The sequence below is a fragment of the Ruminococcus sp. AF37-20 genome (assembly GCF_003460465.1).
Taxonomy (GTDB): domain Bacteria; phylum Bacillota; class Clostridia; order Oscillospirales; family Ruminococcaceae; genus Hominimerdicola; species Hominimerdicola aceti.
In genome coordinates, this window is sequence record NZ_QTVE01000012.1 from 13,705 (window position 1) to 71,375 (window position 57,671).

Genomic DNA, 57,671 nt, shown 5'->3' on the forward strand with positions numbered 1-57,671 from the left:
TTCGGCTGTTAACCGAAGGGTCGTTGGTTCGAGTCCAACAGGGGGAGCCATGGAGCTGTAGCTTTTGCTACGGCTCTTTTTTTGTATATATGATTTTGTATTGAAGTTTGTAAATGTAATGTATGGAAGCAGTGCTTTCGTATGCTTACGCTAATGTAAGTGTGCGAAGGCCCTTTTTGTCTAAAAAAATCACAGCACCTGTTAGAGTGCTGTGAAGAGGGAGCTGTTCGATAAATGGGAATTTGACGAATTAAAGCTTACATATCATAATGTACTCTTCTTCGTTTTCGTCAGTTATTTCAAATCCAACATTCTTGTACATATTAACTGCATAGTTTGTTTTTTGAACGGCAAGTGATGCTTGCTTATATTTTTCTGTTTTCAGTAGATCAATCATTGATTTCATCAAAGCAGTTCCTATTCCATGGTTTCTGTATTCTGGAAATAATGATATTGCAAAAGATGGGGTTTCATTATCAACATGACCATAATCATTCATAATACGAACCCATACGGCACCCACAATTTTTTTGTCAGACTCTGCAACAAGACAGTAATCTCCACTATGCTTTCCAAAATCTGATATATATACCTGTAATTCAGGTTTATTAATAATATCTTTTGGAGGTGCTTTGACACCTTCGGGAATAAATATTGCCCCATATAAAAAATCGCTTAATATTTTATATTCAGTTTCTCTTATATTTCTAATTGTATAGTCCATAGATTACCTCTTCAAATTCCGATTAGTCGGACAGTTTACCCTACTGATTATAAAACCATTATACCACAGCTAATCAGCGGTTCGACCTTTGTTTGTATTATTTCTTTGCAAGATCTTTAATAACTTCGCCTGCCACGATAAGTCCAACTACCGACGGCACAAATGCTGTTGAGCCTGGAATATCACGGCGCACTGTGCATTTTCTTGCCGTACCAGGAGGACAAATGCAGTTCTGACGGCATGAAATAGCCATATCTTCTATCGGTCTGATAGGCTGTTCCTCTGAGTAAACAACTTTCAGCGACTTTATGCCTGCCTTTTTAAGCTCTCGTCGCATGACTTTCGCAAGTGGGCAGACCTTTGTCTGATAAATGTCCGCCACACGGAATGCTGTAGGGTCAAGCTTGTTGCCTGCGCCCATTGAGGATATAACAGGTACTCCTGCAACGTCTGCTCGCTTTATTATCTCCAGCTTGCCTGTAACAGTGTCAATGGCGTCGATAATGTAATCATACTGAGTAAAATCAAACTGATCCGCTGTGTCAGGCATATAAAAACACTTGTATGTGTTCACCTTTATGTCAGGGCAGATGTCGTGAACACGCTCCTCCGCCACGTCTACCTTGTATTTTCCTACTGTTTTTCTTGTGGCAATTATCTGACGATTGATGTTGGTCAGACACACTTTGTCATCATCTATAAGGTCAAGCTCGCCTACACCGCTTCGTGCAAGGGCTTCAACTGCATATCCGCCTACACCGCCTATGCCGAAAATCGCAACCCTGCTGTTGCTGAGCTTTTCCATTGCTTCTTTGCCGAATAAAAGCTCGGTTCTTGAAAACTGATTTAGCATATAAACACTCCTGAATACTGTTTTATTCTTCTATGATATCATATCTATGCCCTTTTTTCAAGTGCATTTTTGCCTGCTTTTATTAATTTTCTGATTGATTCTATATGTATTATATAATATCTTTGTTACAGTTTTCGACCGCATTTTCGTTGCGTTTTTATCGAAAATGTGCTATAATATTATATGTGATAATACGCAAAAAAGTAATAAAAAGGATTGGTAAAAACATGGACATTAACAAGACCCTTGCGGAAGAATTTAAGCTCAGACAGGAGCAGATAGACAACACTGTGGCACTCCTTGATGACGATAAAACTATACCGTTTATTGCACGATATAGAAAGGAGCTTACAGGCTCGTTGGACGATCAGGTGCTTAGAGAGATCGCTGACAGGCTCACTTACCTGAGAAATCTCGAAAAACGTAAAGGCGAGATAATCTCTTCTATCACTGAGCAGGAGAAAATGACAGACGAGATAATGTCTGCTATCGCAAATGCAAAGACCCTTGTGGAGGTGGAGGATATCTACAGACCTTTCAAGCCGAAGCGTAAAACAAGGGCTTCGGTGGCAAGAGAAAAGGGGCTTGAACCACTGGCTGAACTTATCTTGACCCAGGATAAGAAATGCGACCCGCAGGTCGAGGGGGCAAAATTTATCAACGAGGACAAGGGCGTAAAGTCTGCGGACGAAGCTTTGCAGGGTGCAATGGACATAATCGCAGAGGATATCTCTGACGACGCTGACCTTAGAAAATACATAAGAACGCTGTTTTCGCAGATAGGCGTGATAAGCTCAAAAGCGTCTGACGAGAATACCGAGTCGGTGTATGAGAACTATTATGACTACGCTGAGGCTGTGGGAAAGATAGCAGGTCACAGAGTTTTGGCTTTGGACAGAGGCGAAAAAGAGGGCGTTCTGAAAGTATCAGTGAATGTCCCGGAGGGCGCAGGGGAGAGAGCCTGCGTGTCAAGATATGTGAAAAACAAGTCAGAGTGCGGACAGCTTGTTACGGCGGCTTGTGAGGACGGCTATAAAAGACTTATTTATCCGTCCATAGAGCGTGAGATTAGGGCGGATCTTTCAGCAAATGCTCAGGAGGGGGCAATAAAGGTGTTCTCTTCAAATCTCAGACAGCTTCTTATGCAGCCACCTGTTAAAGACACTGTTACCCTTGGTCTTGACCCGGGATATGCTCACGGTTGTAAGACCGCTGTAGTGGACGCTACGGGCAAGGTGCTTGACACTGCGATAATCTACATTACTCCGCCAAAGAAGGATACAGAGCGTGCTAAGCGTATTCTGACGGGCTTTATAAAGAAATATGGAGTTACGACTATCTCCATAGGCAATGGCACTGCTTCAAGAGAAACGGAGCAGTTCACAGCCGAGCTTATCAAAGAAATTCCGCAGAAAGTTTCTTACATGGTGGTGTCTGAGGCAGGCGCTTCCGTTTACTCCGCTTCAAAGCTTGCGGCTGAGGAGTTTCCTGAGTATGACGTTTCACTGCGTTCAGCAGTATCAATAGCACGCCGTTTGCAGGACCCTCTTGCAGAGCTTGTAAAGATAGACCCAAAGGCAATAGGTGTTGGACAGTATCAGCATGATATGCCAAAGGCGAGAATGGACGAGGCTTTAAAGGGCGTTGTTGAAGACTGCGTAAACTCAGTAGGCGTTGACCTTAATACGGCTTCATACTCATTGTTGTCATACATATCGGGCATTAACATGACGGTGGCAAAGAACATTGTTTCCTACCGTGAGGAAAACGGAGCTTTCACCGAAAGAAAGCAGCTTATGAAAGTTCCGAAGCTTGGCGCAAAGGCTTTTGAGCAGTGCGCAGGCTTTTTGAGAGTGCGTGGCGGAAAAAATCCGCTGGATAACACCGCTGTTCACCCTGAGTCATACAAGGCAGCACAGGCGCTTATTGACAGGTGCGGGCTGAGCCTTGCGGATATGGGCGACGTAAAGCAGATAGCTGAGAAAGTCAATGCAATGGGCATGAAGAAGCTTGCCGCAGATATCGGCATTGGTGCTCCGACGTTAAAGGACATAGTAGGGGAGCTTGAAAAGCCGGGTCGTGACCCTCGTGACGAGCTGCCGCCACCGCTTATGAGAAGCGGCGACATTATGGAGCTTAAAGACTTGAAACCAGGCATGGAGCTTATGGGCACAGTGAGAAATGTTATAGACTTCGGAGCGTTCGTTGATATCGGCGTTCACGAGGACGGACTTGTACATATTTCTCAGATGTGCGACAGATATATAAAGCACCCTCTTGAGGTCGTAAAGGTCGGGGAGGTAGTTAAGGTTTGGGTAATTAACGTTGACCTGAAGAAAAAGCGTATTTCGCTTACTATGAAAAAGCCTAAGGGGTAAGGGATCCAAAACGAAATAAGTTGGAAAAGTCCTAAATAAGTGGGACGTTGGTCTTACACTTTTGCGGCAGACTGAAGGGCTGTTAGAACAGCCCTTTTTTTGTTTGCAGCCAGGTGTGGTCTTGACGCAGGGAGCTGTGAAACGCCTTATGGCTTGACCTTACGGTATAATTATGGTAATATAAAATCGTACATAGACTATGTTATAAAAGGACGTGAAAAAATGCGGATCGCAGTTTGTGATGATAATGCTGTTTTTCTTCAGTTTTTTAAATCTATGCTGGCAAATGAACTTGAATCAAGGTCGGTCAAAGCTGAAATAGAAACGTTTACCAAAGCTGAGAGTTTTTTTTACTGCCATGGTAAAAAGCCTTTTTCGGCTATATTTCTTGACCTCGATATGCCTGAAATGACCGGTTTTGAAGTCGCGCGTCAGCTAGGTCAGAATGGTAATTGCTTCGTGATCTTTGTGACAAGTCATCAGGAGCTGGTTTATGACAGCTTTAATTTCAGACCGCTGAATTTTATCTGCAAAGATCCTGACGCCGATGTTATGAAGGATAGGCTTCATATGGTAGCAGGACAGCTGACGGACGCATTGAAGCAGGAAAAGACAGTGGTTTTGGAGAATAGGGAGCAGGGAAGGATCTCTGTAAAGCTTCGGGATGTAACTTATATAGAGAGCAATAGCCACAGCATCATATATCATTTTGCAAATAATAAGGATACTATTGCAGTCAGAGATAGCATTGGCGAGATAGAAGAAGCTTATCGTAAATTTGATTTTATACGGGTGCATAAAAAATATATCGTCAATCTGAAATATGTTTTTAACATAAGCCGTTCAAATGAAACAGTGATCTTCAAAAGCGGTTCAGAGCTTCCCATGAGCCGAGGATATAAGAATGCAGTTGACGACGCTTTGACTGAATATCTGAGGAGAAAGTGATGACTATTACATTGTGGACGATATTTGAGATCTTGATAAACTTTTATCAGGGCGGTCTGGAAACATGGTTTATATATAAATTTCTTACGCCAAGATCTCATGAAAGGGCTAAGATATGGGCTGTTATATTTGCCGTTTGTGAAGGCTGTCTAGTCACTGTTTTTAATTATTTCACTGTATTTGAGGGCTTTGGAAGTGCTTTGTACTGGGCAAGTCTGCTTGTTTTTGCGTTTTGCTTTTTTAGTGACAATGCAGTAAAGAAATTTCTTTCCATATCCCTCTCGCAGATTGCGATCTTGTTGATAACGTCATTGGAACTAAATGTTGTATCGTCATTTTTTAAAATATCCCTCAGGAAGCTTGTGGTCGAACAAAGCTTGCTTAGATTTGTGACGCTTATAATGATCCAGATCTCTATATTCATTGTATTTAGATTAATACTGATGGCCTTTAAACATACAGATGATTATACGGCTTCAGATTGGGTTACGATAATTGCAGTGCTTATTATTTCGTTTTCTCTCGTTATGGTAATACATGAACTGTCCCTTTCGGCAGACGATGGCCATAGGCTGTATATAAATCTGTCATATATGCTTGTCTTTGTTCTTAATATACTTATATTCTGGATAATAAATTCTTTGATAAAAAAGAATCGGAAGCTCAAGGAAATGGAGATAGTCAAACTAAGAGAGCAGTATCTTGAGCAGTTTATCGGAAACGCCGAGTCGCAATATGACGCCATGAGAAAACTAAGGCATGATATAAAAGACAAATATGAAACGGTCAATGAACTGTTGAAAGTCCAAAAAATAGATGAAACGAGAAAATTTATCTCAGAAAGCTTTGACCTTATCGAGAAGTCGGAGTCCTATGTTAAAACGAAGAATAATATTGTAAATGCTATCGTTAACGCAAAGCTTACGATGGCTTCTTCCTTGGGGATAAAAATATCGTGTATAACAGTTTCAGATTTTGAGGGAATAAAGGGAACTGACCTTTGCGACCTGTTGAGCAACACGTTGGAGAATGCTATAACGGCATGCAAGGAAATAGCCGACGACGCAAATAAATTTCTGTATCTGAAGATCGACCGAGAAACGGATACATATACGTTTTTGATAAAAAATTCAATAGATCATTCTGTTATGGATAGTAATCCAAGGCTTACGACCACAAAGGCTGATAAAAAACAGCATGGTCTGGGGACCTCAATAATCAGAGAGATAGCAAGAAAATATAATGGCAGATGCGATTTCTATGAGTCGGAGGGAATGTTTTGCTGTCAGGTAACATTGATGGCAGATACAACGGTCCTGAACTGATCGTTCGGGGCCGTTGCTGCATTTCGTGACAAAAACCTGCAACTCATTCCAAAAAGCTTGACATATTGCTGTTATTCTAGTAAAATTCAAATTAGGGTAAGACAAAAGCGAGGCGGTAGTTTATGGATCTTGTTGTATCGGGTATACTTAATTTTTTGACCGAGCAGGAAGCTATCGGCAAAGCAGATGAGGTGCAGGATTTTTATCGGTATGGCATAGAAATAACTATCTCATCAATGTTAAACATTGTGCTTGTATTGCTTATGGGAGCATTGACAGGGCATTTGCTGGAAAGCGTAATATATTTGGCAGTGTTTATTGCTGTCAGGGTTATTACCGGAGGGTATCATGCAGATACATATTTCAGATGCAATCTGTTGATGTGTTCAACATTTATTGCTACAGCTTTTCTTAATGACAAGGTATGCGGATATATAAATATATGGGTGATCGCTGCCTTGGTTGTGTTTGAAGAGATAATAGCTTTTGTATTCTGCCCTGTGGAGAACAAAAATAAGCCTATAGAAAAAGAAAAAAAGCCAAAGTTCAAAGCGATGGGAATGATAGTTTTTCTGTTGCTTGATCTGTTTGGCGGGGCGATTATCAATAGATATCAGACGGTTGGATCTATGATCCTGTTAACAAATCTATTAATTGCAGTTTTAATAATATCAGCGAAGATCAAAGAAAAGAGGTGTGATAAGAATGAGATCATTTAAGAAATTGATTGCCAGCCTTATTGCCAGAGCAACTAAGAGAATGGGTATAGCTGCCTGCGGATGTGCATCAATGTATGGTGGCTATCAAGCTAAAGAGCCAAAAAACATTTACAAGAATTAAGCGTAAAGCTACAAGAATTACGATAAGCATTACAAAGTCTTTATCATTTCCCCTTTAAATCTTGTGATACTTGTAAATGAGGTAACATTAGCAGGAAGATAACTTCCTGCTGGTGTTACCGTTTTTTTTATTTGTAGTGAGTTCAAGCTTTTGACAGTGAGTAAATTTGCTTTTAGGCAAAAAAAATTACGCCCTACAAAAGGATGCGCTGTACTATTCGGTTTTCAAAGAACGGGCGGAGGCTATAGAGAAAGCCCCCTCACTTTCCATGCCGAAAAGTTGAGGGGGCTAAAACCAAGTTTTTTAATTTCCTAAAAGATTTTTGAGCTTTGCTCTGATTTTTGTCGAAGGCATAAAGAAAGAGTGTCGGAGATTGCCGTCCCCGTTCGGCTGGGGATACACGGTCAGAATGTGGGTGTCGCTTGCCGCCTTTCGGAAAGGGACTTGTTGGCAAGCTCGCTTTCAGGAAAATAGGCGGTGGCGGAATGATCCGTCACCGCCTATTGTATTTAGGTTATTTCGATTTCGGAAGCGTCGGCTTATTTAACCTCGGATTTCTTTCTCTTTTTGCCGCTTACGCCCAGCAGAGTCAGAACGCCGCCGCTGACGTACAGAGCAGCCAGCCAACCCATGTGGTTGCTGCTGTCACCGGTCTGAGGACACTTGGTGGAGTCGTCATTTCCTGGCTTATTGGTGTTATTATCACTGCTGCCTGTATTGTCGGTGTTGCCGCCGTCGGGGAGCTTGTCGATGACCGTATTCTCGCTGCGCTTGGCGCCGCAAACGGTGCATTCCTCGTGCTTGATGCCGGTGGCCTCCTTGGTAGCGGCCTTGTCGATCACCCACTGGAAGCTGTGTGCTGCCGTGTCGGCCTTGTCGCCGCACTCGCACTCATGCCAGTGGTTGGTGCCGTCATACTTCCACTCTGTACCGTAGCTGTGGGTATGATTGCTGCCTGTTGCAGGGATCGGTGCGGTTTCAAGAACCTTCTTGCAGACGGTGCATTCCTTATGCTTAGTGCCGTCGGCGGTTTCGGTAGCTGCCGTGTCAACGATCCATTCGCTGGCGCTGTGAGCCTCAATATTGGCCTTATCGCCACACTCGCACTCATGCCAGTGATCGGTGTCGTCATACTTCCACTCGGTGCCGTAGCTGTGGGTATGGCTTGGAGGCGCATCCTTATAGGTGGCCTCGAGCTTCACATCATTGCCGGGCATGGTGAAGGTGGTAGTCGCCTTGGTGGCGTCTGTCAGAGTGACATTGCCCTCCAGCACGACCCACTTGTCAAAGACCTTGCCTGCCTCCGGTACGTCCGCCGTAACGGTCACAACGGTGTTCTGCGCGATCTTGTCCGTGATGAGTGTCCCTGCGGCAACGGAGGCTGTGCCCTTGATGACCGTGACCGTGAACTCGGTCGCAGCGGAGTTCTTTACGAACCTTGTCTCGCCGCAGTCGGCACGCTGGCAGGTGTAGAGAATTCCTTCGCTCTTGCCCTGTTTTGCAGGTTTGCCACCGTCCCAGTCGTGGCTGAGCTTATTAACGACATGACCGTAGCGGATAATCTGTCCGCAGCCGGCTGTACACTGCTGGTCGCCGCTATAGCCTGAGGTGGTGCATCCTGGCTTAACCTCATTGATCAGCTTGTAGTTATCGGCAATTTCGTGGAGGGACGGGGTTGAGACGCCCTTATGCGCGATCCTGTCGCACGCTGTGCAGTACTGGTTGCCGGAATAGCCCCTCTCTGTACAGGTCGCTGTTCTTACATCCCGCAGTTCAAGGGGACCGCTATGCCTGAAGTCGCCGGTCTCGCCTTTTACGGTGCCGCCGCAAGCCGTGCAGCGGTAGTCGCCCTCATAGGCGCGGTGTCGGCAGTCGCCCGATTTGGCGTTATAGCGTTTGCCGCCATGGCTCGCGTCTGTGGTTGCCGAGTTGGCCGTGCCGTAGTAGTACAGCGGCTGCAGTGGACCGGTATGACCGGCGTTTGCAGGTGGGTAGATATCCGAACCGGCACTGATGACATGGCCGCAGTCTGCACAGGCGGTGTCGCCGGTGTAGCCCTTACGGTCGCAGACCTGCTCCTTCGCGTTGAGCAGCGTTGTGCCGCCGCTGTGGTCACAGCCTGCATAGACAGGCTCAAAGAAGAAACTGCCGCCGCCGGGGGCACCCATGGCGCTGAACTCTGGGATCGTGCAGCCCCACTCAAGGGCGGAGCCGTTGGTCACCAGCTTGAACAGGGTCTTCGCCTCATTGGTATTCCAATTTCTAGTAACAGGTATGATGTCATACTCATTGTATTCGCGGCGATACTCCACCTTCCAGCCGATGTCTTTCTGACCGGTTCTCTCCTCGGGATAAAGCCTGATCTTGTCGCCTGGCTTGACGATCATACGGGTTGCCCGGCCGTTTTTCACCGTCACAAGGGCGGTGTCCTTTGTCCAATCGCCGTCAATTTCTTTCGTCTCTTTGTATTCGCAGACGCTGCATTCAGCTTCCATGCCGCCTTTATCGCCCTCGGTATCAGGGTTTTTGACCACATTCCAGCGGCCCCAGCTATGGGGAACCATGATGAACTCCTCGCAGCCGGGAACCTTGCACTTTTCGGGGTGGGCATAGCCGGACTCAAGGATGAGCTGCTCCACCGTCTTGGTCGAGCCGCCGATGTTGAAGGTATACTCATAGATGCTGCCGAAGCCGGTGCAGTCCCAGTTCCAGCCGTAATCATGGACATGGCTCTTCACAGGAACTATATAGTCGCAGACGGAACATCTGAGCACATCGACTCTGCCGCCGCCCACTGCGTCATAGCTTCTGTCAAGCTCAAAGGTATGCGAGAAGATGCGCTCCTTGGAGCCGGTGGTCATATAATGCGGTTCGTAATAGCCTGCTTCAAACAGACACGGGAGCTTGTGACCGTCGCATTTCGGGTCGCCGCCCACGACACCGTCATGGGTAACCCCATGCTTATCGACCCAAGTGACATAGTATCGCGGCGTTCTCTCGCTGTCTTCTGTGAAGCACTTATAAGTACACCCACTCTTAAATCAGGCAATAGACCATATTCGATGAATATAAAATAACGCAACATGAGGCTATGTCTCCGAAACTATTAATGGAGGCATAGCTATTTTTTCTCTTGAAATAATCTCTCCGATGTGGTATAATGATAACTGATACATAAAGCATGACCAATTGTGAGGTGATTGCTATGAATATTGCTATCGTTGATGATGAACCTGTATTCTTAAAACAACTTCATAACAGATTAAGAGAAATGAAACTCCCCGACTGCGAAATACACGAATTTACAAGCGGGAGAGACTTATTGAGTTTCTATGTCAAGGGAATGTATGAAGTCATCATACTCGATGTTGAAATGCCCGATCTGACCGGATTGCAGACCGCTGAAAGAATCAGACAGATAGATGGTTCAGTTATTATTTCTTTCCTGACGAATTATGCCGAATTTGCCGTTAAGGGCTACGATGTGGGAGCGTTTCGCTATATATTGAAAAATCAGCCAGACTATGTATATACCAAACAGCTAAATTCTATCATTGCTGAGTGCCAGCAGCGATTTAGAACTTTCACTTTCAATAATAAAAATCTGTCATTCAAGTTCAGGCTGACAGATATTCTTTACTTTGAGGGACATAGAAGAAAGGTATCACTATTCACAGTTAATGGTGAATTGGAGTACGGCGGCGATTTTTCAACTGTGTGTGGCGAGTTGTTAAAGTACAATTTCGCTATTATAAACCGTGGAATACTTGTAAATCTTGACCATATACAGAATATTACCAAGTACGATATTATTCTAAGCAACGGCAGAAAAATCCCCATAGGCAAAACATATAAAGATGAGATAGTTGCTCGCTATCTTAACTATGCAACAGGGAGATGATCGAGTTGCCCGTATTGATTGAAAATATCATTGAGATTGTCAATGTAGCAATTGAAATGATGTTGGTATTCTTATACTTTTCCTTGTTGAGTAAGGCAAAAGTTAATAAAGCAGTTCTTTATCTGTCGTATCTTCTTTCTACTGTAATACTGTCAGCGACAGTTTTGTTGACAGATAATATTTTAGTGTATCTGATTACAACCATTATTCTTATTAGCTCCATGTCCTTTATTTGTTATGATGATTCAATCCGTCATAAAATATTTTGGAACATATTGTTTTTACTGATTATATCTATATCTGAACCTATTGTGATTGGATTACTTTGCATTGCTAATATGGGAACACCAGATGAATTCTTAGAGTCTGGTTTAGGACGTTATCTCGGAATGGTAGGCACAAATATAATTTATTTATGGCTTATAGGATTGATGCACCGCATAATAAACAAAAAAATTCGTGAACTGCCGATAAAATATTGGATATTGATAATAGTTATTCCAATCATAAGTATTTTTCTTTTACAAACAATGCTTGATGGATTTGTTGGCAGCAACACTTATAGTTATGTTTCTTTGGGCGTTTCTCTTGCAGGAATTATCTTTATAAACCTTGCTATGTTTAATTTCTTTGAAAGTTTTGAAGATAAGATAAAGTTAAAATACCTTGAAACAATAAAGCAACAGGAACAGGAAAACTATAAGCTGCTTACCCTGTCATACAAGCAAGTACGAGAGTTTAAACACGATATTGAAAATCAATTTTTAGTTCTGAATGATATGTTGGAAAACAATGATACTGATTCTGCTAAGGAATATCTTGTCAAGCTAAGCTCATTTGTAAGGCTTGCTAACAGACTCTGCTATACTGGTAATAATGCCGTCGATTCTATTGTGAACATCAAGGGTTCTCTTGCTCAGACATACGGTATAGAGTTTATTTGCAAGGTCAATATCATAACAAATATCAAGGCAGACGAATTGGAGTTGTGCCGTATCATCGGAAACGCTCTTGACAATGCAATAGAAGGTTGCCAGAGAGCTGGTGTATCACATAAGCATATTTGGATAAGCCTAATGGAAGAACGAGAGAAGCTATTTATTGTCATTACAAATACATCAGATAAGGTAGATACATCTGTTTTAACATCAACAAAGAAAGAACAAGGGCTTCACGGCATAGGGATAAACAGTATCAAATCCTCCGTTGATAGATTGGGTGGGTTAGTAAGTTTCGATTATGATGACGGAATTTTTAAGCTGAACATTATGGTTCGTAATTGTTTACAAATTTAACTATTTGCATTTCGGGACAAGAAGACGACATTTGGGGACACTTTGAGACCTTTTTTCTCAAAACCTATTGAAAAAATTTGCAACTTGTGTTATGATTTTTGCAGGAAGTGATTCAGAAATGATTTCAAAACTTGCAAAAAGCATAGCACACTTTTTTGTGGTTCAGAACATAACGGAAGAATCCAAAGAGGTGATCTACGCATATGGAATGGAGCTGCTGATCTCTGATGTGCTGAATACCATTATCGTCCTGCTGATTGCTCTGTTTTCCCATACGCTGCCTGCGGTTGTTGTATTCATAGCCGTATTTATGGGGTTGAGACAGTTTGTAGGTGGGTTTCACGCTAACAGTCATCTTAGTTGTATGTTCACGCTTGTCATGGTGATGATGGTTTTCTCTTACGGCATTTGCAATGTAAGCGGACATATTACGCCAATATTCAGCATCAGTTTCATAATGATAGCATTACCAATCATTCTATGTATTGCTCCCGTTCCGCATCCGAATAAACCGATGTCAGAGGAAAAGAGTGTCAAGCTAAGGAAAAGAAGCTGCATCTTAGCTGTTACCCTATCCGTTGTCACGATTGCACTGCTTGTATTCCAATATCAAAAACTAAGCCTTTATGTATCAAGCGGAATGCTGCTGTCAGCAATCATGGCACTGCTCGGTCACTTTTTGAATCGGGGTGATAACAGTAAACGATGATAAGGAAAGAGAAAAACGGAGTATTTTGGCGATTGTAATTCTTGCTCTTGTAAGGCTGGTGCTGTATATCTCAAATGGCAGCGTTTGCGGTATTACGTTTTATCAACCGAAAGAGCCTGACTTATCTGAACTGTTTGAAAGGAGGGATTTGTAATGAAAAAGCTGATGAGCATAGCAAAGAAGGCTTCTACGGCACTGGCGGCTCTTGCGCTGGTGGTAGCTACCACATCAGTTCCGAGTGCTTGCTTCCATTGGTTCGCACAACCTGTAGAGCCAGAAGAGCTGAGAAACTATGTAAACAAGAAATAATTGGCAACTGTGTGTTGCAGAAATGTGGTATGAAATGGTTAAGAATAAGATTTTGAAACGTATCGTGGCAGGTCTTAGCTGTATTGCGTTATCTACAACTATGCTTACGAGTTTACCTGCTTTTGCCGATGATTATGTTGACGAATATCAATATTACTCAACGTTAGATCCTAATGGTGAAGAGTACCAAGAATGGAAATCAAATCTGGCAAGTTCTGCTGTAAGTGTTCCCCAAAATAGAATGCTTAAAAGTATTCTCAAAAATAATACTTTAATAGCAAATGACTACATTGAGTTCAACACTGCAAGTAATGGTCACTATACTATTGGTACAATAGGAGGAAACCCTAACAGTTCAACTGATGATAATAAAAAGATGCTTTTCGGTCATCCGGGTGGAGGAACATCAAAAACAACAATTGTTGTTGGTGAAAGCATAAATGAGTTTACATCATCAAATGTAACTTATGATGCTGATGGTTCTAAAAGTGTTTCCAAAGCTTCTTATGATGGTGTTGATGTCACACAAGAACTATCTATTATTGAGAATTCGGCGACTGGACGAGATGATGTTGTTAAGATTAAGTATATCGTCAAAAATGATACAGAATACGCCAAACAAGTGGGCATAAGAATTATGATGGACACTATGCTCGGTGGTAATGATGCTGCGCCATTCAGAGTAAACGGATCTGATGTAACAACTGAAACCGTATATTCAGGTTCTAATATTCCGCAAATATGGCAAGCCTTTGATTCCGCAACTAATCCCGGTGTAGTAGCACAAGGTACATTCTACAAATCGGGAGACAGAAAACCTGATAAAGTACAATTTACTAATTGGGGAAATGTAACAAGTACGCTATGGGATTATGTGACTCAGCCAGGACGATCTAATGGAGATAGTGCAGTATCCATCACATGGAACAAAGATACTTTCACCAGTGGTGAAACACGAGAATTTGTTACCTATTATGGATTGAGTGAGTTAGAACAGAATTTAATTCCTCCGTTAGCATTAAGTGTATACGCTGATAATAAGGTTAGTATTTCCAATTTTAATTATGATGATATAAATGCAAATGTATATTTGGATAATATTGGAGATGGCGATGCGACAGATGTATCGATAAAAATCACTGCTGATAACCTTGAACCAAAGTATGGAACCTCACTTACACACAATTATTCGGTAATAAAGCCAAGTAAAAGCTATTCAATTCCTTTGAAATTTATAGTTCCAACAGATTCAAAACATAATTCTGATATAAATGCAAAATTGGATTTTGAATTATCATACAAAGTTGCCAAGACCGGTGATACAGAAGTAAAGCGAATAACCAAAAACATAACAATTCCTAAATTGAAAAGAGCCGTTGTAGTAGTACCGGGAATAATGGGAATAGATCTTGCAAAAACATCAAATGATGAAAGTGTATGGGGATCTTGGATTGAACAGCCAAGTAACTTTGATGATGTTAAAAAAATTCACAATGCGTTCCAGTCGCTCAAATGCGATTACTACGGTAATAGTAATATTGAATTATATCCTGTTAATAATTATGGATATGATGATACTTATAAAGGAATAATTGAATCACTAAATAATGATACTGATATTTCTGATAAGTATGATATCTTATTTTTCCCGTATGATTGGAGAATGGGAGCGCAAATAACGGCTAATAATCTTCATGATCTTATTAGTGATTATAATGAGGTAGTTTTTGTTGCACATAGTATGGGTGGTATTGTTACAGAAAAATACATTTCGGAATATGGTGCTGATAATATTTCTAAACAAATAACTGCCGGAACACCATTTTGGGGTGCGCCAACGATGCTTTGCGTTTTAAGCACTGGTGATTTATCATATATCATAGGAGGACTCGGGGTAGCAGAATCATTATTTACTTCATTTGAACTTCCAAGTGTTTTGGTGAATTTAGGCAGTTGTTATGATTTGTTGCCAAATAAAGATTATACAGATGACTGGCAGTGGATATATTCATATAAACGAACTTATGATCATTGGTATGATTATTTTATAGATAACGGCAATTTTACGTATTTTACATTTGACGAATTTGATGAGCTGATTTCTGATGATTATAATAATTATCTTTGGACAGATGGAAAATATAACCATAGCCGCATAAAAATATCCCAAAACAATACTAATAATCTGAAAAGAATAGCATTAGTAGGAAGTAATAGAAATACCATTTCAACTATTCAACATTGTCCTGGCGATAGAGGATTGCAATTCGTTCCAGAATATGGTATTGGCGATAGTGTAGTTCCAATTGAAAGTGCAACAATGAATTTTAATCACGATCTTTTGGATATAAAAATCTTTGATCAAGATCATATGGGGTTAATACAGAGTCAGGAATGCATAGATGAGATATTAAAAAACATAAAAGATACAAAATCATTTATGAAGCTGCCCATGAGAACAAAAATGGCAAATAACAATCTTACATCTAATGCCATAGAAGAAACCAAGACACTTTCAAATAAGCTTGCTATTTCAGGTTATTTTGATTTATTCTTTTCAAACGAAACCTGTTCATATTATTACACAAATTCAGAGGTTCATGAAGGGAATAATTTTAAATTTGACCCTTTAACATCAGTTGGCAATCCGATTTTACTGGCTCAATTTGCTGATGATAATTATGATTGTAAAATCAATTCACTTGCTGATCAAAACACTGATATTATGTGCAATATTGATGGAAACATCTATTTGTATACCAATATCTCTGTGAATAGTGGATCTGTATTATTCTTAAATTTATCAGATGGTTCATTTTTTATTAACATTGATCTTGATAATGATGGTGAAATAGATACAACTGTTACGCCAACTATCAATCCAGGGGTAATTCAAGATGATGAGAAATCACCTGAAATAACAGTAGAATCTTGCAATGCAGGTATTAGTAACTCAAATACTATAAATCCCAATATAGTTATAACTAACAACTCTGACAAGCCTTTAAAAATGAGTGATATAACTATAAATTATGTATTTAATGCAGACAATAAAGAAAACCTTGAATACCATTGCGACTGGCTTGCTGTAGATAATCAATACTTAGGTAATACTTCGGTTTGTGAATTTGTTAATGACGATTACGGAAATACATATGCAAAAATCAAATTTAATACCGATGTTGAACTTCAACCTAATAAACAGTTTGTAATCCATTTTAGACTAAATGCAGCAGATTGGTCTAATTGGGATACATCGAATGATTATTCAATGGGAACAGAACAGCTATTGCCAAATGATAAAATAATTGTTTTTTATAATGAACAGCTTATAAGCGGTGTCCAGCCTTGAAGTAGAGGTTGAAGCAATGAAAAAAACAATTATAATTATAATTATATCATTATTAGTTACGGCAGGCACTTTTGTTTTATCTAAGTATCACAACAGAGATAAAATGATGACTCAAATGAATAAAGATATACAAGATTATTATTATATAAGCTGTCCAAATGGAAATGAGCTTGACATCAAGCAAAAGAGCAGTAATGAATATCAATACTCTATTCTTAGTTATCCTTTTAGCACAACAGAATACACTAACAAATTTACATTCAGATTAAAAGTGAGTCTTGATCAGAAATTCATATTTGAAAAAATCGGCTTATTGACAGGCACAAGCGGAGTAAACGCAAATACAGACTTTCCTAATTGTCTTATTAAAGAAAATGATTCTTCTCAATATCAACGTTTTTTTCTCCCCACGCCAGAAGAAGATAATGATGTTTCAACAATCCTTGGCGAAGGCAAAATATATGTATCATTCAAGAATGCAATCAATTCATCAGATATATCATCTGTAATAGATGAATATAGTGAATACGGAACAGTGACATGGCTTTGGGTCGATACTTACAATGATTCTGATTCAACACTACCAACGATTCAAAATCCTCAAAATGACGAAAGAGGAGTGTATGGTATCCCGTTGTTCTATGCTGGCGAAAAGCTCATTTCACCATTAGATAAGTTTGTTAATATAATAAATGATAAACACGCTTATTTGGAAGACGAATTTGAAAACATAAGAAACGGTATTAATACAGGTAAAGATACTATTAAGCAATCTGATATTAATATTATAGGTATTGTTTTATTGTCCCAAAAAGATTTGAACCGTAGTGCCATAATAAACGAAATCGCCATAAAGGGAAATGTCTATGTAGTTAACTAAACTATAAATTTATTGTTATCTTGTTTTATTGCCAAATACTATATTTTTCGTTCCACACAAGTCTGAATAGGCATTGTGGGGCACACCACAACAGGCACAAACTCTATTGGAACTGAATAACCGCAAGCCCTCGGAAATGCTCTTGTAAGCGTTTCTGAGGGCTTTTTCTTTTCAGCGGTTAGAATTCCGCTCCGCAGGCTCGGATAGTGATGTGTGGCATTTCCGTTCGCCTGACGGTCAAGCTGAGGTCGGCTCGGTGATGCCGTGACGGAGTTCATACTCACGCACACGGCGGTAGAAAGTATTTGCTGACATATTCATTCTCCGCATAAAGTCCCTGCCCGTGATGTGCTTGGCTCTCCATTCCCCATAGAGCTGACCGAACCTCGTCCAGTCGGTGGGGATAGGCTTTCGCCCGGTGTACTTGCCCTGAGCCTTAGCGATCTCGATGCCCTCACGCTGTCGCTGTTTGAGCTGCTCACGCTCCAACTGTGAGAGTGCAGCGAACACGGTGAGCATAAATTTGCCCGCAGGAGTGTCGGTGTCAATTTTCTCCTTGTGGCTGATGAGCGTTACTCCCTTGTCTGTGAGGGTGTCGATGATGTTCAGCAAGTCCTTTGTGGAGCGTCCCAGACGGCTGATACTCTCGATGTAGAGGGTGTCACCCTCACGCACATAGTCAAGCATTGCCCTGAGCTGAGGGCGGTCGGTGTTCGCTCCTGACAGCTTCTCGGAGAAGATGCGGTCAACCTGATAACTGCACATGATCTCCTGCTGTCTCGCTGTTTCCTGATGCTCCGTAGAAACACGGATATAACCTATTTTGCTCATAGTTGTTGTTTCCTTTCTTTATTCAAGTGTATTTTTATTTCTATGTTTAGCCTGTGTCCTCTGACGGCTTTTCTCACGCTCACGCTTCATCTGCTGTTCGTTGATGTACTGGCGCACCTGTCGGGTGTACTTCTTCGCCGTTTCACGCTTGGTGAGGAATGCGGTATGCTCGACATTAAGCCTGTTCCACTTCGATTTCAGCTTGTTGGACTTCTCCAAAAGGTCAAGCATCGTCGGCGGTTTGCCGTCAACAGCATACTTCTTGATATGCTCCTTGATGTACTTGACCGTCTGCTCGTAGTCCTCGATAGTGGCGGCATTTTTCTTCTTGAAACGGCTCTGCGACCAGCCCGATTTGCCCTGATACTCCTTGTAAACAGGCTCCAGCTCGTCACGGTGCTTCATCTTTGCAATGAGCGTGTCGATAGCTGTAAACTTCTTTTTCAGATCGGCACGCTCAGTTGTGTGGTCATCGGAGTGAGGTGTATTGAAGAAGAATCCAGACAGCTCGCTGAATGACATAACGCCACCAGCTTCAAGGTCTGCGATGATTTCGTTTGCTCTGCCCATACCTCTGATAGCTTTCCACGGATCTTCTTTCTTTTCAGGTGCTTTACTCTCCGTAGGTGTGGGCTGTGGTGTCCGGGCAGACGGTTCAGGCTTCGGATTGATAGCAGTTGCGTTAAGCATATCAAGCTGTGCCTGCCGTCTTGCTCGTCGGGCTGCAAAGAACTTCTCCACCTGTTCCGCAGCAGCTTTTCTCTTTGCGGTTTCACTTGTTTCGGTGATAGTTTCAGGCTCGGCAGATTGTTTCGGCTTTGTCGGTGCGGTGACTGTCTGTGTCGGCTTCGGCTCGGTCTTTGGAACAACAGGCTTCGGCGCTTCGATAAGCATATCGGGAGTGACATTCGCCGCTGACAGCTTTTCCTGTATCTCCGCTATCTGCTCGGCTATGCGTTCGGGGGTGAAGTCTGCGCTCAGGGTGTCGGCTCTTGTAAACTTCTGTTGACCGTCACCTGATAAACGGAATTTCAGCTTGACCTTATTGCTTGGCTTGTAAACATATTCGATACTGCACTCCGAACATTTTTCAAGAAAATCCTTGAAGTCACGGCTGTAAAGCATGACCTCCGCAATCCTGACACGGAGCTTATCTTTCCACGACTTGCCCTCTTTCTGCATATTCCTCTCAAAGTGAGATACCCCATGTCCCTTTTCAGGCTCGGAGATAACAGATATACCGTGTTCAGCACATATCTCGTCCGAAATCTCACGCAACTCTGCCCACGCTCTTTCAGACTTTCTGCCTTGATTATGCTCGGTGGTAAAGCTCAGACCGTTATACAGATTTGTGTTGTTGAAAATGATGTGGCAATGCAGGTGCGACTTGTCATGATGAACAGCAATGACATACTGATAATCGCCTTTCAGATAACGGTCGCACAGCTCCTCTCCGATCTGCATAGCTTGTTCGGGCGTGACTTCACCGGGGGCAAAGCTCTGTATCATGTGGTAGGCAAGGATTTGGGTGCGTCCTGTTCCTGTGTTTCGGACGGCTCGGAAGTCCTCGCTTGCTCCTGCGCTATCGGCTCGGCAAGCATAAGAGTTGACATATAAACCGTCGATGGTCTTATCATCTCTTGTGATGTAAGCGATCGCTGCGCTGACTGTTGCCCTGATCGTATGGATAGAAGTGTATGCCAAATTTCGTTTACCCCTTTCTTTATCTCGGTAATATCCTCGGCATAGATGTGACCTGTGCTGTAAAGTCGGACAAGTATCTGGTTGATGTTTGCTCCGATGCGTTTCATCAGACGGTTACACTCGGCAATTTCGGAACGGTCGGGCGTGAGATCAACCCTCGCCCGAACACAATCACGGATATACTCGGTCTTGTTCTTGTAACCGTACTGCTCACACTTGGAAAGAATGTCCTGCATTTCCGATTCGGTGAAACGAACATTGAGGGTGTAGGACTTCTTCTCCTTCTTGCGTTTCAGGTACTTGCGTTCATCGTCGGTAAGCTGGCTCTCGTCCTTGTCGGCAAGGCACTTGTCAAGGTCGGCTCTGACCTCTTTGTCAAGTGCGTGATTGATTGCTCCCTCGTAGGTCATACCCTCAAACTCCATAGCCTTGTGTTTGGGCGGTCTTCCACGCTTCTTTTTCTCGGTTTTCATAGTGGTGTCTCCTTTGTTTGTATTTCGGCGTTAGCCGATTTTCTTGACCGCTGTGCGGTCGTTTCGGGGCTTGGGGTGTCCCTAACAAGCATTTGGTATTTTCGCTCGCTGTGCGGCGCAAAATACAATGCTTGTTATTTTTGTTGCGCTGTAGCGCTATTTTCCAGCCTGTGGGATTTTCATATCACTCAGGCTTTCGATGCTCCGTCAGCGAATTTGGAGCTATGCGACTTAAACTCTCCGCCGCTTAGGTCGGCGGTCATACTCGCTCACGCTCCTGCGTGATGCACTCAATATCATCACTCTTGAAATTGTAAACTGGCTCAGCGCAGTTATTGCGCAGTCTGGGCGGCAGTCCTATGAAATATGCTCCCATAAGTTAATACCAAATTATTGACCGCTTCGTTAAGTATACCGCAGAAAAATTTTATGATGAAAATGATATGCAGGGGTGCGTGTGATCGTCACAACGTCAAAGCCCTTCACTTTTCTACCGGTGTTTTTGAGAAAATGGCGTTGTTTTTCAGAAAAGTTTACACTTTGTTCATGACGGTTCTCCCTTGTGCCTAAATTCAACAGCATATTTCTATACAGAATGTGAATAGGTCACGGCGGCACTCGGATAAAACCCCCTCTATATATACAAGCACGTTCAATCAGGAAACGGGCATGATTTTTATAAAAATAGTTGCTCCGTGATAATAATTCTCCGTATTGAATAAATCAGAAATGGTGACCTATGCAGTATGCAGTCAATGTGATATGGCTCGGATTTGCAATGCTCGGTCTGCTTTCTGCAAAATTCCCCATAACAATTTCACGAATGAAGAAGTTTTATGGCGCACTCAACTTCTTGCGCAATGCGAATAGACTTTTGCTGTCCGAGAATGCTATAATATTAGCATAGGGTATTATCCCTAAATCCAATACATTGGGAGGTGATGAGAATGAGTAAGAAAGCTAAGACCGAGGTTGATGAGAAGTCCGCTGTTATCATTACGGATGCTGTTCTTGCGTAGAATCAGGCAAAGCTCGACAGCTACGAAAAGTCTATCAAAGCTGTGCAGGAGCGCAGGCGCAAGGTCATCATTGATAGCAAGCTCTACACCTACGATAAGCTCTCACAGCTTTACGGCGGTGCGGAGGGACAGGCACTTCTCGATGCTGTGACTGCGGAGCATACGCTGATCGGCAAGCTGACAGCAAGCGGTATGACCTATGAGCAGATTGGTGAGCTGGCTGACGATAGTTCTGCCGATGCTGACAACAGCTCGGACGAAAGCTATTCCGAAAAGTACGCTAAGCAGATGAGCTTTTCAGAAACAGATCATTCCTATTCGGAGTAACATATATTCCGACAACAAAACGATTGCTGTGTAAGGGACGGCTCTGCCGTTCCGTACAGCACCTGTGCAGGCGTAACGCCCCTGCAACAAAAAGCCATTGCGTGTAGAGATAGATAATCGCAGGCGGAAAGGAGACACTTGCCAAGAAAAGATACAGGATTTACTTTGGCTGAGCTGAATGAGAGATATAAAGATAAGCCGACCAGCAAAGCCGTGTACGAAGTGGACGGTCAGCGTTATGCTGTGACAAGTCATTTCGTGGGTGAAAAAGACCTTGATAAGGTGCTTTATGAACTTGCTTTCAAAAGAGCGTTTCAGAAAACCGAAAAGAACTAAAAAGTTTTGAAAAAAGACTTGCCATATTCGGTTTTCTGCGCTATAATAGTTGTATCATCGAATATGGTTTGCTTTGATTGGAAAGGAGTTATTATGGCAAAGCAAACTACTTACAATGTCGGGATCTATGTGCGTTTGTCGCAGGAGGACGAACGTGCGGGCGAATCCCTTTCGATTGAAAATCAGAAGAAGATGCTGACGGAATATGTCAGCAAGCAGGAGGGGTGGAATCTTATCGAGATATGCGAGGACGATGGCTATTCGGGAACAAGTTTCGATAGACCAGGTATCAAGCAGATTCTTGATGATGCAAAGTCGGGAAAGATAAATCTTATCCTCTGTAAAGACCTTTCACGTTTCGGAAGAAATTATATCGAGGTCGGTCAGTATATAGATTACATTTTTCCTTCATTCAATATCCGCTTCATCGCCCTGAGCGACAATGTAGACACGCTTGACAGAAACAGTTCGGCAATGGATCTTATGCCTGTGATGAATTTATTCAACGAATGGCACGCCGCCAACACGTCAAAGAAGGTACGCAGTGTCATGGCAGCAAATTCTCGGCAGGGCAAGTATCTGGCGGCTTCAGCTTCTTATGGTTACATCAAGGCAGATGATGAAAAGCATACGCCCTTGATTGATGAAGATGCCGCCGTTATCGTAAGACGTATATTTGAGCAGAGGGCAAGAGGGTTAAGTCCGAAGCAGATCGCTATACAGCTTAACAAGGACGGCATCGCAACTCCCTCGGATCATCGTTATCAGCTTAAAGGCAAAGATAATCCCCTTGTGACTTCACATCTGTGGAATGATTGTATGGTGCGTGGCATTCTTAACAATGAGATTTATATCGGAAATCTCGCACAGCAGAGAGTGACAACGGTATCCTACAAAAATCACAAGCAGATACGCAAGGACAGGTCGGAATGGATAGTGATTGAAAATAATCATGAACCTATCATTTCAAGAGAGCTGTGGGACAAGGTTAGAGAGGTTGACGCATCGGTGAGTATCGGCAAGACAACAAAAGAAGGCGTGATTCTTCCGCTGTCAGGATTTATGTACTGCCCAGACTGCGGTTACAAGATGAAAATGAACAGAACCATGCACACCTCTAAGAAGCGTGGAACATATGAGACTGTCAGCTATCGCTGTGGTACTTATGTTAGAAGCGGAATGGACGGCTGCACTCCTCATTCCATTTTGGAAAGAGTAATTTCACAGATTGTTGTTGACGATATTAGAGCAAAGGCACGACTTGCCGTTGAGGACGAGGACGCACTCCGTGAAGCCGTTAGAAAACGCAGACAGGCTACTGCCGATGCGGAGAGCCAGCATAACAGCAAGGAACTCCATGAGGGTGAGAAAAGGCTTGCACAGCTCGAAACGCTTATCAGTAAGACCTATGAAGAAAAGCTCCTCGGTACTGTACCCGAAGAACTCTGCGTGAAAATGCTGAATCAGTATCTTGATGAGCAGAAGATGCTGAGAGAGAAAGTCGCTGTACTGAAAGAAAAGTGCGAAACCGCTGAACAGGCTGAAAAGGATATTGACAGATACATTGAAAATATCAAGAAGTATGTCGATATTCAGGAGCTTACCCGTGAGACTTGTTTGGAGCTTATCGAGTACATCGTGATTGGTGATCGTCCCGAAAGCAAGGACGAGGACAGGCAGATTCACATCTTTTACAAGTTCCTTGACAAAGGGCTTACGGAGAAAAGAAACATTCTGCTTCCGCAGAATGTGGAGTAAATAATATTTGGGTGTACTTTTATGGGGTTCTCCTCCGTGGGCACACGCACACCCGCCTGCTTGTGGCTGTAGGCATGGGTGGCAGTCAGCTTTGCCTCCGCCGTTTTCATGGTGTCCGAAGGGTCGCCCTTTCTGCCGATGACGCAGTAGTAGGAGTAGTCCTCCTGGCAGGCCTGGGTGGAAACCGGCATCTTCAGTGTGGAGGTCGTCACACCCGTGTAAAACCCATCCTCCGGCAGCTTGTAGGGCGCCGCCGTGGGATTCTCATTATCCTTCCGATACCACTGATAGGTCAGCTCGTCGCCCTTCAGGCTTTTTGCCATGACAGAGAAGGTGACCGGGTTATTTTCATAGAACAGCAGGCCGTTTTCCGGCTCTTCGTTATAATCATCGTAGATAGAGGTCTTGCACTTGACGCCCCTCGGCTGGCGGTTGATGACGATGGAGCTGCCGCTTATGTAGCCGCAGACCTTGCACACGCCCTTGGCGTCAAATTCATGGTTGGCGGTATTCAGTTTTTTATCGTCACAATAGCGGCAGGGGTGCCAGTGCTGCGTTCCGTCAGCCTCCCAGGTGGCGGAGGCTATGTGGGTATGCCCAGCGCCGGAATGCTCCGTCTTCAGATGATCCTCAAAATCAGAGTCGCTGAAGCACCAGTCGTCATGATCGCAGCCCATCGCGCGCACGGCATCAAGGCAGCAGTCCTTGCAGCGCTGATCGCAGCCGTCCTCGCAGGGATCGCTGTCGTGGAAGCACAGGCCGCAGTCTTCGCAGAAGTGATCCGCATAGTCCGTGTCCATTGCGCACATTCCCTCGGAGCAGTCGGAGTTGCCCTCGCAGCACTCCTTGCACATCTCGCAGGTTTCGCAGAACTCGTCCTCGTCCTCCTTATCTGTGACCCAGCCGTCACAGCCCTGGCAGATGTGCTCGTCCCACTCGGGGCTTTCCACGCAGGTCTCGCCGTCTGGGCAGCCGCCGCCCTCGGAGTTATCTCGGCAGCACTCAAGGCACAGGCCGCAGTCCTCGCAGGACTCCCGGTTCAGCAGGCATTCCTCACACTGCTCGCAGGATGTGTGGCAATCGATGCAGTGGATGACGCCGGTATCATCGTCGTCCACGCACTCGTCCACCGAACCGAAGCAGGCATTACACAGCGAGCAGTGCATCGGGTCGCTGTCATCGTTTGCACAGTCATCGCAGAAGCCGCAGGAGTCGCAGATGGTTATGGAGCAGCAGGGACCCTTATGGCATTCGCCGCACAGCTGGTCATCCTCGCCAATGTAGCACTTGGCGCAGGTGGAGCAGTGCGTGTCCTCCATGCAGTCGGCGCATTTGTAGCATTGATCGCACCAATTGGGTGTATTGAACAGACACTCACCACAATCGTTGCAGTGGAATTCAGCGAAGCAGTCGGAGTTGCAGTCAACAGTGCAGAACCCACAACCGTCGCACATATTCTCGCCCCAGTGGTAGTGGTCGCAGTAGATACAATCTGTGCCTTGGTCGTAGTCGTCCCAAAAGGCATGGGTATGAAGTTCCTGACTCGGCATCAATGAGAGCATCATCACAAGCGCCAACAGGACGCTGGCGACGCGCCTTCGTTTGTTCGTTTTTGTCATACTATTATTCCTCCCTCATAATTATTTTGAAGATTTTTATGCTTTTTGTGTTGCCTGATTTAAACACTGTCGATGACCGAAGCAAAGTAGTTTTCGGATACCGAACCGAAGAGAAAAGCGTCTATCAGACCCTCGCGCTTTGCCTGCCGTACCTTTTCGGTCAAATCTTCATCTGTATCATCATCCACAAAGAGAATGACACGACAGCTTCCCGTGTTCCGTTTTACCTTGTCACGGATTGCCATTCGTTCTTTGAACATCCATGGCGAATACGCCTTGACCTCCATTAAAAGCACATCCGGTCGATGCGTTTTGCACCACTCGGCGGTTGCGTCCGGCGACTCGGAAATCACAACTTGGCAATCGTCCAATTTTTGCATCAGCATTCGCTCCATGGTGTGCGCATGGATATCGCTTTGAATGTCCAGAACGATTTTTTTCATCATTCATCACCACCTTCTAAAAGCACAATCCTAATCTTACATTATCTATTATACTGATTTTTTGGCGTTTGTCACTGGCACTTGTGCCAGTAACAGAAGAAAGATCTCGATTTTTTCAAAAAAATTTTGCCTTTTGGGCGCGAAAAACCCCTTGACCGTACAGCCAAGGGGTTCAGTTTTGCTTATTCGTCTTTTAAGGTGATCACCATGAGCTTGTTTTCAATGGCGGTTGCAACCAGCGCTTCTCTGCTTTCAAAGCCGCTCTTTTCCACCATATCGTCCAGATTCCAGCGAACGCCGTTTTTGGAGATGCCCAGCTTATCGGCAATTTCCTGATAGGTAAAGCCCTTTATATAAAGGCGTAGTATGTCTAACTGTCGGGGCGAGAAGACATCGGACATCGTACCCTCCATTTCAATGGCCGGAGCGGTATCGGGGAATACCTTTTCCCCTGCCAGAGTGCGCTTTACCACGCTCATCAGCTCCTCTGTTCCGTGGTCCTTATACCACAGGCTGTCGGCAGCACCCATTTTGGCTCTTTGCAAAACTTCGGGATCGACAAGCGAGGTAGCCACAACGATCTTGATTTGCGGAAAAGCCTTTTTGATGCGCTTTGCGGCGGCAAGACCGGAATGCTTATGCTGCGTCTGCACATCCATAAGGACGAGCTTTACGGTGGCGTCGCAGTGCTTTTCCGCTTCAAAGGCGTCACGGAAAACGCCGACAAGATGAAACTCGCCGTCTGCCGCAAGACGGTCGACAAAGTGCTTTTGGATGTATAGATCATCCTCTACAAGTATGGTGTTTATCATAGGCTGATCTCCTTTGCGGGAATCGTAATAAGAAGAGCAAAGCGTGGATTGTGGGAAATATGCATTTCACCGCCGGAGCTTTCAATACTGCGGCGAAGCGTTGACAGGCCGCTGCCCTCCTTTATCGGCTCTGTGGGTATTTTGCCGTTGTTGGTTATGGTAACATCATAGCGTTCGCCGCGCTGGGCAATGCGGATATATACCTCATTCCCGTCTGCGTGCTTGATGCAGTTGGTCACGCACTCCTTGGCGGCAGCAACGGTCAGCTCCTCGGCTGCGGTATCACGGGGCAGGTAGCCGTCGATTTTTACAGCCACGCCAAGCTGCTGTGCGGTTCTTTTTACCTCGTCCATTGTGCTGACAGAGGTGACACGGTTGCTTGCCAGCATACCGATGGCATTTTGCAGCGCCTCAAGCTTTCGCTCGGTATCCTCTCCGCTGTCTATGATGTCACGGATGGTCAGGAGGCTTCGCCCGATGGTATCGTGAATATAGACCTTCAGATCAAGGCTTTCCTTCTCTTTGACATCGTTCTCCATGCGAGCGTACATCTTCTTGAGCTTTCGATTGACTTCTGCCAGTTCTTCATTTATTTCCTCTTGCTTTTGGTAGCCGTTATACAGCTCGGTTACATTGTGCGCCGTTATCTGCTGCCAGCGGTCATCGCTGTCCACGATGATATTTTGTGTGCGAAACTGCCAGACGGTCTTGTCGGGCAGAATGTAGCAATCGTCCTTGACGGTTACGGATCTGTCCGGCACGCTCAGGGCATTTTCCATATCGGTTTTGATTTGCAGCTCGTGGCCGCAAAGGGCAAAGGAGAGCCTGCGCATACGGTTGTTGCACAGGATGATCCTTCCGTTCGGGTCGGCAAAGCAGATGCCCATAGGCAGTTTATCCGTTGCTTCCTTAATGGAGAACGGCGAGAGCTCGTTCTTTTTACGGCGGTATTCCCGCGGCAGAGCAATGGCAAAGTGAACTGCCGCAAGGAAAATGGCAGCGGCAAATATCAGCCACGGTGCGTCCAGCAGAAATGCGTCCCCGATATTATCGGGATCTGCCTGAGAAACGGAGAATAGCAGCGGGATCATCACCGCCATGACTGCCAGACTCAGCAGGCTGCGCACTGGCTTATTGCTGCGAAGAAGCTGATACATAAACAGCCCGATCTCAAGGACGATCTCCACAAGCATGATAAACGGCAGCATGGTCTGCCAAAATTCAGAAAGGGAAGAAAATGCACTCATTTCCTGTCACCTTCTTTCGCTTCAAATACAAGGTGCTGGTATTCCTCGTCATCCTCTTTTTCACAGCGGATACAGTCTCCGCTTACCAAAGCGGAAAGGTCGGCTTTGCAGCACACATTCAGTGACAAGCGCAAGCCGTTTGCCTTTATGAGGCTTACCTGTATGCCTGTTAAATTCAAAATGTCGGCTTCAATAACCGATTCATAAAAATCAAATACAGCAGTCGCCGTTTTGCCGGAGAGCATGGAAAGAGATTCGTCCACATAGAGCGAGCTGCGGACGCCCAACAGCTTCAGCGTTTGGAGGGATTCATTGAATGCACGGTGGAGTTCCGTTTCCGCTATTTTAATATCTCGGTCGGTAAGGAGCGTCAGATGCTTGCGGCGTTTAATATAGCTGCACAGCACGGCGATCTCGGCAAGGAGTGTTTTAGCACTGTCGTGATCGGTGCTTGAGATTCGGCGGTATTCCTTAGTAAGCTCTGCAATGCGGTCGATCTGCGTCTGCGTAGCGGAACGCAGGAGATCATACAGGCGGTTTTGCTCCTCCACCTTGCGGCGCTTGGCTTCACGCTTGTATTCATAACGGAGTATTTCGTTCCTGTCGGCAAGCTCGTCTGCAAGAAGCTCGGAATCCTCCTTGATGTCACGCAAAGCCGACACATCCTCTGTCCATACGGCATAGCCGCCATCAATGGGCATGGTGTGAACGGTCAAGCCGCCCATCGTGACCGGGCTTTGCTCGGCTTTTTTCATCGTTTCCTTTGAGATAGGCGCAGTGTTTACAGCTGCATACCGAACGGTAAAGTCCTTGTCGGTGATCTCTGCCGATGTGCCCACAGAGGAGGCAAACAAGTCCACATAACGGCTGTTTGAATGTATATATCCACAGGCGATGCAAAACTCAAAGGTCAGAATATACATCACACTCTGGAATGCGGCAATATCGCCGAACAAGTGGAGCAGCCAATCCGCACCCGCATAGTAAAGCACGCTGTAAACGATCGTCAGCAGCATAGGAACAATGGGCAGAAAGTGGAGCCTTCCTTTTTGCACACGGCATTTGAAAAACATAATTACGAGTGCGGCAAAGGCACACAGCACCTGCCAGCCTACAATGATGAAGTAGCCTATCGAGTAGCCGTTGTTTTTGTCTGTCCACACGGCGGCGTCTTTCGGAAAGGTAAATACGAATTGGTGCAGGTCATTTGTGAGCACGAGCAGAAGCAATGTGCCGGAGATGATCCACAGAATCGACATTCCATTGGGGAATTTGTATTCGTCCGGCTTTCCCAATGACATGGCGATCAGCAGCGCCAGCATAGGCACAAAAAGCATGGGCAGATAGAACAGATACCACAAGTAACGGACGGCATCCGGCTGCCAGAATATAAAATACTTTGCCGAACGGACTACCATCCATATGATGAGCAGTACTGCGGTGACCGTCATAAACCTGCACACCTGCTTTTGCACGATCCGCTGACGGACGGAGAGCCCCCAGGCGGCGAACAGACCGATATAGATAAAGCTGCGCAGATAGGAAAACAGCATCGGGTAGAAGCTGCCCCTGCCCACAATTCGGAAGCAATATGCCAGTATCACGGCAAGTACAGCGATGCCGCTTGTTATGATAGTATTCTTTTTCTGTTCGGTCATAAACAGACCCCATTTCGCCTTCATTCGTTTTTGTTTACCTTTGGGTAGCAAAAAAGCCCGATATATTCGGGCTTTTCGCAGGAGACTTCTTTTTTGTCTTAACATTATGGCGTTCCCGAGGTGATTCGAACACCCGACCTACCGCTTAGGAGGCGGTCGCTCTATCCAGCTGAGCTACGGAAACACATCACAACTGTTATTATATCACAGTTTTGCAATTTTGTCAAATGTTTATTTGCCAAAAAAGTTGACAAAGGAAAACTTTTATGATATGATAATAATACTTTATTACCAGTGAGGGAGTAGTTGACGCAGGGGATATCCTGCGGGGCAAGTCAACATACTGATCGTCTTGGCGGTCTGGCTTGTCGAGAGGGCGAAAGCCTTTAGTAACAAGACTCACATACGGCTGACAGGATAGCTGTATGCTGAGCTTTTTAAGTCGGGTACAGCTTTGTATCGGGCTTTTTATTTTTGCCTGAAATAATTGTAGGAGCGATAAAAATGGGATTTATTGAGCTTTTTCTGATCGGTGTTGGACTATCTATGGACGCTTTTGCAGTGTCTGTTTGCAAGGGCTTGAATATGAGAAAAATTAATTATAAGCACGCACTTATAATAGGCGGCTTCTTTGGAGGCTTTCAGGCTCTTATGCCGTTTGTAGGCTGGGCATTGGGCAGCCAGTTCGAGCAGTATATAGAATCGGTGGATCACTGGATAGCCTTTGTCCTGCTTGCTTTCATCGGAGGAAAAATGGTCTGTGAATCTATAAAGGGCGGCGATGATGACGAGGAGTCGCCTGACGGGGAAAAGCTAGATATCAAGGAGCTTTTTATACTCGCCATAGCAACAAGTATCGACGCACTTGCAGTCGGAATAACGTTCGCTTTCCTGAAGGTGAGTATCGTGCCGTCTATAACCATTATAGGCTTGACAACGTTCCTTATCTCTGTAGGCGGAGTTGTTATCGGCAACAAGTTCGGCTCAAAATATAAGAGCAAGGCAGAAATAGCAGGGGGCATTATACTCGTTTTGATCGGGCTGAAGATCCTTCTTGAGGGAGTTGGCATACTCAAATAGCATAACAAAAGGGCGGAAGTTTTCAAACTATCCGCCCTCTTGTTATGTCTGTTAGTCCCGTCGACTATGATGTTTACGCTTTTGCGTGTACATCTCACGATCTGACGCTTTCATAAGATCGTCGATCTCTTTCAATGTTTTCGGCTTTCCCGCCTTGTAGCCACAGCTTATCGACACATCATATGGCGACTTGCTTCTGCGATTGTACTCTGCTATGCTGCGGGATATCTTTTCGTAAAAGCTGTCTGCATCGTCTGTTTCAGCGATAACAGCTACAAATTCATCACCGCCGAAGCGTGAGCATATCCCACCTTCTGCAGTGCATTTTGTCATCAGCGACGCCACTGCCTTTATCGCCTTGTCACCCTCGTTGTGACCATAGAGGTCATTTATCTTTTTAAGGTTGTCCATGTCAATGGAGAAAACCCATACGCCTACGCCCTGTTTCTCAGCCTTTGAAATAAGCTTTCTAACGTTCTTGTAAAAGCCCCTGCGATTATATATCCCTGTCATGGGGTCAAGCATATGTATCCTTGCAAGTTCTGCATTTGCCCTTTCAAGCCGCTGGCGGTTTTTAAAGCTCTCCATTATCTGATTGGTGTTGTTTATAAAACGCCTTGTGTTCTGGAAAAGAAAATATATAGGATTATATGAATTTGCCGCATAGCCTATGACCTCGTCCTGAAAATGAAGCGGCGAGAACATTAAGCAGTTATGGCGTCCAAGGACTTGCTCCATATCAGGCAAAAGATCCTTGGTGTCAAATACTTCACCGGTCTTGTATTTGTTGTCAAAAGTCTGCATGAAAACTCTCATCTGCTTTGTAAAGCTGTTATTAAAGCGTTCTCTCTGCCTCGTGTTTGACAGAAAATCAGAGTTTGTGCATACCCAGCTATAATAATCTCCCGAACGTGCCATTACCTTTGCCGTTTCTTCTACGGTGTGACATTCCACTGATTTTGCAAGATAAGAGAACATATGCTGTTCGTGACCATCAGAATTGTTCATTCTGTGGTAAAGCTCAAGGATCTTGTCGCCTACTTCTCTCGGGTCTATTTTCTTACAGCCGCAAGACTGGGATATCCTCATGGTGTAGTTGACCTCTATTTTTTCAGGAAGAGGAATTCCGTTCATCATATGGTCTATGGCGTTTATTATCTTTTCGCCAAGCACATCATTGTCTACAGCCGCCGTTGTAAGACGAGGGCTGTTATACTGTTCAAGCTCGATGCCGTCAAAGCCCGTTACAATAACGTCTTCAGGCACTTTTATGCCGCGTTCTCTCAGTATGCTGCAAGCTGCTATCGCCATAGCGTCGTTTGCACATATTATCGCCTGCGGAAATTCCAAACTGCTTTCTAAAAATTTCTGCAATACTCCTTTTGTTGGCATATCCCAGAAGTCACCATAGCCAAGACGCTCAGGCTCAAATTCTATGCCGTTTTCCGCAAGCACCTTTTTGTATGCTTCTATACGCTCTTCTGAGAAAGCATTGCCCTTTACGCCAGCAATGAAATTAACTCTTCTGCAGCCGTGAAATTCGATCACATGGCGAACTATCTTTTCAAAAACGTCAGAGTAATTGAATGTCACACTGCAGCAATTATCCATTGTACTGTCAACGCATATGACAGGAACACCGTGTTCATGGGCACGCTTGCTTATCTCGTTGGAAATGCTGTCTCTTTTTATTGCCTCGGGCATTATTATAAGTACGTCAAGAATGTCATAATTTATAAGGTCAAAAATGCTTGCTTCACCATGGTTGTAGGAGCTGTTGTTATAAAGGTCGCAAAAGGTGTTGAAAAGAAGCACCTTGTAGCCCTCTTTTACACCTTTTCGGCTTATGGAAGATACTATCTCTCTCACATAGTCAGATTGTACGCATGAAGTGCAGATACCTATTATTTTATATTTCGCTGTATCGCTTGTAAACATAGCTTGCTCCTTCGTCAGGGTCATGACGACCCACCACTATCTATATAAAATAATTGTTTTTTGCTTTGATATGTGACTACTATTAGAAAATATTCACATACCGTTAATTTTACCATATCCGCATTCTAATGTCAATAGAAAACCCACAAAATTCACAAAAATCTTCTTTTTGAAAGCATTTATGCTGTTGCAAAAAATAACAGACCGACTTTCAGCTTTTTTCGCTGGAAGTCGGTCTTTGTTTATCGTAAAACATATCGGGCATGGGGCGACAAGAGGTCGCCCCTACACAAAATAGCGTATTTTATGGGCTTTTTTTATTCAGCTACCCACTGTTTTAAAGCCGCAGAAAGTCGTCTGTCGATATCCTTTCTTGTCTGCTCGCACTCCTTAGGATAGTCCTTTGCAGCCTTGAAAATAAATTTCATTACGAATTTAAGTCCCACAGGAAGTGCTTTTCTGAGCATTGTCTCAGGAAGCACAAAGTGCGTTCCATGCTCGTAAGTCAGGGCTTCGTAATCGCACTCGTGAGGGCGTTCTTTCAAGCGCTTATCCATGCGGCGGACGTATTTTCCTGCCTCCCAGAAGCTGTCGTCATCAGCACCCACCATTATAAGCTTGCCCTTGATGTTCTCAACCTTTATCATTTCTTCCTCTGTATGTTCTCTTGCCTTTTCAGAGTCAATAAAAAGGTGCGTGCTTCGTGTTATATCTCCCGAGCCTTTGGTTTCTTCTTCTATTTTGTGATAGTATTCAGGGTGGGCATAAACGAACGGCATATAGGCAAGCGGCTTGCCCTGCCATGAAAGTGTGGAAGCGTCAGGGATAGGCCATTCCTTGCAGCCGTCTTTTTCGCCCTGCTCAAAGCCCTGCCATACAAAGTCACTTGGCGTAAGACCGAAAGTGAGTGTTATGTCAGGGAAATATGAAGCTGCCACAAGGGAATCCATTCCTGCTGTACTCATTCCCATTATGCCTATCTTCTTGTTTCCATGGCTTTTGAGCCACTTTATAGCGGTCTCTATCCTTTCAAGCGGGAAGTTCACATGGCCGTAGTTCTTCACGTCAGGTGACATACACATAACGTTCACGTCATTTTGGTGAAGCCATTTTGCTCCGCACTTTGCCATAAAGTCATTAGGATCGTCGCCGAACAGACCTATCATTGCGCAGTTTGCACCCTTTGGATTTTCATAATATGTACCATAAAAACCGTCTTTCTCATTGCTAAAAAATTGTTTCTTCATAATACCGACCTTTCTAAGTTGGTTTTCTTTATAAAGTTAGATTGAGCTAACTGCATCTCAAAAAAACAGGGTAGATTACTTCGCCCTAAGCTATATTATATCACATTTTTGCTTATTTGTCAGGTGTATTAACGAAAAAAGTCAGATGTATTGTAAATTTTTGATTTTCTTAGTGTTGCTTATATATTAATAAAATGGCGGAGAACGCATTCTTTTTGCAGTTCTCCGCTACTTTTATGCCTTATTTTTTGCCGCATCTGCTGTGACAGTGTGAACAACAGCCACAGCATTTACTTTTTTCTTTTGCTTTGATATACTTATTGCCGCCGCCACTGCCCATAAAAGCAGAAGTATCACCACTATCCAGTCGGCTGTATTCATAATAACGCTCCTATCTGATATACCGCACAGCCGCAAAGCCATGCCACCATGCACTGCATTATCACAACGCCTACTGTCTGTATCCTTGAATCAAGTTCTCTCTTTATGGTTGCCACCGCCGCAACACATGGGGTGTAAAGCAGGGTGAATACGAGAAAGCTCAGTGCGGAAAGGGTGGAGAATGCTCCCGAAAGAGCAGTGCCAAGATTTGCAGTGCTTGTGTTCATCAGTACCGCCATTGTGCTTACTACCGCCTCTTTTGCAGTGAAGCCTGAAATAAGCGAGGTGGTCACTCTCCAATCTGCAAAGCCCAAAGGCTTGAATATTGGCGATATAGCCTGACCGATAAGAGCGAGCAGGCTGTCGGAGGAGTCTTTTACAACGTTGAGCTTTGCGTCAAAGGTCTCCAAAAACCATATTATGATAGTCGCAAAGAATATTACTGTGAAAGCTCTTTGTATAAAGTCCTTTGCCTTGTCCCAAAGAAGAAGTCCTACGCTTTTTGCCGAAGGAAGACGATAGTTTGGAAGCTCCATTACAAACGGCACAGGCTTGCCACGGAAAGCTGTATTTTTCAGTATCAGTGCAATTATTATCCCAAGTACTATGCCCGTTATGTATAAGCCTATCATCACAAGCGCCTGATATTTCTTGAAAAACGCAGCACAGAAAACTGCGTAAATAGGTATCTTTGCCGAACAGCTCATGTAAGGGGTAAGAAGTATGGTCATTTTTCTGTCACGGTCTGATACAAGCGTCCTCGTTGCCATTATGGCAGGCACTGAACAGCCGAAGCCTATGAGCATAGGCACAAAGCTTCGTCCCGAAAGACCTATCTTTCTAAGAAGCTTGTCCATTACGAATGCCACTCGTGCCATGTAGCCCGTGTCCTCCAGTATGGAAAGGAAAAAGAACAGCGTCACTATTATAGGCAGAAAGCTTAGAACGCTTCCAACGCCTGCAAAAACTCCGTCTATTATAAGGCTGTGTACAACAGGGTTTATGCCGTAGGCTGTAAGCCCTTTGTCTGCTAGGTCGGTGAGCTTGTCTATACCAAGGGAAAGCCAATCGGAAAGGGTCGAGCCGATAACATTGAATGTGAGGAAAAATACAAGAAACATTATCCCGAAAAATACAGGCAGTGCAGTGTATTTTCCCGTTAAAATGCGGTCTATTTTTACGCTCCGCTTGTGTTCTCGGCTCTCGTGGCATTTCACAACGCTTACGGCAACGACTTTCTCGATAAAGTCGTATCGCATATCTGCAAGCGCCGCATTTCTGTCAAGCTTTGATTCGTCCTCCATTTCCACTATGCAGTGTTCGAGAAGCTCCAGCTCGTTTTGATTAAGCTCAAGCTGATCCTCAATGTTTTTATCACCCTCAATAAGCTTTGAAGCACAAAATCTCGGCGGTATGCCTGCACGGTTTGCGTGATCCATGATAAGATGCACAACTGCGTGTATACATCTGTGTACAGCGGAATCATCTGAGCAAAAGTCTGTGACAACAGGCTTTGTCTTGTTTCGGGCAGTTTCTACAGCCTTGTCGATAAGGTCTGAGATACCCTCGCCCTTTGCCGCACTTACCGGTATGACAGGTATGCCAAGTGCGTCGCTCATCATTTTTACGTCTATCGTTCCACCGTTGGCTCTTACCTCGTCCATCATGTTTAAGGCAAGCACCATTGGCACACGCAGTTCAAGAAGCTGTAAAGTGAGATACAGATTTCGCTCTATATTGGTGGCGTCAACAATGTTTATAATGCCGTCAGGCTTTTCATTTATTATGTAGTCACGGGTGACGATCTCTTCCTGCGTGTAAGGGCGCAGTGAGTATATTCCCGGCAGATCCACCACAGTGCAGTTTTTCTGCCCCTTTATGTCACCGACCTTCTGCTCGACTGTTACACCGGGAAAGTTTCCAACGTGCTGATTAGACCCTGTAAGGGCGTTAAAAAGCGTGGTTTTTCCGCAGTTCTGATTTCCTGCAAGGGCAAATCTCATATATGGTCATTCTCCTCTGTTTTTTCTATCTCTATGTTCTTTGCGTCCTCTATCCTGAGCGTCAGCTCATAGCCTCTCAGCACTATATCAAGAGGGTCGCCCATTGGCGCACGCTTTAGCATTTTCACTTTTGTTTTTGGTATAAGTCCCATGTCGAGAAAACGCAGCCTGAGCGCACCCTCGCCACCTACCGCTTTTATCACGGCAGACTCGCCCGTTTTAAGCTTATCAAGAGTCATTGCCTTTTCCTCCATAGCTATATTTTATTCTTATGTTTCATCTAAAAGAACTTCACAAATTAAGTTTACCATGGCTAACTTTACTTGTCAATAGTATATGTCATATATTTTATTCGATTGTTATCTAAAAAATTTATTCAAATAGATAACTTTCAATTGACAACGCCAACAAATCGTGCTATCATAAAGTAAGACAAAGTACACTTTTATATTATGGGGGTGTTTTATGGATACCCGTGTGGCAATACTTGCAATAATCGCACACGATAACGGTTCTGCGCAGGAGATAAACGCAATTCTTCATGAGCATGCCGAATATATAATAGGACGAATGGGTCTGCCGTATCGAGAACGTGGCATGAACATAATAAGTGTGGCAGTTGACGCTCCGCAGGACGTTATAAATTCTCTTGCAGGCAAGATAGGCAGGCTTGAGGGAGTGACCGCCAAGACCCTTTATTCGCCGCAGTAAAAATCTAATAAATATTTGTGACCCTGACGCCGAAAACGAGTTTTCTCCTTTAAGGCGAAAGAATACACATCAAGCAGAAAACTGCACTATCGTGTGGTCTTGTTTTGCTATAGAAAAGCTGTATCCATAGGGGTATGGCTTATTTTTTTGAGAGGAGCTTTTGCAATGGGACTTAATGACGCACCAAGCGGAGAACGTATACATATAGGATTTTTCGGCAGACGAAACGCAGGAAAATCAAGCGTTGTGAATGCAGTAACAAATCAGGATCTTGCAGTGGTATCCGATACGAAAGGCACTACCACCGACCCTGTTACAAAGGCAATGGAGCTTTTGCCCCTTGGCCCTGTTGTGATAATAGATACCCCCGGCTTTGACGACGAGGGCGAGCTTGGAGAGCTTCGTGTGAAGAAAACTAAGCAGATTTTAAACAGAACAGATTGCGCAGTTCTTGTAACAGACTGCACCTTGCCCCTTGGCGACTGCGAAAAACAGCTTATCTCAATATTCAAAGAGAAAAACATACCTTTTATTATAGCCAAAAACAAAGCCGACCTGCTCACTGATATCCCAAAAGAGGAGGGCGCAGTGTACGTTAGCGCAAAAGAGAAAACAGGCATAGAGGAGCTTAAAAACGCCATTGCAAAGCTCACTGAAACAGACACCATGACAATGAAGCTTGTGGGCGACCTTATAAAGCCAGACGATATGGTGGTGCTTGTTACCCCTATCGACAGCGCTGCACCAAAGGGCAGGCTTATCCTGCCGCAACAGCAGGCCATAAGAGATGTTCTTGAAGCAAACGCCTGTGCAGTTGTGGTAAGAGAGACCGAGCTTTCAGGAGTGCTTGACAGGATAGAGAAGCCTGCACTTGTTATAACGGATAGTCAGGCTTTCGCAAGAGTTTCAAAGGATACTCCCGAGGATATCCCTCTCACCTCATTTTCTATTCTTATGGCAAGATATAAGGGCTTTCTTGACGCCGCGGTAAAGGGCGTGAAAGCTATGGACGATCTTAAAGACGGTGACAAGGTGCTTATTTCAGAGGGCTGCACACATCATAGACAGTGCGGTGATATAGGCTCTGTGAAGCTTCCGAACTGGCTGAAAGAATACACAGGCAAGAATCTTGAGATAGTGCTTTCATCAGGTCACGGCTTTCCGGAGAAGCTTTCAGACTTTGCACTTTGCATACACTGTGGCGGCTGTATGCTCGGCTCAAAAGAGCTTACCTACAGAATGAAGTGTGCTTGTGACGCAGGCGTGCCGTTCACAAATTACGGCATTGCCATTGCCTATATGAAAGGTATTCTCAAACGGAGCATAGAAGTGTTTCCGCATCTTGTAAAGGAGCTTGAAGATCACAATGGCGGTCAGAGAACTTATTGATAAATTAAACTGCGAGAAAAAGCTTTCCCACGATGAATGGGTGAAGCTTATAAAAGAATATGGCGAGGGCGACAGAGCCTATGCCGCAGAGCTTGCAAGGGGCATTTCGCAGAAAATGTTCGGCAAGGATATCTACATAAGGGGCATAGTGGAGTTTTCAAACATCTGCAAAAACGATTGCCTTTACTGCGGAATAAGGCGTTCAAACGGCAACGTGAGCAGATACAGGCTCACCGCCGAGGAGATCTTGCAGTGCTGTGACGAGGGCTACGGCTATGGCTTCCGTACATTTGTGCTTCAAAGCGGTGAGGACGCTTTCTATGACAGAGAAATGCTCTGTGGTATCGTCAGCGAGATAAAAAAACGCCACCCTGACTGTGCGGTAACATTATCCCTAGGCGAGAAAAGCCGTGAGGATTATGAAGCCCTCTTCAATGCAGGTGCAGACCGGTATCTTCTCAGGCACGAAACTGCCGACGAGGAGCATTACAAAAAGCTCCACCCAGCCGAAATGTCTTGGAAAAACCGAATGGAGTGTCTTTCAGATCTTAAAGAGATAGGCTATCAGACAGGCTGTGGAATGATGATAGGCTCGCCGTATCAGACGGCTGAGTGCATTGCTGAGGATATGGAGTTTATGTGCGGTTTCAAGCCCGAAATGATAGGCATTGGACCTTTTCTCCCACATAAGGACACTCCTTTCAGAAGCTGTCCACAAGGCTCATATGAGCTTACGCTTTTTATGCTGAGCCTTTGCAGAATAATGCTCCCCGACGTTCTTTTGCCTGCCACCACAGCCCTTGGTACTATAAACCCCAAAGGGAGAGAACAAGGGGTGCTGTCAGGTGCGAACGTCATAATGCCGAATCTGTCCCCTGTGGCAGTGAGAAAAAAATATATGCTCTATGACAACAAGATATGCACAGGTGACGAGTCAGCACAGTGCAGGGCTTGCCTTGAAAGACGAATGGAGTCCATAGGCTATAAAATAAAGATATCAAGAGGAGATCACAGATAATGATAAAGCTTGCTTTTTACGGAAAAGGCGGAATAGGAAAGTCAACGGCGGCATCAAACGTCAGTGTTGCACTTGCACAAAAAGGGCAGAAGGTCATGCAGATAGGCTGTGACCCAAAGGCTGACTCCACCATATTTCTACATGGGGGAGAGAGGATACCCACCGTTCTTGACCTTGTGCGAAAAGGCGAAAGCTTTGACCTTGAAGATATGGTAAGGGTAGGTTATAACGGTGTTGTTTGCGTTGAAGCAGGCGGACCGGTGCCGGGGCTTGGCTGTGCAGGCAGAGGTATAATCGCCGCTTTGGAGGAGCTTGAAAAAAAGGGCGCATATGAAAAATATCAGCCTGACGTTGTTATCTATGACGTTCTCGGAGACGTGGTGTGCGGAGGTTTTTCAATGCCAATGCGAAAGGGCTATGCCGATAAGGTGTTTATCATCACATCAGGCGAGAGTATGTCTGTATATGCCGCCGCAAACATCGCAATGGCGGTGGAAAATTTCAAAAGCCGTGGATATGCTTCACTTGGCGGCTTTATCCTCAATAAACGCAACGTAAAAAACGAGGAGGAAAAAGCGGCAGAGCTTGCGGCTGATTTTCACAGCTCGGTGATAGCAGAGATAGACCGAAGTGAGCTTGTGAGCGAAGCTGAGGATATGCGCAAAACTGTCATGGAAGCTTTTCCTGACAGCACTGCGGCAGAGCAGTATAGAGAATTGGCGGATAAGATAGCCGAGCTTTGCGGTATGGGAGAAGAAAAATGATAAAAGAGAGCGGCATAAATATAACGAAGGCGGCTTTTCCTGCGCCTTTTGAAAGCGGTCTTGAATATAATCCCCCCACAAGGGGCGTGTGGAATATCGTCCATACCGGTATGCTTATCCCTGAGTCACGGCAGATATTTGTCTGCGCACAGGGCTGTTTAAGGGGCGTTATCCTCACTGCGGCAGAGATGAATGCCATGGACAGAATGTCATGGGTGACTGTTTCTGAGCAGGACTTGTATGACGGCACTATGGAGCAGGACGTTATAGACGGAGTGAGGGATATAATAAACAGGCTTGAGGAAAAGCCAAAATGCGTTTTGATTTTTCTAAGCTGTGTTCACCTTTTTGCAGGCTGTGACTTCAAAATGATAATAGACGAACTTTCGGCATTGTTTCCGCAGGTGCATTTTATAGATTGCTACATGACGCCCACCATGAGAAAGTCTATCTCCCCCGACAGCCTTATGAGAAAACAGCTTTACGAGCCACTTGAAAAGTGCGAAAAGAAGCCTGAAACGGCGGCTATAATAGGCTGTGACAGAGCCACGGACGAAGCCTCCGAGCTTGTAAAAATAATAAACTCAGCAGGCTTTGAGCTTCTTGACATAACAAAGTGCAAGACCTATGAGGAGTATCTCTCCATGGCGGAAAGCTCTTTGAATATCACCTATATCCCCACGGCAAAGCCGTCAGGAGAGGAGCTTGAAAAGCGACTTGGCACAAAGCATTTGTATCTGCCCTTGTGCTACGGCTATGATGAGATAGAGGAAAATTACAGCAGGCTTTGTACCCAGCTTGGTGTGAAAGTCCCTGATTTTTCATCCGACAGGGAAGCTGCCGACAAGGCTCTTGCAAATGCCCTTGAGATAGTGGAAAATATGCCTATAGCCGTGGATTATACTGCTCTGCCAAGACCCCTTGGCTTTTGCAGACTTCTTGCAGAGAAAGGCTTCAATGTGAAGCGTTGCTACGCCGACAGCTTTTCAGAGGAGGAAAGGGCAGATTTTGAGTGGCTGAAAGCCCATTGCCACGACCTTGAAATTCTCCCTACTGTGAATGTGAAAATGGAGTTTTCACAGTGCAGTGAAAAGTATCTTGCCATAGGTCAGAAAGCAGCGTTTTTCTGCCGGACTGATAACTTTGTTGATATAGTCGCAGGGGGCGGTGGATACGGCTTCGAGGGCATAAAAAGGCTTGCAGAGCTTATGGCTGAGGGAGCAGTAAACAAAAAGGACAGACGTAGGGTGATACAACACAAGGGCTGGGGGTGTGAAAGCTGTCTATGAATGCAAAAGTGATATCCATATATGCGGCGGATACTTCGGGAGTATGCTCGGCGCTTTATGAGCTTGGTGGAATGACCGTTGTCCATGACGCTTCGGGATGTAACTCCACCTACGCCACCCATGACGAGCCACGCTGGTATGACCGCAAAAGCATGATATATATTTCTGCACTAACAGAAGCGGACGCCGTTATGGGCAATGACGGCAAGTTCATTCGTGATGTGGCAAAAGCGGCAGGTGAGCTTTCACCCAAATTCATAGCCATTTGCGGTTCGCCAATGCCTGCAATGACAGGTTTCGACTATAGTGCGGCTGCTGAGGAGATAGAGCGTGAAACAGGTCTGACCACATTTTTCGTTGATACCAACGGCACTCATTCCTATCTTCAAGGAGTAGAGGGAGCTTTCCTTAATATTGCAAAGCTTTTCTGCCGTGAGGGAAAAGAAAAGAAGGCAAATTCAGTGAATATTATTGGTGCAACACCTCTTGACTTTTCAGTGAATAAAAGCGTAAGCTCCATAAAAAAGTGGCTTTTGGATAACGGCTTTTCAGTTCAAAGCTGTTTTGCTATGGACAGCAGTCTTGATGAGATCTCTACCGCACCACAGGCGGCTGTAAGCCTTGTTATATCCTCAGACGGGATAGCTGCGGCAAAGTATCTTTTTGATACCTATGGAGTGCCATATGTTGTGGGCGTGCCTGTGGGGAAAAGCTTTTCCAAAAAGCTTTCCGCTGACCTGAAAAGAGCAGCGTCAGAGGGCGTTTGTATAAATTCCTGCGGTGAAAAAGCTGTAGAGAATGCTCATATGATAGTTGCAGGGGAAAGCGTTTTTGCTTCTTCCCTAGGGGCTGAACTTGACGCAAAAACTGTGGCGACAGTTGGCATAAGAAACAGCGAGGTGCTGTCAGGGACGGACATTTTCTGTGAGGAAGAAGCAGAGCTTGAAAAGCTTTTTTCACAGCATAAGACCGTCATAGCAGACCCGCTTTTCAGACCTATATGCAAAGGTGCAAGCTTTGTTTCACTGCCACACGTTGCTTTTTCGGGAAGATGTTTTCTTAAAGATATCCCCGATCTGATAGATAAAGATGTAAGCAAAATACTTAACCTATAAAGAGGAGGAACGTGCTTTCGCACGGATACTTTTATGATAAAAATAGCCGTTTACGGAAAAGGCGGAATAGGAAAATCCACTGTTACGGGAAACCTTGCCGCCGCATTTGCAAGTCTTGGAAAAAGAGTTATACAAATTGGCTGTGACCCAAAGGCTGACTCCACCATAAATCTTCTTGGGGGCGAGCCTGTTATGCCTGTGATGAATTATCTCAGAGAGCATGACGATGAGCCTGAGAGCATAGAGGAGATATCAAAAGAGGGCTATGGCGGAGTGCTTTGTATAGAAACAGGCGGCCCTACCCCCGGGCTTGGCTGTGCAGGCAGAGGTATAATCACCACGTTCAGCCTGCTTGAAGACTTAAAGCTTTTTGAAAAATATAAGCCTGATGTTGTGCTTTATGACGTTCTCGGAGACGTTGTGTGCGGAGGTTTCGCCGCACCTATCAGAGAGGGCTACGCTTCAAAGGTGCTTATCGTCACCTCAGGCGAGAAAATGGCATTGTATGCCGCAAATAATATAAACAGTGCGGTGAAAAACTTTGCCGACAGAAGCTATGCAAAAGTCCGTGGTATCGTCATGAATAGGCGAAACGTTGAGGGCGAGGAAGAAAAGGTCAGAGCCTTTGCAGAAAGCGCAGGGCTTGATATCGTTGCGGATATACCAAGAAGCGACGATATCATCAGATGTGAGGATAAGGGTATGACCGTCATAGAGGGCGAGCCTGACTGTCAGGCGGCAAAATGCTTTTTGAAGCTTGCCCAGACCCTTATTCAGGAGGACAACGATGACTAAAGCGTTTTATATAACAGCGGCGGAGCTTGCCCAAATGGGGAAAGACAATATCCCTGACGAGCTTCTTTCGGCAAAGCACCTTATCTACAGCTCTCCTGCAACATTGGCGTTCAATTCACCGGGAGCGCAGGGCTTTGGTGTAAAAAGAGCAGGACTTGCAGTGCCAAATTCGGTTATGCTTCTTGTGGCTCCTGCCTGCTGTGGACGAAACACCACTATGCTCAGTGCGGAAAGCGGCTACGGCGACAGATTTTTCTACCTGCTTCTTGACGATACCGATATCGTCACAGGCAGGCACCTCACAAAGATACCGAAAGCCGTGGAGGAGGTATGTCAAAGCCTTGATTACACTCCCTCGGCGGTGATGATATGTATAACCTGCGTTGACGCTCTCCTCGGCACTGATATGGACAGAGTGTGCAGAAAATCCAGCGACCGAGCAGGCGTGCCTGTTGTGCCGTGCTATATGTATGCCCTTACAAGGGAAAAGCGTCTGCCCCCTATGGCTTCAGTGCGAAAATCGGTGTATTCCCTTTTGAAACCTCGCAAGAGAAAGTCTGACGAGGTGAATATCCTCGGTTATTTCTCACCCTTGCAGGAGGATTGCGAGCTTTACAGCCTGCTGAAAAGTGCAGGCGTAAAGACCATAAGGGAGCTTTCAAGGTGCGATACTTTCGAGGAATATGAAAAAATGTCGCAGGCAAATTTTTCTCTTGTACTCAATGCGGAAGCAAGATATGCCGCCCAGCAAATGGAGCAGGAGCTTAACATACCTTTTATAGAGCTTGCGAGAGTTTTTCAGGCTGACAAGATATCTACGCAGTACCGTCTGCTGGGTCAGGCGATAGGAGCGGAGCTTTGCGATAAAGAGTATTATGAGCAGACCATGGCTCTTATAGATGATTTCAGAGAAAATCATAAAGGGCTGTGCTTTGCAGTGGGCGAGTTTTCAAACTGCGACCCTATAGAAATGGCATTGGCACTTATAAGATACGGCTTCAAGGTGGCGGAGATATTCGGCACTGTGGGGGAGCGAAATTTCGGCTTTGTGAAAAAGATAGCACAGCTTTCCCCTGAAACGAAGATATATTCAAATCTCTCACCCACAATGCTCTTTTATGAGCCTGACGAGAGTGTGAACGTTTATATCGGCAAGGACTGTGCCTATTATCACCCTGACATAGCAGGAGCGGACTTTAATGACGAGATCCAGCCTTTCGGCTATGCAGGTGTAAAAAAGCTGTTTTGCGACCTTGAAAAGGCGCTTGACGGGAAAGGAGCGGAGGATAAATGAAAAATCTTTTGAAGCTTTTGTCACCCTTTGCCCCTGACCAATCAGGTGCGTCGGCAGTGCTCTATGAGCTTGGAGGACTAATGGTAATATGCGACGCAGGCGGCTGTGCAGGCAACGTCTGCGGCTTTGACGAGCCAAGGTGGTTTACCAAAAAGAGCGCAGTTTTCAGCGCGGGGCTTCGTGATATGGACGCAATTTTAGGACGTGACGACAGGCTCATCGAAAAGCTCTCCAAAGCCTGCGGGCAGATATCACCTGCTTTCACCGCCATAATAGGCACGCCTGTGCCTGCTGTCATCGCAACAGATATGAGAGCGTTGAAACGAATGGCAGAGAAGAAAACAGGACTTCCTTGCATAACAGCCGAGTGTACAGGCACGAACTATTATGACAGTGGCTCAGAGCCGGTGTGGATAGAGCTTTTCAAGACCTTTGCCACTGAAAGCAAGCCTGTTCAGAAAGGCAGGCTTGGCATTATAGGTGCAACGCCTTTGGATCTTAGTATCATAGGTCACGAGAGGATAGTTGCGGAATATAAGGCAAAGGGCTGGGAGAATGTTATATGCTACGGCATGGGAAGCACCCTTGATGATGTGAAAAATGCGGCTGCGGCAGAGATGAACATAGTCTGTTCAGCGGCGGCAATAAAGGCGGCGGAGTATCTCAAAGAAAAGTTCGGCACGCCTTATGAGATAGAATATCCACAAAGCTGTCTGCCTGAGGAGATAGTGCAAAAAGCCGATAGCTTTACGGATAAAAAAGTTCTTGTGATACATAACCAAACAGCGGCTGACGCTGTGAGAAAGCTTATCACAGAAAAAAGCGGCAAGTGCATTTGCACATCGGCAACGTTTTTTATGCAGAAAAAGGAGCTTTCACAGCAGAGTGATTTTTTCCTTGCAGACGAAAGCGACCTTTGCGACAATGTTGGTGATAACTATGACGTTGTTATCGCAGACAAGGCCCTCAGACGTGTTATGAAAAATTTCAGCGGCGAGTTTATAGACTTTCCGCATTTCGGACTTTCAGGCAGACTTTTGCAGGGAGAGAGTGAAAAGATATGACAGAAGAAATTATAGAGCGTCTTGAAGAATATCTCGGCTCAGAGGAGTTTGAATATGAAGCTGAAAACTGCATGGAGGAGCTTGACGAAAGCGGTGAGGGCATAAACGCAGTTTTGCCTTTGCTTAGATTTCTGGAAAGACACCCCATGGCTGATATCAGCATGACAAGTGCCGTGGTGAGATATATGGAGCAGTTTTACGGCAGAGGTTATGAGAACATTCTCATGGACTCCGTTCGTCGCAGACCTACAGTGCATACTGTGAGAATGTTAGGCAGGCTCAGAAATGCCGCCATAGATGAGGGTCAGGACGGTGAGGAGTTTGAGGACGTGCTTATAGACGTTCTCAGCAGTGAAGCCGAGGACGAGATAAAGGACACCGTCAGGGAGCTTATCTGATGAAAACTGAGATGATTCGTGTTTATGGTATCGTTCAGGGCGTGGGCTTCCGACCTTTTGTTAGCCGTGAAGCGTCAGACCTTGGACTTTGCGGCACTGTGGCAAACAAAGGCTCTTATGTTGAGATACACGCACAGGGCAGTGAAAAGGCTGTGGAGGACTTGAAAAAAGCCCTTGAAAGCCGTCCCCCTGAGCGTGCAATGATAATGGAGATAATTTCCGCACATTTGGACGAGCCGCCTTTTGACAGCTTTGAGATAATCGACAGCGAAAAGGAAAAAGGGGATATTTTCGTATCCCCTGACATCGCTGTGTGCGAAAAATGTAAGGAAGAGCTTTTCGACAAAACAAACAGAAGATATCTCCACCCTTTTATAAACTGTACTCAGTGCGGCCCAAGGCTCACTATTATGGACTCTATGCCCTATGACAGAGTTCGCACCACAATGGCTGACTTTCCAATGTGCAAAGACTGCGAGGAGGAGTACACCGACCCTGCCACAAGGCGTTATGACGCCCAGCCTGTGTGCTGTAACAAATGCGGCCCTGAGGTCTATATCATAGGCAGTGAAAAGAAAGGCGCTGAGGCTATCACCGCCACAAGAAAAGCCGTCATGGCAGGGAAGATAATCGCTGTCAAAGGCATAGGCGGTTTTCACCTTTGCTGTGACGCAAAAAACGAGAGCGCAGTGAAAAGGCTCAGAGAGCTTAAAAACCGCCCCGCAAAGCCACTTGCCGTTATGCTGAAGGATATTTCTGCCGCAAGGTGTGAGTGCGATTTTGGCGAAGTGCAGGAAAAGCTTCTCACAGGCTGGCAAAAGCCTATCGTGCTTCTTGATAAAAAAACTAGCGGAAGCCTTTGCGAAAGCGTTGCACCCGATAATCCTACAGTGGGAGTAATGCTCCCCTATGCCCCTTTGCACCTGCTTCTTTTTGATTACGATGACGGCGTGGAAATGACCGACAGCCTTGTTATGACCAGCGGAAACGTCCGTGGCGCACCTATTTGTCGAAGCGACGAGGACGCTCTCAGCGAAATAGCAGGCTTCTGCGACCTGATATTATCACACAACAGACGTATCTTGATACGCTCAGACGATACTGTCATGGATACATTTGAGGGCAAGCCTTACATAATAAGGCGTTCAAGAGGATATGCACCACTGCCTGTTATGACATCATGCAGTGATAAAGGTCAGACCCTCGCCATAGGCGGTGAGCTTAAAAATACGTTCTGTATCAGAAAGGGAAGCCTTTATTATCTCTCTTCCTATGTGGGGGATATGGCTGATATCCGCACTGTAAAGGCGCTTGAGGAGTCAGTGAAGCGTATGTGCGAGCTTCTGGAAGCAACACCCCGAAACGTAGTCTGCGATATGCACCCCAAATACAATACAGTTGCATTTGCCGAGGGGTTTGACCTGCCTCTGAAAAAAGTCCAGCACCACTATGCTCATATCCTATCCTGCATGGCAGAAAACGACTATAGCGAAAAGGTCATAGGCGTATCATATGACGGCACAGGCTTTGGCACAGACGGCACCATATGGGGAGGAGAGATACTTCTCTGCGACCGCACAGGCTTTGAGCGTATGGGAAGCATAAAGCCCTTCATGCAGGTGGGTGGCGATCTTTCCTCTAAAGAGGGCTGGCGTATCGCCGCAATGATTGCAGGCTCAGCCTATGGGGAAAGGGGCGGAGAGATCTGTGAAAAGCTTGGTATTTGTACAGCGAAAGAGTACAAGCTTCTGTCCATAATGGCAGAGAAAAAAGTAAACGCAGTAAGCTCCACAAGCGCAGGACGGCTTTTTGACGCCGCTTCTGCGGTGCTTGGCATAAGGCGTTCTTCTACCTTTGAGGGCGAAGCTTCCATGGCGTTGCAGTTTGCGGCAGAAAAATTCAGCCGTGAGCCTTTCGGTATTTACGAGCCTATGGAAAAGCTCACTGCCGAAAAAGAGGGCAGGATAATGCTCTGCACTCAGGCACTTGTCAAAAGGCTTTGTGAGGGGGTGCAAAATGGCGAGGACAAAAACCGCCTTGCCTATGAGTTCCACGCACTTCTTGCGGACATGACCGCACAGGCGTGCAGGACCATAAGCGAGAGAACAGGCGTAAAGGTCTGCGCTTTGAGCGGGGGAGTTTTTCAGAACAAGCTTCTGCTTAAAATGGTGAAGTGCCGTCTTGAAAAAATGGGACTTAGAGTGCTTATCCACAGCCTTGTGCCTGCCAATGACGGTGGTATAGCTTTAGGGCAAGCGTTTTATCTGAATGAGGAATGAGGAGTGAGGAATGAGGAATGAGGAATGAGGAGTGAGGAATTAAGGTATCGCCTGCGGCGATGATTTTCTTATTCTGTAGGGGCGACCTTTGGTCGCCTGAGACTGTTGAAAAATACCAAAATAACAGGCGAACGCTGTTCGCCCCTACATATAAACAGCGTATTTACGCCAATTGTAGGGGACGGCGCCCTCGACGTCCCGCTTTTGTCGAACTTTTTCAATGAGCTGGGGCGACCTTGGGTCGCCTGTGTATCTCATTTCTGATTTTGTTATATAGATTAAATTTTTTTTGGAGGTATTGATATGTGTGTAGGTTTATCTGCAAAGGTAGTAAGTGTAAACGAGGGCACTGCTGTTATTGACGCAAGCGGTGCAAAAAGAGAGGTATCTGCTGACCTTATCGACGATCTCGAGGTAGGGGATTATGTCATGGTACACGCAGGGGTGGCTATCGCAAAGATAACCTCTGACGATAGCGAAGAAACTGACGAGATAATGGAGAGTATCCAATGAACACTATAGAAAATGCAAAGGAGATAATAAGCTCCTACAAACGTGATGACGGCAAAAAGCTTCGCATAATGGAGGTCTGCGGTACTCACACCCATGAGATTTTCAGGCTTGGCATAAGAAAGCTCCTTCCTGAGAGCGTTGAGCTTATTTCAGGTCCTGGCTGTCCTGTGTGCGTTACCCCCATTGGCTTTATCGACGAGGCTTGTATGCTCGCTCTTGAAAAAGGTGCGGTGATATGCACTTTCGGCGACCTTATAAGAGTTCCCGGAACAGAAATGAGCCTTGCAGGAGCAAGGTCAAAGGGCGCTGCGATAAAGACAGTCTATTCTCCCATTGACGCAGTTTCATATGCCGAAAGCCATAGAGATGAGCAGGTGGTATTTCTCGCCGTCGGCTTTGAAACCACCACCCCTTCAGCCTGCCTTGCAGTAGAAAAAGCGAAAAAGCTGGGGCTTGAAAACTTCTCTATTCTTGGTGCAAACAAGACCATGCCAAACGCTTATAAGGCTTTGGAGGGAAGTGCAGACGCATTTTTGTATCCCGGTCACGTCAACGCTATCACAGGCACAGCCGTGTGCGAGGAGCTTGTGAAAAAGGGCGTTTCAGGCGTTGTTACGGGCTTCACGGCTGCTGAACTTCTTACGGCTCTTGCTGTTACCATAGAGCTTTCTCAGCGTGGCGAGCCGTTTTTCAGAAACTGCTATCCTAGAGTAGTAAAGCCCGAGGGCAACCCTGCCGCCATAAAGCTTATGGGAAAGGTCATGACCCCCTGCGACAGCGAGTGGCGTGGACTTGGTATCATACCAATGTCAGGCATGATACTCCGTGACGAGTATGCTGACTTTGACGCACGAAAGAAATTCTCTCTGCCGAAAATAACAGGCAAGCCAAACCCAGCCTGCCGCTGCGGAGATGTTTTGCAGGGCAAGTGCAAGCCCTCAGACTGCAAGGTTTTCGGCAAGGTCTGTACACCGCTGCACCCTATAGGTGCGTGCATGGTGTCAAATGAGGGCGCTTGCTCGGCATATTATCAGTATGGCAATTTGTAAAATAAACTATCCGAAAAGAGGAATAATTATGACAGACAAATTTGTTACCCTTGCCCACGGCGCAGGAGGAAAGCAGACCTCCGAGCTTATCGACCGTGTGTTCAAGGAGCATTTCGCTAACCCTGACCTGACCGCCGACGATGCCGCCGTGCTTTCCATGGAAAAGGGCAAGATAGCATTCACCACAGACGGCTTTATAGTTTCCCCATACGAATTTGCAGGAGGAAATATCGGCAAGCTAAGTATTTGCGGCACTGTGAACGACCTTTCCTGCATGGGCGCAAAGCCTTTGTATCTTTCCTGTGCTTTCGTTATCGAGGAGGGCTTTCCAATGGATAAGCTTGAGGAGATAGCCGCCGCAATGGCAAAGACCGCCAAGGAAGCAGGTGTCGAGATATGTGCAGGTGACACAAAGGTGGCAGGAAAAGGTCAGGTGGACGGCGTTTTCATTACCACTACGGGTATAGGCAGGATAATGGACAACGCTAACACCTCAGGCAAGCTTGCCAAAGCAGGCGACGCCGTTATAGTGTCAGGTGATATCGGCAGACACGGCTGTACCATACTTTTAGCTCGTGACGAGTTCGGCATAGAGGCAGACGTAACAAGCGATTGTGCACCCCTCTGGGCAAACGTAAAAGCAATGTTCGACGTTACAAACGATATCCACGTTATCCGTGACGCAACAAGAGGCGGTGTAGGCACTGTTCTTTACGAGATAGCAGGTCAAAGCGGCGTTGGAATAACCTTAGATGCAGCGAAAATACCTGTTGCGGACGAGGTGAAAGGCGTGTGCGGTATGCTGGGCTTAGAACCATTGTATCTTGCCTGCGAGGGCAGACTTGTTATATTCGCACCAAAGGACAAAGCGGAGGATATCGTTTCTGCCCTTAGAAAGTGCAAAAACTCAGAGAACGCCGCAATCATAGGCGAGGTCACCGAAGATAACGCAGGCAGAGTTGTAATGAAAACAGAGATAGGCTCACAGACCCTTCTTCCACAGCCTGGCGGAGAGCTTTTGCCTAGAATTTGCTGATATCAAATAATGTATGGGAGCAGCGCAATTTCTGCTTGGCAGAAATACGACGTCCCGTTTAGCGTTTGCCTGTTTTCCATGAATTTCTGCACTGTTACATCGTAGGGGCGAACAGTGTTCGCCCGCCTGATTTTCTCGCAAACTTATGTTGAAAGCCGCATTTGGGAATATTGAGCCAAAAATTGCGTGGATATCATGAGTTTGTCAGGCAAACAAAACGGGCGAACACTGTTCGCCCCTACATATATGGAATATAAAAAAGCGGAACTGTTCAGCATGATTTGAACAGTTCCGTTTTTTATCTGTAAGACCCTATCGCCTCAATAGTCTTTGCTATATCCTCGTCACTGTGAGCATAGGAAACGAACATCGCCTCGAATTGCGACGGTGCAGTGTAAATGCCGCTTTGAAGCATATGGCGGTAGTATCTGCCGTAGCTTTCCGTGTTGCAAGCCCTTGCCTCATCATAGCTTTTCACTCTCTCGTCATTGAAAAACACCGTCATAAGCGAACCACAGCGATTCACGTTCAGACCCTTTTCCCTTATGGCATTCTCTATCATAGCCGACTTTCTGTCAAGCTCCTCATAGAAGTTTGGTATGCTTTCTATCTGCCTGATAGTTTCTATTCCTGCCGCTACTGCGCATGGGTTTCCCGACAGCGTGCCTGCCTGATACACAGAGCCTAGCGGTGCAACGCACTGCATTATCTCAAGCTTTCCCCCATAGCAGGCAAGGGGCATTCCTCCCCCCACTATCTTGCCAAGGGTAGTCATGTCAGGGGTAACTCCGAAATATTTTGAAGCTCCCCCATCTGAAAGCCTGAAGCCCGTTATAACTTCGTCAAATATAAGCACAGTGCCGTGCTTTTTCGTTATCTCTCTGAGAAATTCAAGAAAGCCCTTTTCAGGCGGAACAACGCCCATGTTTGCCGCACATGGCTCAACAATAAGTGCGGCTATCTCGCTGCCGTATTCCTCAAAAAGCTTTTCCACAGAAGCATTGTCATTGTATTTTGCAAGAAGCGTGTCCTTTGTGCAGCCCTCTGTCACTCCTGCACCCGATGGGATAGCCTGCGTCATAAGTCCAGAACCTGCCTTTACAAGCAATCCGTCCGAGTGACCATGATAACAGCCCTCGAATTTTATTATCTTGTCCCTGCCTGTGAAACCTCTTGCGGCTCTTATTGCACTCATCACTGCCTCAGTACCTGAGTTTACAAGCCGGAGCATTTCCATAGACGGAAAGTGCTTTTTTATAAGCTCCGCCAAGGTTATCTCGCCCTTGTGGCAAGCACCGAACGTAAGCCCCTTGGCGCAGGCGGCTTTCACAGCGTTTATCACAGGCTCACAGCAGTGACCGAGAATGTTCGGCCCCCATGAGCATACATAGTCGATAAACTCGTTTCCGTCCTCGTCCCATATCCTTGACCCTTCCGCATGGTCGATAAAAAGCGGAACAGTGCCAACCGCCTTGCAGGCTCTAACAGGGCTGTTCACTCCACCGGGCATAAAACCGCAGGCAGTTTTGTAAAGCTGTTCAGACCTTGAAGTGTTCATTACTTGTCCTCCTTTATCCATTTTGCGGCGTCAAGAGCATGGTATGTTATTATAATGTCCGCACCTGCACGCTTTATAGCAGTGAGATTTTCAAGAACGATACGCTTCTCGTCTATCCAGCCAAGCTGTGCCGCCGCTTTTACCATAGAGAACTCACCGCTTACGTTGTATGCCGCAATCGGCAGATCATATCTGTCCCTAGCGGCTCTGAGGATATCAAGATAGCAAAGCGCAGGCTTCACCATTACCATGTCAGCCCCCTCCTCAATATCGTCCTCTATTTCACGGAGAGCCTCACGTCCGTTGCAAGGATCCATCTGATATGACTTTCTGTCGCCAAAGCATGGTGCAGATTCTGCGGCGTCACGGAACGGAGAATAATATCCCGAAGCAAATTTTGCACTGTATGACATTATAGGAATATCAGTAAGAGCATTCTCGTCAAGCGCCGCCCTTATTGCCGCAACTCTGCCGTCCATCATGTCGGAGGGTGCGATAATATCAGCACCTGCATTTGCAAGGCTCACCGCCATTTTGCACAGAAGCGGCAAAGTGCTGTCATTGAGTATCTTGTCGCCCTTGACAACTCCGCAGTGTCCATGGCTGGTGTATTCGCAAAGACAAACGTCTGCAATAATAAGTAGGTCAGGATAATGCTCTTTGATGTATCTTATTGCCTGCTGTGTAACACCCTTGTCATTGTAAGCCTCCGTTGCAAGCTCGTCCTTTTTCTCTGGTATGCCGAAAATAAGCAAGCCCGATATACCGCTGTCTGCTATCTGTGGCAATATCTGCTCCAGATCGTCGATAGAATACTGATAAACTGTTGGCATAGAGTCAACAGGCTTCATGATGTCATTGCCCTCTGCCACAAAAATCGGGTAGATAAAGTCTGCCACATTTAATCTTGTTTCGCAAACCATTCTTCTCATTGCCGGGGTTGCCCTTAATCTTCTGAATCTTCGCATTTTATCTTCCTCTCACTTATCTGAAAGTATCTTTTGTATTATTCCCTCTGCCGTGCTTTCCGTTGGAAGCAGAGGGCCATTTATACCGTATTTTTTAAGCTCTGCCGCCGTCACTTCGCCTATGGAGATACACTTTGTATTCTCTGATAAGCTTCCTCCGCCATGGAAAAAGCTCCTCACTCCGCCTGCACTGGCAAACACAGCGTAGTCATCATCTATCTTCTCACCTGTGCTGTAAACAGGCTCGTAAATATGAACATCATCAAAGTTCAGCCCTTTTTCAGACAGGGGCTTAACAAGCTCCGTCGACCCCTCCGAGGAGCGTACTATAAGAAGCTTGTCCTCACAAGTAAGAGTGTCCGAGAGCATATTTCCAAGAGCCACGCTGTTGAATTTTTCAGGCATTATGTCTGCATAAAGCCCAGCCTTTTCAAGCTTCGCCCCAGTGCCTTTGCCTATGATAGCTATCTTAACTCCCCTTAGCTTTCTTATGTCAATACGGCTTTCTCTAAGCCTTTTCAAAAATATCTCCGCACCATTTGGACTTGTAAGAGCAACATGGCTGTAAAAGCCCTCTGAAAGCCGTGAAAAAGCTTTTTCCGTGACCTCATCGTGCAGCTCCCTAAGCTCAAATCCGCCGCAGCGGTGAGCATAAGCCCCAAGGGCATTGAGCGACTTTATAAGCCGCCTTGAAAGCCCCTTTGTGGCAGTGACAGCCACAGAAACTCCATAAAGCGGCGGCAGGTAGGTAGGCGAAAGATCAAGCCCGGCGGTTTCTCCAACTATTATCACCGCAGGCGCAGGCAGATCCTCTCGCCCCACCTTTTCAGCAATGTCGCCAAGACAGCCTTTTACAGCCCTCTGCTCAGGGGTAGCCCCCTTTGATATCACCGCCGCAGGAGTATTTTCGCCCATGCCGTTTTCAATGAGCCTGCCTGCTATCTCAGGGAGATTTCTAAGCCCCATAAGAAAAATAAGCGTTCCACCGCATTTTGCATAGCTTTCAAAATGCTCAGGGAGCAGGTCGTCCGCAGTGTGACCTGTTATAACATGAAAGCTCCTTGAAAGTCCCCTGTGGCTCACCGGTATACCTGCAAGCTCAGGCACTGCCACCGAGGAAGTCACCCCCGGTATAAGGCTGTATGGTATGCCTGCGGCTTTGAGTGCAGTTATCTCCTCGCCCCCTCTGCCGAACACAAAAGGGTCGCCGCCTTTGAGCCTGAGAACAACACCGCCCTCTGCGGCTTTTTCCACAAGAAGCGTGTTTATCTCCTCCTGCGTGGAGCTGTGTCTGCCTGCACGCTTGCCAACGCATATTTTCTCCGCACCGTCCTTGCAGAAGTCAAGCAAACGGCTGTCTATAAGGCTGTCATATATCATCACGTCACAGCTTTTCAGAGCCTCATAACCTCTCATTGTGATAAGGTCATAATCTCCACAGCCTGCCCCTGTTATTATAACTCTGCCGCTCATAGCTTATCAGTCAGCTCCTTAACAAGTTCAAATCTTTTTTCTATCTCTTTTTCGCCCTGAGCAAAATGCCCCTTGCCGTCTGAAACAGTGAGAGATATCTTTTCCCCGTTTATCTCGCTGTATGCCCCCACAGGCACAGTGCAGTCCGCACCCAGAAGTCTTATCACCTCACGCTCGGTTTCAAACCTCAGCATAGTTTCCTTGTGTGATACCTGCGAAATTACCTCAGCCGCCTTGCTCTCCTTTGCACATTCCACTGCAATTATAGCCTGACAAGGTGCAGGCAAAAGCTCCCAAGGCTCAAACTCTTTTACCCCGTATTCCGAAAGGGAAAGTCCCAAACGCTCCGTTCCTGCCGCACAAAGTATTATGCCGTCATAAAGCCCATCAGAAAGTTTTTTAAGCCGTGTCCCAACATTGCCTCTTATATCAGCAAACTTTGCGTTGGGATAAAGCCTTGCAAAGCCCCCACGTCTACGCTGACTTCCTGTGCCAACAGTGAAAACATCAGAATCGTTAAATACAACGCCTTTTTTGGTCACAAGCATATCACGATAGTTCCCACGAGGGCAAACTCCCGATATCTCCAGCCCCTCGCCCAGCGTAACAGGCAAGTCCTTTGCACTGTGTACAGCAAAGTCTATCTCTCCGCTTTGCAAAGCCTGTTCTATCTCCGTGACGAACACACCCTTGCCGCCTATCTTGTCAAGAGGTCTGTCAAGCTGTCTGTCGCCCTTTGTGGTGAAGGTGACTATCTCGGTATCACACTCAGGAAAAGCCGCCTTTATCATGTCAAGTACCATATAAGTCTGCGCCATTGCAAGTGGACTTTTTCTTGTGCCTGCTCTCAGTTTCATTTTCGCTCCTTTATCATCTCTATAAGCTGTTCCTCTGTTGGAAGCACGTCACTTTCAAGGCATTTTTTCAGAACCTCTGTCATAGCCTTTTTCCTAGCCTGCTCCGTGGATATATTTTCAAGGGCATAGTCACGGACTTTTCCCATGACATTGCATATATCCCCAAGCCTGCCCTCTGTCTGCGATTGGATCGTCTTTCTCAGGTGAGAAGCAAGGGTAGGGCTTTTTCCGCCTGTTGAAATGCCAATGCACACGTCCCCCTCTGTAACAATGGCAGGGAAGAAGAACGTACAGCTCTCAGGGTCATCAACTGCGTTGCATGGAATGTGCCTTTGCCTGCAAAGTTGAGAAATGTGCCTGTTTACACCTCTGTCCCCTGTGGCAGTTATCACAAATGTACTGCCGTCTATGTCGCTGTCCTTAAAAGCACGCTCAAAAAGTGTTATCATGCCCCTGTCTGCAAGTTCTCTTATCTCACCGCAAGCTTTTGATGCCACCACTTTTATTATAGGCGAAAAGTCAAGAAGCTTTTCGACCTTTCTCAAAGCTACCTGTCCGCCACCCACCACAAGGCATGGCATATTATCAATATTCGCAAAAAAAGGAAAGTATGGCATTGTCATTCTCCGTATTCTTTTATTACTTCTATAACCTTGCCGAAAGTCTGTGAATCAAGCTCCGACTTTAGCCTGAAAAACAGCTCTTTCGCCGAAACCTCGCAAAGTCTTCTGTCAAGGTTCTCAAACTGCGGAAGAAAATCATGGAACATAAGCTGCTTTTCAAGCTCGTCAGTTTCCTCGTCAATGATAAGCTTCGACCTCTCCACGCTGTCAAGCTTTTTGAGATTGTTTTCTTTGGCAAGCTCCGTGAAAAAGTCCATGTCTATAAGCCTAGCCTCTGCAAGCTTTTCCACGGCAGGGTCAATATCTCTCGGCACTGCAAGATCAATAAAAAGCCTGTTTTCATTATTACTGAGCATATCCGCCGTAACAGTATAGTGGGGGCTTGAAGTCGCCGAAATTATGCAGTCACATTCGCCAATGCGCTCATATCTCTTTTCGTATGGTATAATCTCAAGCTTTGGATCGTCTGAAATATATTCCAGTGCATTTCTGTGGGAACGTGCCGTTGCAAGCACAGTTACGTTCTTGTATGAAAGAAGATTTTTCAAGACCAGCGAGCCTATCTCACCGCTCGCTCCAAGAAGCATCACCCTGACATTATCCTTATAATGTGCCGCTTCCTTAGCCGCAAGAGTAGCCGTGGAAACGGAAGTCTTTGAAAGCTCCGTCTCCGTCTTTATTTTCTTTGCACAAGCGATAGCCCCTTGAAATATCATGTTCACCTCAGAGGAAAGCCCAATGCGCTCCCTTGAAAGATCATATGCACGGCGAACCTGTCCAAGTATCTCGTCCTCACCTATGACCGCAGACTCTATACCGCAGGCAACGCTGTAAAGCCTTTTTACCGCCGTCTTGTCCGTGAATATCATGACCTTGCGTTTGAACTTTGCGATCTCCACTCCGCTTTGTTCGCAAAGAAGCCTTATGCCCTCCTCAGGTGTTCCGCAAAAGTAAAGCTCCGTCCTGTTGCAGGTGCAAATAAGCACAGGTGAAAGGTCCTTTACGTCAAAAAGCAGCTTTTCACACTGAGTGCTGTCAAATGTGAAAAGGCTGCGAAAGGCTTGTCCGCAAAGCTTGTGATTTATGCT

Annotated in this window: 53 protein-coding genes, 1 tRNA gene and 1 pseudogene (1 of these 55 running past the window's edge); 30 read left to right on the forward strand and 25 right to left on the reverse strand. The window is 45.5% G+C overall.

The window, feature by feature from the left end; translation table 11 throughout:
- Positions 1-250 precede the first annotated feature (250 nt).
- Both DW015_RS08870 and DW015_RS08875 read right to left on the reverse strand, forming a co-directional pair.
- Positions 251-724 (reverse strand): GNAT family N-acetyltransferase, encoded by a 474-nt coding sequence (locus DW015_RS08870; RefSeq protein ID WP_117905383.1) that lies wholly within the window; start codon positions 722-724, stop codon positions 251-253.
- Between the two features lie 97 nt (positions 725-821).
- Complete coding sequence (locus DW015_RS08875) at positions 822-1,577, reverse strand: tRNA threonylcarbamoyladenosine dehydratase (RefSeq protein ID WP_117905384.1); 756 nt, start codon at positions 1,575-1,577, stop codon at positions 822-824.
- A 227-nt stretch (positions 1,578-1,804) separates the two neighbouring features.
- On the opposite strand from DW015_RS08875, the gene DW015_RS08880 reads away from it, so the two are divergent.
- Positions 1,805-3,955: a Tex family protein gene (locus DW015_RS08880; RefSeq protein ID WP_117905385.1), complete on the forward strand. Its 2,151-nt coding sequence runs from the start codon at positions 1,805-1,807 to the stop codon at positions 3,953-3,955.
- Positions 3,956-4,177: 222 nt separating this feature from the next.
- Positions 4,178-4,903, forward strand: coding sequence for a LytTR family DNA-binding domain-containing protein (locus tag DW015_RS08885; protein WP_117896549.1), 726 nt, complete (start codon positions 4,178-4,180; stop codon positions 4,901-4,903).
- Between the two features lie 166 nt (positions 4,904-5,069).
- On the opposite strand, the gene DW015_RS13435 is transcribed toward DW015_RS08885, so the two are convergent.
- A complete protein-coding gene (locus DW015_RS13435; protein WP_181979885.1) occupies positions 5,070-5,327 on the reverse strand; it encodes a hypothetical protein in 258 nt (85 codons plus the stop codon).
- A 103-nt stretch (positions 5,328-5,430) separates the two neighbouring features.
- Between DW015_RS13435 and DW015_RS08890 the strand changes: the two genes are divergently transcribed.
- The 3 genes from DW015_RS08890 (at position 5,431) to DW015_RS13875 (ending at position 7,068) form a co-directional block, all read left to right on the forward strand.
- Positions 5,431-6,228, forward strand: a complete 798-nt coding sequence (locus DW015_RS08890; protein WP_118164179.1) for an ATP-binding protein — start codon at positions 5,431-5,433, stop codon at positions 6,226-6,228.
- 122 nt (positions 6,229-6,350) lie between these two features.
- Positions 6,351-6,947 carry an accessory gene regulator B family protein gene (locus DW015_RS08895; RefSeq protein WP_117896547.1) on the forward strand — a complete coding sequence of 199 codons (597 nt, stop codon included), beginning with the start codon at positions 6,351-6,353 and terminating at the stop codon, positions 6,945-6,947.
- Positions 6,934-7,068 (forward strand): hypothetical protein, encoded by a 135-nt coding sequence (locus tag DW015_RS13875; RefSeq protein ID WP_278306138.1) that lies wholly within the window; start codon positions 6,934-6,936, stop codon positions 7,066-7,068. Before DW015_RS08895 ends, DW015_RS13875 begins: the two co-directional genes overlap by 14 nt.
- A gap of 539 nt (positions 7,069-7,607) precedes the next feature.
- Here DW015_RS13875 and DW015_RS13440 read toward each other — a convergent pair.
- Positions 7,608-9,806, reverse strand: a complete 2,199-nt coding sequence (locus tag DW015_RS13440) for a hypothetical protein (protein WP_207659366.1) — start codon at positions 9,804-9,806, stop codon at positions 7,608-7,610.
- Here DW015_RS13440 and DW015_RS13595 point away from each other — a divergent pair.
- From DW015_RS13595 to DW015_RS08935, 7 genes are all read left to right on the forward strand, one after another.
- Positions 9,789-10,145: a hypothetical protein gene (locus tag DW015_RS13595; RefSeq protein ID WP_207659367.1), complete on the forward strand. Its 357-nt coding sequence runs from the start codon at positions 9,789-9,791 to the stop codon at positions 10,143-10,145. The two genes, DW015_RS13440 and DW015_RS13595, sit on opposite strands and share 18 nt — an antisense overlap.
- Positions 10,146-10,273: 128 nt before the next feature.
- Entirely contained in the window at positions 10,274-10,969 is a 696-nt protein-coding gene (locus DW015_RS08905) for a LytTR family DNA-binding domain-containing protein (protein ID WP_015558963.1), read from the forward strand.
- A gap of 5 nt (positions 10,970-10,974) precedes the next feature.
- A complete protein-coding gene (locus DW015_RS08910; protein WP_157864625.1) occupies positions 10,975-12,264 on the forward strand; it encodes a sensor histidine kinase in 1,290 nt (429 codons plus the stop codon).
- Between the two features lie 67 nt (positions 12,265-12,331).
- Entirely contained in the window at positions 12,332-12,973 is a 642-nt protein-coding gene (locus tag DW015_RS08915) for an accessory gene regulator B family protein (protein ID WP_081855890.1), read from the forward strand.
- Between the two features lie 153 nt (positions 12,974-13,126).
- Positions 13,127-13,282 (forward strand): cyclic lactone autoinducer peptide, encoded by a 156-nt coding sequence (locus DW015_RS08925; protein ID WP_022127260.1) that lies wholly within the window; start codon positions 13,127-13,129, stop codon positions 13,280-13,282.
- Between the two features lie 34 nt (positions 13,283-13,316).
- Positions 13,317-16,634: a cellulose binding domain-containing protein gene (locus DW015_RS08930; RefSeq protein ID WP_181979888.1), complete on the forward strand. Its 3,318-nt coding sequence runs from the start codon at positions 13,317-13,319 to the stop codon at positions 16,632-16,634.
- 16 nt (positions 16,635-16,650) lie between these two features.
- Positions 16,651-17,514 (forward strand): hypothetical protein, encoded by an 864-nt coding sequence (locus DW015_RS08935; protein WP_022127262.1) that lies wholly within the window; start codon positions 16,651-16,653, stop codon positions 17,512-17,514.
- Between the two features lie 38 nt (positions 17,515-17,552).
- Here the strand turns inward: DW015_RS08935 and DW015_RS13305 are convergent, their stop codons facing one another.
- The 4 genes and pseudogenes from DW015_RS13305 to mobC all read right to left on the reverse strand — a co-directional run bounded on the left by DW015_RS13305 (position 17,553) and on the right by mobC (position 20,522).
- Positions 17,553-17,792: a hypothetical protein gene (locus tag DW015_RS13305; RefSeq protein WP_147337900.1), complete on the reverse strand. Its 240-nt coding sequence runs from the start codon at positions 17,790-17,792 to the stop codon at positions 17,553-17,555.
- Positions 17,752-18,345: a recombinase family protein gene (locus DW015_RS08940; protein WP_015558960.1), complete on the reverse strand. Its 594-nt coding sequence runs from the start codon at positions 18,343-18,345 to the stop codon at positions 17,752-17,754. The genes DW015_RS13305 and DW015_RS08940 overlap by 41 nt, the downstream gene beginning before the upstream one ends.
- Positions 18,346-18,363: 18 nt before the next feature.
- Positions 18,364-19,953 (reverse strand): annotated as a pseudogene (locus tag DW015_RS08945) (relaxase/mobilization nuclease domain-containing protein); the annotation flags it as partial.
- Positions 19,851-20,522 (reverse strand): plasmid mobilization relaxosome protein MobC, encoded by a 672-nt coding sequence (gene mobC / locus DW015_RS13910; protein ID WP_015558958.1) that lies wholly within the window; start codon positions 20,520-20,522, stop codon positions 19,851-19,853. The pseudogene DW015_RS08945 and the gene mobC, both read right to left, overlap by 103 nt.
- 1,052 nt (positions 20,523-21,574) lie before the next feature.
- Between mobC and DW015_RS08955 the strand changes: the two genes are divergently transcribed.
- From DW015_RS08955 to DW015_RS08965, 3 genes are all read left to right on the forward strand, one after another.
- On the forward strand, positions 21,575-21,868 hold the full coding sequence (locus tag DW015_RS08955; protein WP_117905389.1) for a hypothetical protein: 294 nt from the start codon (positions 21,575-21,577) through the stop codon (positions 21,866-21,868).
- 165 nt (positions 21,869-22,033) lie between these two features.
- A complete protein-coding gene (locus DW015_RS08960) occupies positions 22,034-22,204 on the forward strand; it encodes a hypothetical protein (RefSeq protein ID WP_022126880.1) in 171 nt (56 codons plus the stop codon).
- Positions 22,205-22,297: 93 nt separating this feature from the next.
- Positions 22,298-23,962, forward strand: coding sequence for a recombinase family protein (locus DW015_RS08965; RefSeq protein WP_015558955.1), 1,665 nt, complete (start codon positions 22,298-22,300; stop codon positions 23,960-23,962).
- On the opposite strand, the gene DW015_RS08970 is transcribed toward DW015_RS08965, so the two are convergent.
- The 6 genes from DW015_RS08970 to DW015_RS08995 all read right to left on the reverse strand — a co-directional run bounded on the left by DW015_RS08970 (position 23,896) and on the right by DW015_RS08995 (position 29,925).
- Positions 23,896-25,581, reverse strand: coding sequence for a hypothetical protein (locus DW015_RS08970; RefSeq protein ID WP_117905390.1), 1,686 nt, complete (start codon positions 25,579-25,581; stop codon positions 23,896-23,898). The genes DW015_RS08965 and DW015_RS08970 overlap by 67 nt on opposite strands.
- Before the next feature lie 59 nt (positions 25,582-25,640).
- Positions 25,641-26,027: a hypothetical protein gene (locus DW015_RS08975; protein ID WP_117905391.1), complete on the reverse strand. Its 387-nt coding sequence runs from the start codon at positions 26,025-26,027 to the stop codon at positions 25,641-25,643.
- Positions 26,028-26,206: 179 nt separating this feature from the next.
- Positions 26,207-26,836 (reverse strand): response regulator transcription factor, encoded by a 630-nt coding sequence (locus DW015_RS08980; RefSeq protein WP_117877879.1) that lies wholly within the window; start codon positions 26,834-26,836, stop codon positions 26,207-26,209.
- On the reverse strand, positions 26,833-28,083 hold the full coding sequence (locus tag DW015_RS08985) for an ATP-binding protein (RefSeq protein WP_117905392.1): 1,251 nt from the start codon (positions 28,081-28,083) through the stop codon (positions 26,833-26,835). The genes DW015_RS08980 and DW015_RS08985 overlap by 4 nt, the downstream gene beginning before the upstream one ends.
- Complete coding sequence (locus DW015_RS08990) at positions 28,080-29,741, reverse strand: hypothetical protein (RefSeq protein WP_117905393.1); 1,662 nt, start codon at positions 29,739-29,741, stop codon at positions 28,080-28,082. The genes DW015_RS08985 and DW015_RS08990 overlap by 4 nt, the downstream gene beginning before the upstream one ends.
- A gap of 107 nt (positions 29,742-29,848) precedes the next feature.
- Positions 29,849-29,925: transfer RNA gene (locus tag DW015_RS08995), tRNA-Arg, on the reverse strand.
- Positions 29,926-30,239: 314 nt separating this feature from the next.
- Between DW015_RS08995 and DW015_RS09000 the strand changes: the two genes are divergently transcribed.
- On the forward strand, positions 30,240-30,821 hold the full coding sequence (locus DW015_RS09000) for a manganese efflux pump MntP family protein (RefSeq protein WP_347501043.1): 582 nt from the start codon (positions 30,240-30,242) through the stop codon (positions 30,819-30,821).
- A gap of 51 nt (positions 30,822-30,872) precedes the next feature.
- Here DW015_RS09000 and DW015_RS09005 read toward each other — a convergent pair whose 3' ends face one another.
- The 5 genes from DW015_RS09005 to DW015_RS09020 form a co-directional block, all read right to left on the reverse strand.
- Positions 30,873-32,759 (reverse strand): GGDEF domain-containing protein, encoded by a 1,887-nt coding sequence (locus DW015_RS09005; protein WP_181979889.1) that lies wholly within the window; start codon positions 32,757-32,759, stop codon positions 30,873-30,875.
- A 317-nt stretch (positions 32,760-33,076) separates the two neighbouring features.
- Positions 33,077-34,006: an acyl-CoA thioester hydrolase/BAAT C-terminal domain-containing protein gene (locus DW015_RS09010; RefSeq protein ID WP_117905396.1), complete on the reverse strand. Its 930-nt coding sequence runs from the start codon at positions 34,004-34,006 to the stop codon at positions 33,077-33,079.
- 234 nt (positions 34,007-34,240) lie between these two features.
- Entirely contained in the window at positions 34,241-34,387 is a 147-nt protein-coding gene (locus DW015_RS13445) for a hypothetical protein (RefSeq protein WP_181979890.1), read from the reverse strand.
- Positions 34,384-36,390, reverse strand: coding sequence for a ferrous iron transport protein B (gene feoB, locus DW015_RS09015; RefSeq protein ID WP_117905397.1), 2,007 nt, complete (start codon positions 36,388-36,390; stop codon positions 34,384-34,386). Before feoB ends, DW015_RS13445 begins: the two co-directional genes overlap by 4 nt.
- Positions 36,387-36,629, reverse strand: a complete 243-nt coding sequence (locus tag DW015_RS09020) for a FeoA family protein (RefSeq protein WP_022287113.1) — start codon at positions 36,627-36,629, stop codon at positions 36,387-36,389. Before DW015_RS09020 ends, feoB begins: the two co-directional genes overlap by 4 nt.
- A gap of 226 nt (positions 36,630-36,855) precedes the next feature.
- Between DW015_RS09020 and DW015_RS09025 the strand changes: the two genes are divergently transcribed.
- From DW015_RS09025 to hypE, 14 genes are all read left to right on the forward strand, one after another.
- Complete coding sequence (locus tag DW015_RS09025; protein WP_022287112.1) at positions 36,856-37,101, forward strand: TM1266 family iron-only hydrogenase system putative regulator; 246 nt, start codon at positions 36,856-36,858, stop codon at positions 37,099-37,101.
- A 165-nt stretch (positions 37,102-37,266) separates the two neighbouring features.
- Entirely contained in the window at positions 37,267-38,490 is a 1,224-nt protein-coding gene (hydF, locus tag DW015_RS09030) for a [FeFe] hydrogenase H-cluster maturation GTPase HydF (protein ID WP_117905398.1), read from the forward strand.
- The gene (gene hydE, locus DW015_RS09035) at positions 38,468-39,508 is read left to right on the forward strand and encodes a [FeFe] hydrogenase H-cluster radical SAM maturase HydE (RefSeq protein ID WP_117905399.1); all 1,041 of its coding nucleotides are present in this window, start codon (positions 38,468-38,470) and stop codon (positions 39,506-39,508) included. The genes hydF and hydE overlap by 23 nt, the downstream gene beginning before the upstream one ends.
- Positions 39,508-40,272, forward strand: a complete 765-nt coding sequence (locus DW015_RS09040) for a nitrogenase iron protein NifH (protein WP_117905400.1) — start codon at positions 39,508-39,510, stop codon at positions 40,270-40,272. Before hydE ends, DW015_RS09040 begins: the two co-directional genes overlap by 1 nt.
- Complete coding sequence (locus tag DW015_RS09045; protein WP_117905401.1) at positions 40,269-41,561, forward strand: nitrogenase component 1; 1,293 nt, start codon at positions 40,269-40,271, stop codon at positions 41,559-41,561. The genes DW015_RS09040 and DW015_RS09045 overlap by 4 nt, the downstream gene beginning before the upstream one ends.
- Positions 41,558-42,676, forward strand: coding sequence for a nitrogenase component 1 (locus DW015_RS09050; protein ID WP_117905402.1), 1,119 nt, complete (start codon positions 41,558-41,560; stop codon positions 42,674-42,676). The genes DW015_RS09045 and DW015_RS09050 overlap by 4 nt, the downstream gene beginning before the upstream one ends.
- A 33-nt stretch (positions 42,677-42,709) precedes the next feature.
- On the forward strand, positions 42,710-43,471 hold the full coding sequence (locus tag DW015_RS09055) for a nitrogenase iron protein NifH (protein ID WP_117905403.1): 762 nt from the start codon (positions 42,710-42,712) through the stop codon (positions 43,469-43,471).
- On the forward strand, positions 43,464-44,765 hold the full coding sequence (locus DW015_RS09060; RefSeq protein ID WP_117905404.1) for a nitrogenase component 1: 1,302 nt from the start codon (positions 43,464-43,466) through the stop codon (positions 44,763-44,765). The genes DW015_RS09055 and DW015_RS09060 overlap by 8 nt, the downstream gene beginning before the upstream one ends.
- Positions 44,762-45,829 carry a nitrogenase component 1 gene (locus DW015_RS09065; RefSeq protein WP_117905405.1) on the forward strand — a complete coding sequence of 356 codons (1,068 nt, stop codon included), beginning with the start codon at positions 44,762-44,764 and terminating at the stop codon, positions 45,827-45,829. Before DW015_RS09060 ends, DW015_RS09065 begins: the two co-directional genes overlap by 4 nt.
- Entirely contained in the window at positions 45,826-46,227 is a 402-nt protein-coding gene (locus tag DW015_RS09070) for a hypothetical protein (protein ID WP_022287103.1), read from the forward strand. The genes DW015_RS09065 and DW015_RS09070 overlap by 4 nt, the downstream gene beginning before the upstream one ends.
- Positions 46,227-48,506 (forward strand): carbamoyltransferase HypF, encoded by a 2,280-nt coding sequence (gene hypF, locus DW015_RS09075; protein ID WP_117905406.1) that lies wholly within the window; start codon positions 46,227-46,229, stop codon positions 48,504-48,506. Before DW015_RS09070 ends, hypF begins: the two co-directional genes overlap by 1 nt.
- 303 nt (positions 48,507-48,809) lie before the next feature.
- On the forward strand, positions 48,810-49,019 hold the full coding sequence (locus tag DW015_RS09080) for a HypC/HybG/HupF family hydrogenase formation chaperone (protein ID WP_022287101.1): 210 nt from the start codon (positions 48,810-48,812) through the stop codon (positions 49,017-49,019).
- Positions 49,016-50,068, forward strand: coding sequence for a hydrogenase formation protein HypD (gene hypD, locus DW015_RS09085; RefSeq protein WP_117905407.1), 1,053 nt, complete (start codon positions 49,016-49,018; stop codon positions 50,066-50,068). Before DW015_RS09080 ends, hypD begins: the two co-directional genes overlap by 4 nt.
- Positions 50,069-50,096: 28 nt before the next feature.
- Positions 50,097-51,104, forward strand: a complete 1,008-nt coding sequence (gene hypE, locus DW015_RS09090; protein WP_117905408.1) for a hydrogenase expression/formation protein HypE — start codon at positions 50,097-50,099, stop codon at positions 51,102-51,104.
- 298 nt (positions 51,105-51,402) lie between these two features.
- On the opposite strand, the gene hemL is transcribed toward hypE, so the two are convergent.
- The 6 genes in view from hemL to hemA are tightly spaced (at most 12 nt apart) and all read right to left on the reverse strand, a layout consistent with a single transcriptional unit that may run on beyond the window.
- Positions 51,403-52,662: a glutamate-1-semialdehyde 2,1-aminomutase gene (hemL, locus tag DW015_RS09095; protein ID WP_117905409.1), complete on the reverse strand. Its 1,260-nt coding sequence runs from the start codon at positions 52,660-52,662 to the stop codon at positions 51,403-51,405.
- Entirely contained in the window at positions 52,662-53,630 is a 969-nt protein-coding gene (gene hemB, locus DW015_RS09100; protein WP_117905410.1) for a porphobilinogen synthase, read from the reverse strand. Before hemB ends, hemL begins: the two co-directional genes overlap by 1 nt.
- A 12-nt stretch (positions 53,631-53,642) precedes the next feature.
- Positions 53,643-55,103: a uroporphyrinogen-III C-methyltransferase gene (gene cobA / locus DW015_RS09105; protein WP_117905411.1), complete on the reverse strand. Its 1,461-nt coding sequence runs from the start codon at positions 55,101-55,103 to the stop codon at positions 53,643-53,645.
- Positions 55,100-55,960 carry a hydroxymethylbilane synthase gene (hemC, locus tag DW015_RS09110; protein ID WP_117905412.1) on the reverse strand — a complete coding sequence of 287 codons (861 nt, stop codon included), beginning with the start codon at positions 55,958-55,960 and terminating at the stop codon, positions 55,100-55,102. The genes cobA and hemC overlap by 4 nt, the downstream gene beginning before the upstream one ends.
- Positions 55,957-56,577, reverse strand: coding sequence for a bifunctional precorrin-2 dehydrogenase/sirohydrochlorin ferrochelatase (locus DW015_RS09115; RefSeq protein ID WP_181979891.1), 621 nt, complete (start codon positions 56,575-56,577; stop codon positions 55,957-55,959). Before DW015_RS09115 ends, hemC begins: the two co-directional genes overlap by 4 nt.
- Positions 56,578-56,579: 2 nt before the next feature.
- A protein-coding gene (gene hemA / locus DW015_RS09120; RefSeq protein ID WP_117905414.1) for a glutamyl-tRNA reductase crosses the window boundary here: on the reverse strand, positions 56,580-57,671 show its 3' portion. Its footprint extends 21 nt past the window's final position; only the last 1,092 of its 1,113 coding nucleotides appear in the window; its start codon lies beyond the right edge, outside the window; its stop codon occupies positions 56,580-56,582.

Excerpts from the sequence above, each read along its gene's own strand:
- DW015_RS08870 (WP_117905383.1), bottom strand. The coding sequence starts at position 724 with ATGGACTATACAATTAGAAATATAAGAGAAACTGAATATAAAATATTA.
- DW015_RS08875 (WP_117905384.1), bottom strand. The coding sequence starts at position 1,577 with ATGCTAAATCAGTTTTCAAGAACCGAGCTTTTATTCGGCAAAGAAGCA.
- DW015_RS08880 (WP_117905385.1), top strand. The coding sequence starts at position 1,805 with ATGGACATTAACAAGACCCTTGCGGAAGAATTTAAGCTCAGACAGGAG.
- DW015_RS08885 (WP_117896549.1), top strand. The coding sequence starts at position 4,178 with ATGCGGATCGCAGTTTGTGATGATAATGCTGTTTTTCTTCAGTTTTTT.
- DW015_RS13435 (WP_181979885.1), bottom strand. The coding sequence starts at position 5,327 with ATGAATATAGAGATCTGGATCATTATAAGCGTCACAAATCTAAGCAAG.
- DW015_RS08890 (WP_118164179.1), top strand. The coding sequence starts at position 5,431 with ATGGTAATACATGAACTGTCCCTTTCGGCAGACGATGGCCATAGGCTG.
- DW015_RS08895 (WP_117896547.1), top strand. The coding sequence starts at position 6,351 with ATGGATCTTGTTGTATCGGGTATACTTAATTTTTTGACCGAGCAGGAA.
- DW015_RS13875 (WP_278306138.1), top strand. The coding sequence starts at position 6,934 with ATGAGATCATTTAAGAAATTGATTGCCAGCCTTATTGCCAGAGCAACT.
- DW015_RS13595 (WP_207659367.1), top strand. The coding sequence starts at position 9,789 with ATGGACATGGCTCTTCACAGGAACTATATAGTCGCAGACGGAACATCT.
- DW015_RS08905 (WP_015558963.1), top strand. The coding sequence starts at position 10,274 with ATGAATATTGCTATCGTTGATGATGAACCTGTATTCTTAAAACAACTT.
- DW015_RS08925 (WP_022127260.1), top strand. The coding sequence starts at position 13,127 with ATGAAAAAGCTGATGAGCATAGCAAAGAAGGCTTCTACGGCACTGGCG.
- DW015_RS08930 (WP_181979888.1), top strand. The coding sequence starts at position 13,317 with ATGGTTAAGAATAAGATTTTGAAACGTATCGTGGCAGGTCTTAGCTGT.
- DW015_RS08935 (WP_022127262.1), top strand. The coding sequence starts at position 16,651 with ATGAAAAAAACAATTATAATTATAATTATATCATTATTAGTTACGGCA.
- DW015_RS13305 (WP_147337900.1), bottom strand. The coding sequence starts at position 17,792 with ATGAACTCCGTCACGGCATCACCGAGCCGACCTCAGCTTGACCGTCAG.
- DW015_RS08940 (WP_015558960.1), bottom strand. The coding sequence starts at position 18,345 with ATGAGCAAAATAGGTTATATCCGTGTTTCTACGGAGCATCAGGAAACA.
- mobC (WP_015558958.1), bottom strand. The coding sequence starts at position 20,522 with ATGAAAACCGAGAAAAAGAAGCGTGGAAGACCGCCCAAACACAAGGCT.
- DW015_RS08965 (WP_015558955.1), top strand. The coding sequence starts at position 22,298 with ATGGCAAAGCAAACTACTTACAATGTCGGGATCTATGTGCGTTTGTCG.
- DW015_RS08970 (WP_117905390.1), bottom strand. The coding sequence starts at position 25,581 with ATGACAAAAACGAACAAACGAAGGCGCGTCGCCAGCGTCCTGTTGGCG.
- DW015_RS08975 (WP_117905391.1), bottom strand. The coding sequence starts at position 26,027 with ATGATGAAAAAAATCGTTCTGGACATTCAAAGCGATATCCATGCGCAC.
- DW015_RS08980 (WP_117877879.1), bottom strand. The coding sequence starts at position 26,836 with ATGATAAACACCATACTTGTAGAGGATGATCTATACATCCAAAAGCAC.
- DW015_RS08985 (WP_117905392.1), bottom strand. The coding sequence starts at position 28,083 with ATGAGTGCATTTTCTTCCCTTTCTGAATTTTGGCAGACCATGCTGCCG.
- DW015_RS08990 (WP_117905393.1), bottom strand. The coding sequence starts at position 29,741 with ATGACCGAACAGAAAAAGAATACTATCATAACAAGCGGCATCGCTGTA.
- DW015_RS09005 (WP_181979889.1), bottom strand. The coding sequence starts at position 32,759 with ATGTTTACAAGCGATACAGCGAAATATAAAATAATAGGTATCTGCACT.
- DW015_RS09010 (WP_117905396.1), bottom strand. The coding sequence starts at position 34,006 with ATGAAGAAACAATTTTTTAGCAATGAGAAAGACGGTTTTTATGGTACA.
- DW015_RS13445 (WP_181979890.1), bottom strand. The coding sequence starts at position 34,387 with ATGAATACAGCCGACTGGATAGTGGTGATACTTCTGCTTTTATGGGCA.
- feoB (WP_117905397.1), bottom strand. The coding sequence starts at position 36,390 with ATGAGATTTGCCCTTGCAGGAAATCAGAACTGCGGAAAAACCACGCTT.
- DW015_RS09020 (WP_022287113.1), bottom strand. The coding sequence starts at position 36,629 with ATGACTCTTGATAAGCTTAAAACGGGCGAGTCTGCCGTGATAAAAGCG.
- DW015_RS09025 (WP_022287112.1), top strand. The coding sequence starts at position 36,856 with ATGGATACCCGTGTGGCAATACTTGCAATAATCGCACACGATAACGGT.
- hydF (WP_117905398.1), top strand. The coding sequence starts at position 37,267 with ATGGGACTTAATGACGCACCAAGCGGAGAACGTATACATATAGGATTT.
- hydE (WP_117905399.1), top strand. The coding sequence starts at position 38,468 with ATGGCGGTCAGAGAACTTATTGATAAATTAAACTGCGAGAAAAAGCTT.
- DW015_RS09040 (WP_117905400.1), top strand. The coding sequence starts at position 39,508 with ATGATAAAGCTTGCTTTTTACGGAAAAGGCGGAATAGGAAAGTCAACG.
- DW015_RS09045 (WP_117905401.1), top strand. The coding sequence starts at position 40,269 with ATGATAAAAGAGAGCGGCATAAATATAACGAAGGCGGCTTTTCCTGCG.
- DW015_RS09050 (WP_117905402.1), top strand. The coding sequence starts at position 41,558 with ATGAATGCAAAAGTGATATCCATATATGCGGCGGATACTTCGGGAGTA.
- DW015_RS09055 (WP_117905403.1), top strand. The coding sequence starts at position 42,710 with ATGATAAAAATAGCCGTTTACGGAAAAGGCGGAATAGGAAAATCCACT.
- DW015_RS09060 (WP_117905404.1), top strand. The coding sequence starts at position 43,464 with ATGACTAAAGCGTTTTATATAACAGCGGCGGAGCTTGCCCAAATGGGG.
- DW015_RS09065 (WP_117905405.1), top strand. The coding sequence starts at position 44,762 with ATGAAAAATCTTTTGAAGCTTTTGTCACCCTTTGCCCCTGACCAATCA.
- DW015_RS09070 (WP_022287103.1), top strand. The coding sequence starts at position 45,826 with ATGACAGAAGAAATTATAGAGCGTCTTGAAGAATATCTCGGCTCAGAG.
- hypF (WP_117905406.1), top strand. The coding sequence starts at position 46,227 with ATGAAAACTGAGATGATTCGTGTTTATGGTATCGTTCAGGGCGTGGGC.
- DW015_RS09080 (WP_022287101.1), top strand. The coding sequence starts at position 48,810 with ATGTGTGTAGGTTTATCTGCAAAGGTAGTAAGTGTAAACGAGGGCACT.
- hypD (WP_117905407.1), top strand. The coding sequence starts at position 49,016 with ATGAACACTATAGAAAATGCAAAGGAGATAATAAGCTCCTACAAACGT.
- hypE (WP_117905408.1), top strand. The coding sequence starts at position 50,097 with ATGACAGACAAATTTGTTACCCTTGCCCACGGCGCAGGAGGAAAGCAG.
- hemL (WP_117905409.1), bottom strand. The coding sequence starts at position 52,662 with ATGAACACTTCAAGGTCTGAACAGCTTTACAAAACTGCCTGCGGTTTT.
- hemB (WP_117905410.1), bottom strand. The coding sequence starts at position 53,630 with ATGCGAAGATTCAGAAGATTAAGGGCAACCCCGGCAATGAGAAGAATG.
- cobA (WP_117905411.1), bottom strand. The coding sequence starts at position 55,103 with ATGAGCGGCAGAGTTATAATAACAGGGGCAGGCTGTGGAGATTATGAC.
- hemC (WP_117905412.1), bottom strand. The coding sequence starts at position 55,960 with ATGAAACTGAGAGCAGGCACAAGAAAAAGTCCACTTGCAATGGCGCAG.
- DW015_RS09115 (WP_181979891.1), bottom strand. The coding sequence starts at position 56,577 with ATGCCATACTTTCCTTTTTTTGCGAATATTGATAATATGCCATGCCTT.